The organism is Tenacibaculum sp. AWR4_210 (assembly GCF_056160945.1).
Window position 1 is genome coordinate 403,037 of record NZ_JBSWYF010000003.1, and the last position, 48,367, is coordinate 451,403.

The following is a 48,367-nucleotide window of genomic DNA, read 5'->3' on the forward strand; positions in this document are numbered from 1 at the left end:
AGCTCCTCATCCAAGGCAATAGGCACTGGCGAGTTTTCACACAACGCCGCCATTTCTTGCCATTGACCTTGTTTGATAGGCTGTTCAATAGAATGGATATCCAATTCGGATAAGCGCTGTAATTTACTCATGGCATCATTAGGACTAAAGGCCCCATTAGCATCAACTCTCAACGTAATTGCATCTGCTGAAAACTCTTCTCGAATCGCTTTTAGTAAGGCAATCTCAGTATCGAAATCTATCGCTCCAATTTTCATTTTGATGGTGGTAAACCCACTGGCTAGCTTCTCTCGAATTTGCTCCTGCATAAAGGCTTTATCCCCCATCCAAATCAATCCATTAATAGGAATTTCTTTCGTTCCTTGGATAAATTCAGGCGAAAGTAACTCAAAAGGTGTAGGCGATGCTAGATCAAGAAAAGCTTGTTCAATACCAAATTGAATGGAAGGATAGTGTTTTAGAGCAGCAAGTAAGACCTCTTTTCCTTTGTGAATATTGGCCACAACCCATTTAAGTTTTAACTCATAATCAGGGGTATCATCTATACTCAATCCTCTAAACAAACCACATTCTCCGTATCCGACCTTTCCTTCATCCTCTAATTTTAAAAACCAAGTTTCCTTGGTTCTCAATACTCCTCTCGATGTACCACTCGGGCGTTTAAACACCAAATCATACTTTTGATAACTAGCTTTCATCCTGCTCTATTACTTTTCTGAATACTCCTTAAAGGCATTTAAATATTGCGCGTCTTGCACTTGCAGTTTCGACTGTACAAAAGGCAGCATGCAACCCAATATAAAACTCGTTGCGCGCACCTTGCTCTCCTGAGTAACTGTCGTTTCATTAGAGTTTGAAGAGAAGCGATACGACACTTTTTTAAACAGGCCTCCCCCCTCGTAAATCAGCACTAGTGATTCATTTGGCACATAGGTTTTAATTCGCATCTGAGATACTATTTCTTGCCCTTGACTTTCTACAACGATATCATAACTGCTCCCTTCGTTATTATCGGTCTTTTTCACCGTGCGCACCTCTTTGATTTCAGGCGCCCACTGTTTGATATTTTCAGGAGTACTCAACAGATCAAAAACCTCAGTCACTGGCTTCTCAACAGAAACTTCTGCAGTATACACCAATTCATTGATGATAAAACCCGTTGCCAAAAACGCCACCGATAGTGCAATAACAATTCCTAAAACTATTTTTACTGTCTTCATTTATCCAATACTTAGCGTTTCACCTATAGCAGGTAACATTAATTCTTTTCCAGCTGCACTAAATGCGGTTACTGCTTTAGCACTATCAATTTCTATCGGAGGAAAGCTATCGTAATGACATCCAATTACACGAGTACACTCAACGAAGTTACTTGCAATAATAGCATCGTCCACCCCCATGGTAAAATTATCTCCAATGGGTAAAATTGCCGCTGTCAATGTAGTCGTCATCGGGATGAGTTTCATATCCATGGTTAATGCAGTATCTCCAGCGATATAAACACTTGTTTCTCCGGCAGTGACTACAAATCCTCCAGGCTCGCCTCCATAGGTACCGTCTGCAAACGACGAGGTATGAACGGCATTGACATATTTTGCTGTAAAACTATCGGTACTAAAGCTACCTCCGTGATTCACAGGATGTCCTTTCAATCCTTTAGCTGTATAATACATCACGATTTCATAGTTAGAAACTATCGTCGCTCCTGTTCTTTCTGCCAAGGCCTCTACGTCCAATACGTGGTCTTGATGCGCATGTGTCAACAAAATATAATCGGCTTGAACGTCCTCGAGTGCTAAATGAGCTGCTTTAGGATTCCCTGTAATAAATGGGTCAACTACGATGTGTTTACCCGCTATTTCAATTCCAAAACAGGCATGTCCGTAAAATGTAATATTCATTTTTTTCATTATTTTAAATAGTAACTAATTGTCCTATAGCAAATAGGACTGCAAACAAAAAGGTACTCAAAGCAACCTTCTTCAACTCGCCATCAAATTGCGATGCAGTTTCATTTTTATACACAAAATGTAAGTGCAATCCCAACGGAATAAATGCGATCATAAAAAGAAATTGTAACGGTGAGCTATAGCGTATTCCGGTAAACAAAAAAGAAAATAAAAAGGAAGCCACCAATAAGTAGTAATGGTAATACTTGGCAAACTCAGCCCCTATTTTTACCACTAAGGTTTTTTTTCCTGCCTTTTTATCGTTCTCACGATCTCTCATGTTATTTAAGTTGAGTACTGCTGTACTCAATAATCCTATCGTTACGGCGGGTAAGACCACAAAAAAGTCAAAACTCTTGGTAAATAAGAAATAACTTCCCAATACTGCTAACAAACCGAAAAATGCAAAGACAAACACATCCCCAAAACCACTGTACCCATAGGCTGACTTACCTACGGTGTATTTGATGGCTGCTGCTATGGATGCTAGTCCCAGCCCGGTGAACAGTAAGGTATATAAAAAATTATCGCTTCCGAAAGCCACGTAGATTAAGCCCAGAGCTAAAAGTAGACTCAACACAGCCGTGATCACCACCGCATTTTTCATTTGTTTCGAAGAGATTACTCCTGAGGCTACCATCCGCTGTTCTCCAGTTCTATTAGCGTCGGTACCTTTCACACCATCACCGTAATCATTGGCAAAATTTGACAATACCTGAAAGGCAATTGTAGTAGCTATGGCCAACCAAAAAATAGCCGATCCAAAAATTCCAAATTCACTGGTATTCGCACCGGTTGCCAATTGTTCTTTAAACCCTAAACTACTTCCTACTATAATTCCAGAAATCGATAGTGGTAAGGTGCGCAAACGCGCTGCTTGAATGTAATATTTCATCATTTTCATACTGGGATCAAAGATACAGTATTTGGACCTAAAAAAGGAAGCCTATAAACTTCCTTATTAACAAAACTCGATCCCTCTTAAAAGAAGTCGACACAACTTTGACAGATTTTAGAAATACGAATGCACTCCGAAAAAAGTGTCCCCTTGTGATTGTTAGTTCGCCTTGGGCTCAACAAAGAATCTCAAGTTAAAAAAGGCGTGATAATCCCCAAACAAGTTCAGGAAAATACAGTTTCCAAGGAAAACAGATTGTTCGATTTGATTAAGAAGATAGTGATCACAAATATTGATAACAGTGAAATTATTAAAATTACTTTACTCTTTTTCTGTTTTTTTTCTCAAAAATTTCTAATACTAATGTTTCCGATTTAATGGGAAGAGTTCAGATAGCACAGCAACTTATTAAAACTGTTAAACTTAAATCTATTACATAAATAAACACTGATGTATTTAGAGCAGCCCCACACCTAACCTACTGACTTACAAACCAAATAAAACCTTAGATATCATAAGTACAAATCTGACACATTATCCTAATCCCGTAGGCTACTTACTAGTATTAATTAAAATATGATTTTCAATATATTCTGGTATACTGCTTACTAGTATAGAGGATAGCCTTTGATTTTTATCAATTTCTGTAAAAATTAGAAATTCTGAAGGTAATAGGCCATTTCCTTCATCTAATTCAAGCATAAGCTCGGGTATATTTAGAGCATCTTGCTTGACAACTTTTGAAAAACTATACTCACCACATGCAATGTTTACTGAGGATCTACTAAATTTTTTCTTGTTGTATTTAACGATACTTAGGGTGTATGCTATGATTTCACCTTCAGCATAGGTTAGCACTAAAAACCTGCCATCTTCATTATCAATCTTACATAAACAAGCTTTTTAATTATTGTTTATGATTTATAAATCATTCAATTTTGCTTAAACACTGATTTTACAATCATTTTCAATACTTATCATTATGGATTTTGGAGATAATATGATGTTGCTACGCAAGAAGAAAAAGCTTTCCCAAGCTTCTTTGGGTAATTTAATTGGTACGTCTGGTGATGTCGTTGGTCGCTATGAGCGTGGTGACATTAAACCGTCTATTGACGTGGTTGTAAAAATTGCTGACGCTTTGGAAGTATCTGTAGATTACCTAATCGGTAAAAGCAAACTGCAACTGGATAAGGAAGCTCTTAAACGTTTGGAGCTTATCTCTGAACTCTCTGACGAGAATAGAACCTTTATTTTTAATATGATTGATATGGCTTTAAGGGATTTTAAAACCCAAAAAGCTTACGCATAAAAAAACCACCTTCGGGTGGTTTTCTTTACTTTGAAAATCTAATTTTCTTTAAATTCTAGTACATTAAGATTTGTTAGCTGTTCGTTGTCTTTCAATAATTTCATAATGTCTTCGACAGCTTCTAAAGCTTTTAATTTATCTATAGTACTATTCTCTTTTAAAAAACTTAACACTTTACTTAAAGTTTCATATTTACTGCTACTTGATAAAATTTTATATCCATTCACATTATGAGCTAATAGTATTGTTGTAGTATGGCTAATATTAGGCGTTAAAGTGTAAATACCATTTTTAATTACAGATGTGGAATTTTCACTCCCTAACTCTCTAATTGTAAATGATTCATCAAAACCATTTATTAAACTCTCTTTTTCGGTTTTCTCTATCTCATTGGAAGAGATGTAAAAATCTATTATTTCTGACTTAAAAGAATTAGGTATGCTTTGTGCTTTACAATTAACACAAACACCTAAAACAATAATTAACGCTAAGTGCTTCATTTTTAATTTTTTATATTTCGTGTCCAGCTACGGCTGCAACTCTTTCATCATTTGTTTCTGTGTTTTCGTGATATAGTTGAGTTTGCTCACTTAGTTTGCTTTCTTGTCCAGCTTTGTAAAATTTATCAATAGTAGCCATAAAATCGTTTATTCTCCCTTCAAATATTACAATATGAGCCTTTTTTACTTTTCCAGTATTTCCATCTTTGGTTTGTCTGGTTTGCCCAGTTACATATGAAGTCCCTGTAGATGGCCCTTTACCAGAAGATATTTCTGTTGTAATAGGAATACTCGAATTTACCAACTTGTTAAATTGCTTTCTTCCAGCAGAAGTTTTTAATAACGAGTTTCCAAACCTTTTGTGGTCGTCTGTTGCGTGTTTGGTATACTCTCTTTTTTTAGCATCATATACTAGATTACCATTCTTGTCTCTCCAATCAAAAGGTTTCATCCCATCAGGGTCGATATACCATAAAGGATTATCAAACGCATAATTGTATGGACTATGCCTACGCATTTTCTCAGCAAGAGGGTCAAGATTCATCCAACGTCCTAATGCAGCATCATAATTCCTTGCACCAAAATCATGCCACTCTATTCCTAATTCATCATTTAACTCTTTTCCATTATACCCAAACTTCTGCGCTACAGAATTCCCCAAAGAAGAAACATTCCCATTATACCCTTTATGCTTTAAACCAAAAGGATAATAATTAGATCCTTCTACGATTTCGTTTTGAGTGATATTACCATCCTTATTATCATCTATATAAGATAAACGAACATTTCCTAGGTGGTCTTTGTATTGGTATACATAGTTTAAACTTCCACTATCATTACTTACATATCCCTCTGGGTGGTTAAAGAATGCTAAGTTCACCGATGCTCCACGACCCGAAACCTTGTTGTAAATATAGTTCCCGGCGTATTCCGTAGTTACCGGACTCGATAAACTTCCGGTTACTGTCTTGGCTAACTTCACCCCAGTAGCATCGTAAACATAATCAATGGTACCTAAAGCCGATTTTCCACTTCCAAAGTGTACTCGGATCGGTAGATTTAGGTGATTGTACTCGATGTTGGTAATTCCTTTGTTTTTATCCAAAATCATATTTCCATTGGCATCGTATCCAAAATCATCATTTGAATGAGAACCATCCTTAAACCCATAATGAGTATTTCCGCTATCCGACACTTTTTTGAGCTTATTTCCACTATCGTAGGTATAAACTAGGTTGTCCATCACACCAAAGCTCGTAGCATTGGTATTTAAATGTCCTCGTCTGATAAGATTTAAAATATTACCATTTTTATCATACTGGATTCCTGATAGGTTGTAATTCGAGGTGTTGCCCCCTGTAACGCTTAACAGTCTGTTCAAAGCGTCATAGCTGTATGTATAAGAACGTGTTTGACCATCATTAGCCGTTTGCCAGCTCGTTTGTGCTATGTTTCCGTTGTACAAACGCTTGCTCGCATCACTGTGCTCGTTATAGGCTATTCCAAAGTTAAATAAATCATTGTCAACAGCTGCATCTTGATTGATATTTTTTAACCATCCGCGAATGTTGTAGTTATAGTCTACCTTTTGTAATCCTTGGTTGTTGTTTACGATGATAACATCCCGGATTGCAGCACCTACCGTATACATCGCTACATCTCCAAAGAGCTTCCCTATGGATGGACGAACCGAGGTGTAAAAAACTTCGTTGTTTTTTTGGTAGTACACCACTGAACCTACTCGCTCTACACGAATCACATCACCCTTCTTATAGGTTCCATATTCTCCTACGTAATGCCCTCCTTCATAAATTATTAATCTATTGTTCCAATACAAGTAAGCCGCATACTGAATAGACGAATAGTCAAGGTTCGAATTGAAATTACTGAGCCCCACCATCAACGGATGATTCGTAGTTTCCGCCTCAAATTCTACATAACCGTCACCTTGAATACTACCTTTGGTTAACAAAGCACTGTTCCAACCCGTGGTTGTATTGGTTTTGGTGAGCAATTCTGTACCCGATATGCCCGAACTAAATTGATAACCTTCCGCAGTACCGTTTCCTGTAAGTTTACTGCGTAATTGTCCCAATGCATCGTAGTGATTACGAACAATTCGTTCTGGGTATTGGTTGTTTATTTTTTGAGTCTGACTCACCAATCGGTCTGCGTGGTCGTATTCAAATCGATCGATTGTAACAATAGCATTTTGCCCCGTTTTTTGATGCGTAGTTTTAGTTTCCAATACCTTTCCCGTAAAGTCATCCAGCTTGCTCTCCACCACATCGGTAGTTCCTAAATAGTCATTCTTGCTGTAAACGTATATAGGACGTGCCTTGTAATCGTAGTACGTTACCGTTGTAGTCCAATGATTAGTACCCAGCACGCGTACCTTACTTACGGTTGCTAAACCACGTGTTGTGCTAGTGGATACTACCCCATAGCTCGTAGTAATGCTCGTGCTCAAACCTACTGGTAAATCTACATAGGTATCGTAATAATTTATCGTTAACAAACCACTTAAATCATTGGTAGGAAGCCCATTTTTTGTATAATAAATTTTTGTTCCTCCAAAAGTAAAATACGAAGTGGTTCTTTGCTCTGTATCAGCATATGCTGCACTACTTGCATAACCTTGCATGGCTTCTCGACTTTGAAAATTTTCACCAAGTCCGGTATATACTACTCTTCCTAAATCATCGTATTTAGTATATAGCCACGTATCATTCTTTCCTCCTGCATGTTCCTTACGACTGTTGGCATCCAGGGTCATTACAGGTAAATCTCTTTTGTTGTATACGATGTACTCCCATCCTTTTCCCGGTATTTTCTTTTCTACCAGTCGGTTTCTTTGATCGTACTTGTATTGATAGCCCAAAGCATCTAGTTTACTAATAACCGTTGCTATCGTAGCTGTGCTAGCCTCCATTTTTGGAGCCAAAACATAGGTCAAATTTCCAAAATCATCGTATACGTAATAAGTGTCGTGAGCTAGTTGGTTGTTATAGGTTCTTTTTAATAGTACTTGCCCCTGCTTGTTTTTAAACTCCTCAGTAGTATGATTTACCCCATCTGACGGTTTCCAGTTTTCATCTTTGGTTAGCGTTTTGTACAACTGCTTTGCCAAATAGTTTCCGTTGTTCGCCGTGGCTCGGTGCAGAGTCGGTGTATAAGTATTGTTTGCCATACTCAAACTCACGTAATACTGAGCCACTTCACTGCCATGATTGGTGTCGTATTCAAACTTGATAGTATGACTGTTGTTTGTATAGCCCTTTGCTGAGTAACTAGTCCCTTTTTTCCAGTCTTTTCCCGGTGCTGCCTGTTCGTATACACGTCCTAAAGGTGAGGCTTCTATCACTTTTTCACTGTAGGCATTGACCTCTGGTAATGCTACTCCTGAAAAATCAGTAGGGTACTTTGCTTGGTAATAGCTATTGATCTCCGTAGCCATAGCTCCCGTTTGAAGCTGCCCAGCAGTTTCCTTGGCCAAGGGTAAGTATTCTTTTAATTGTCGTCCATAAACATCGTATTCACTGTGGGTTACAATATCTTTAGGAGTTACTTTTCCTTTTATCAAGGTTTTCTGACGTACCAACTCGTCCAAACGTAATTCGCTACCGTCAACTACCTGAAACATCGGGTTCCAAAAGTATTGGCGCGTATTGATATCCGTGCAGTAGTACAGGTAACTGCGAACCCTTGTTTGACTCGCTGTTCCCCATTTGTATTCCACTCCATTGGCCACCTTTTTACCTTCCATATCGTAGAGTCCACTTATTCCGGTGTCGCTTCCAGTATAGCCTTCAGGATGCACCAAACCTACTATTAAATACCAGGTATCTATTTTAGGAAGTTTAGAAGCCCAGAAATACGGATTTACATTGGCCGTACCGTCCAAATTGTTCACATTTTGGATGCCGTGATACGAAGATCCATTGTTTAATTGCCCCGTTTTTTTTATCCAAATCGTATAACGGTAACTTTTGCTTCGGTCAATTTCAAAATATCGACTGTTCCACCCTCCATCGGCTCCCGAAGTAGCGTCGGGCTTGCACTGCCAGAGTAAATCTGATCCTCCAAAAGGGGTGGTTCCGTATACGATGCTATTTTCTGAAGACTCTCCATTTTGATAGTAAAATTCAGTAGAACCAACATTGTTCACTTTCCAATCCATAGGCAAGGCGTTGTACACACGTTCTTCTCCCCCAGCAAACATGGCTATTTGCTGCGTTGGTCGTCCTAATCCATCAATGTATTGTACCGTTGTACTTACGCGTTCTCGGTCAGTTCCTGAAACAGCACTGGTTGTCGGTTTTTTATAGGTTTTACTCAGAATGTAATTCTCTGAGGTGGTCTGTGCCTGTGTAGTACTGCTACACAAGGCCAATAGCGCAGCACCAGCACTCGCTAATTTTGTTAAAATACGTTTCATAGCGGCTTAGTTATTTTTATGATAACGTCCATCCTTAGCAACCTTTTCAGTAAAATAACCACTTAGCCCCTAAGAAGTGTTTCCTGTGCCAAATACTTATTGAAAAAGGCTTATGTGTGCCTGTTTTGTACTTTATAAAGTTAGTTAGTGTTCAAACCACGGACAATAATAATGTAATCGAAGTACTGATTTATGTAGCAATAGTCAATAGAAAGAGGAATTGAAATACACGTTCTTCTCTTTTTAATAATCCAGGTATACACCGCGAAAGAAACACCCCTTACAAAAAAACCAAAGACCTTAACGTCTTTGGTTTAAATTATTCTTTTATAAACGATCCACCTGTCTGAGGCCGATTCAGGTATGAGAGTCCCTATTTATTCATACTGAGGTCAAAAGATACCTCAGCACCACGATGGCCGACCAAAACAAGCTTTTCCCCTTCTAAAATATTGGATCTAAAAATCTGAAGTTTCACCGTATAGGGTGCAAAAGTCCCCACTGTTTCATCTGTATACGAAGCAAAAGCTGTAGCGGTTACATTAATGGCCGCTGTATAGGTTTTACTATAAGGCAATCGAATACCTGCTACCGTATCATCAAACTTAAAATTTCCCGATTCCGCGAAGGCAGTACGTACCTTTCCTTTGGCATTGCCATCATCAGACGATACCGTCATTTTATAGCTTCCGAAATCATCTCCTTCGAAACTGGTTACAGCAATGTCATTACATCCGATGGTAAACAATAATACAAGTAGTCCTAAATATCTCTTCATTCTTATATAAATTAGTTTACTTAATCAGCACAAAATACATACCAAAAAAAAGAGCATTTCAAATGAAATGCTCTTTTATGAAAACTTTATAATTCCCTATAGCTCATTCGCCTCGGCAATCAATTCAGCGATGTCTTTTACCTCTATTTGGTCCTCTTTTTCCTTGAATTTCACACCGTCAGTCATCATCGTATTACAATAAGGACAACCGGTTGCAATGATCTGTGGTTTGGTTTCTAGAGCGTCTTCAGTACGGAGAATATTGATGTCCATATTTCCTTTTTCTGGCTCTTTAAACATTTGCGCTCCTCCAGCACCACAACACAACGCCGTAGACTTATGACGCTTCATTTCCGTCATTTTAACTCCCAATCTTCTAATCAATTCTCTCGGAGTCTCATACACATCATTCGCTCTTCCTAAGTAACACGGATCGTGAAAAGTTAATCTTTTATTTCTCAATACGTCATTCCCTACTTCGAGTCTTCCTTCTTTTATTAATTTACTGATGTATTGCGTATGGTGATATACCTCGTAGTTTCCACCTAAACCAGGGTACTCATTTTTTAGTGTATTAAAAGAATGAGGATCACAGGTCACGATGGTTTTTACTTCGTATGCATTTAATATTTCAATGTTCGTCATGGCTTGCATCTGGAATAAAAACTCATTTCCAGCGCGCTTTGCTGCATCTCCTGTCGAACTTTCTTCAGTACCTAATACCGCAAAATCAACTCCAGCTTGATGTAAAATTTTCACAAATGCCTTGGTAATCTTTTTTGCTCTATCGTCGTAACTTCCTGCGGCCCCAACCCAAAATAAAACTTCAGGTTGCTTTCCTTGAGCCATCATATCTGCCATTGTTGGTACGTTCATAATTCTTTATCGTTTAATTGTTGATGTGATTCTTACTTGTTGTTTGCTTTTTTTCAGATGACGTTCTATTCATCTTTCCAATTCAATCTGTCCATTTGACTGTATTGCCAAGGTGCTCCATTATTCTCGATATTGGTCATCATCATGTTGAGCTCTTGAGGAGCTGCTGATTCTTCCATTACCAAATAACGTCTCATTTCCATAATAATTGACAATGGGTCAATTCCGATTGGACATTCTTGAACACAAGCATTACAACTAGTACACGCCCATAATTCTTCTCTTGTAATATAATCGTCTAACAACTGCTTACCATCAGGTTTGAAGGTTCCGTTATTAGCATCCATATTGTTTCCTACTTCTTCTAAACGATCACGAGTTTTCATCATAATCGCACGTGGTGATAATTCTTTCCCTGTAAGGTTTGCAGGACAAGAAGAGGTACATCGACCACATTCTGTACAGGTATACGCATTCATCAGCTGTACCCAATTTAAATCGGTCACCTCTGAGGCTCCAAATTTTTCAGGCTCTCCTTCTTCCTCTCCTTCTTCTGGCATAGCATACGGATCTGCATCAGGATCCATCATCATTTGCACTTCTTTCGTTACCGCCTCCACATTGGTAAATTGTCCTTTAGGCTTTAAGTTCGCGTAAAAAGTATTCGGGAAGGCTAATAAAATATGTAGGTGCTTCGAATAGTACAGGTAATTTAAGAAAATTAAAATCCCTACAATGTGTAACCACCAAGCGGCTTGCTCGATAAGGTGTAATTGATCGTGACTGTAATCAGAAAACCACGGAGCTACAAACTGAGAAATGATATTTCCTGCTCCTGCCTCTTGAAAGCTTACATCAGTGGCATTCATTACTAAAAACAACGACATTAATACCATTTCAAAGTACAAAATGATATTCCCGTCATTCTTAGGCCACCCTTGCATTTCCTTATTCCAAAAACGCTTCACCTTTTCCACATTTCTTCGGAACCAAAAAACAATTACCGCTACGAGTACCGCAAAAGCCAACACTTCAAACGTTCCGATAAGGAAACCGTAAAACCCTTTTCCTAAAATTGGATAGAAAACACGATGGGTTCCAAACAATCCGTCAATTACGATTTCGAGCATTTCTATATTGATCAAGATAAACCCTACATACACGATGATATGTAAAATTCCAGACACTGGACGGCGTACCATTTTGTACTGACCTAAGGCTATCTTAGCCATATTTTTCCAGCGTTCGGGTTTTCGATCGGTTCTATCAATGTCTTTTCCTAATTTGATATTTCTAATAAGCTTTCGAACATTCATTACAAAATATCCTATACCTGCTATTAAAATAATTGCAAAAAAGATGTTTGGTACGTAATTTTCCATGTATTATTTGTTAGTTATTGATGATTCCAATCTGAATTTTCAGCACTGTTCGGCGACAATCCGAGGATGTCTCCTTCGGTAACCACTCCCAATCCAAGTACCGTTCTGTTAGCGTAATTAAAATAGCTAACCACTTGGTTAATTTCGAGAATTTCACCGTCTGAAAGTTGGTTATTTCTGAGCACTTCTATGTGCGTATTTGTTAACTGTGTAGGTGTTAAGGTAAGTAGTTTTGCATACTCAAATCCCGCCGAGCGCTTTTTGTCGAACTGCGTTGCTACCGTATCATTTTGTAACGCCTTAAATATTTCACCTCCTTTTTCTTCTCCTATCAATCTCTTTAAGCCCGCCAAATGATGTGAAACACAGTATTCACATGAATTAAGCATACTTACATACACGCCCAAAGCTTCTAAATACCACTTTGGGAATGTGTTTGCACTGTGGTGCAAAACATTTTTATACAGTGCCATATGTCCCTCCATGGTATGAGGTCGCAAACTGTGAACTTTCATAATGTTGTCCACATTGTTCTTTGGCCCTGTTACTTTTTGGTATAACTTTTTTAATTTTCCAGTAGCCTCGTCAAATGGTATACTCTTAATCCAACTCATCTATTGGTTCGTAACATTTTTCGCGCTCTTTTCAGCATTGTAAGGTTTTGGCTTTTTTCCAAAAAGTGAGAAATGTACAAAACGCTTCGGATTTAACTTCATTTCGCGAAGTAACTCTTCCATTTCTTTACTTGCATTGGTCAAGTTCGTGTACATTGCGTCGTCTTTCATCAACTTTCCAAGCGTCCCTTTCCCTGACTTCATATCTGCCAATAAGCCATTGACATTTGTCAAAGTAGCTTCCAACTTTTTCACAGTTGCTCCCAAGTTTGCTTTCGCTAAATCATCCGAGACTTTTGCAAAATTTTCCGTCATTTTTTTGGCATTGGCCATGGTAGCTTCAATGTTCCCTTTGCTATTTGAAAGCGTTCCGTTAACCGTATGTAAGGTTTTACGAACGTCACCGATAGTGTATTCTAAACCTTTTATACTCTTTTTTAAACTCTCTCTTGTATCTTGATTGAGAACTTGATTTAAGGCGTGTACCAAACTGTCAACTCCCACTAGGGTATGCTCCAATTTCGGGCTGATGTTATCACTGATTTTAGCCATAAAATCAGATTCAACAACACCTCTTAAATAATCCCCTGAAACCGCTTCTTCGCCGTCATAAACAGGGATTATCGCCAAATTCTGACCTCCCATAAAACCGGCAGAAGCCACTTTAGCGACACTGTTTTTTGAAAATTTAATTTTGTTCTGAACGATAAATTTCACGAGTAGCTTTCCCTTTTTATCCGGGTTAGGATTAAAGTTTATTTGAGCTATCTTCCCTACTTTTAACCCGTTGATGGTTACCACACTCGCCTCGTTGAGGCCACTGATATTATCGTATTCTACAAAAAAATATCGATCACTTGGATTGAAGATATCTTGACCTTTTAAAAAGTTATATCCCCATACAAATATTGCTATTGCGACTACCGCAAAAATTCCTGTTTTTAACTCCTTAGACATGCAAAAAAATTATAGTAGCGAAAATACTAATAATTTTTGGTAGAAACTGTCTAGAATATGTCTAAATTATAAGGTTTTTAATGCTTCTTTCACTGAAATCTTCACATTTCCTTTAAAAGCTACCACAAAGGCACCCGTGTGCCCAGCCTCACGGGCCTTAGCTTGTAATCGCTTTACCTCTTGGAAATCAGAAGTTTTACCGTAAAAATACTTATAGTAGCCTTCAATATATTTTGAATCGACTCCTCGTAATCCTTTAAAGTTAAAATTGGACGTACTTAATTTCGCTTTTGAAGCAGCAATTTGAACGCGGAAGACAACCTTGTTATCTTTCTTCTTCTCGACCGAAGTTTTCACTTTAGCCACTGGCGCTTTCTTAGTACTTGAAGTCTTTTTAGTTGTAGCCGCCACCACTTTCTTTTTGACTGGTGGGCTTACTTTTGTAGGAGTTTTTTTAATTTTCGTTTCAGCGACTTTGGTTTTCGCAGGAATCGTCTTCTTTTTAATCGGCGTTTTTTTCTTTATGACCTCCGTCTTCTTTTTAGTCTTAACCACAGTAAAACCAGAATTCACACTATTTAGTTTAAGTTGGCGAATGTATTTTTTAATTGCTTCTGCAATGGCCTTTGCCATTTTAATCTGCCCTCTTCTGGAATTCAAGAACCTCCCTTCAGGTCTGTTGGTCAAAAACCCTAATTCAACCAAAACACTAGGCATAATCGTTTCTCGCAACACCAAAAAATTATCTTGTTTTACTTTTCTATCAAATCGCCTCAAGTTCGAAAAATTGGTTTGTATTAATCCAGCGATTAGTAAACTATTGTCCAAATTTGTTTCTTGCATCAATGACAATCCTATCAGCGATTCTGGAGAATTTGGATCGTAATCGTAGTTTTGCTTGTAATTGTCCTCTAGTAAAATTACGGCATTCTCTCTTTTTGCAATTTCCAAATTCTTACTATTCCCCCTAAGCCCAAGAACAAAAGTACCCGCTCCATGAGCACGTTCTTTGCTGTAGGAATCACAGTGAATAGAAACGAACAAATCTGCTTTTTTATCATTGGCAATCTTAGCCCTGTTGTGCAGCTCGACAAAAACATCTCTTTTTCGGGTGTACACTACCTCGACATCCTTCGCCGTCAATAATTCCTTTCCTACATCTAAGGCAACGCGAAGGGCTATCTTTTTTTCCTTGTATCCATTTCCTAAATTCCCAGGATCCTTTCCCCCGTGCCCAGCATCAAGAACAACGACATATTTCTTTTGTGCAAACGCCTGGTTGCTAAGGCCAAACACAAGCCCTGCCATAAAAAAAAGAATTGTTAGGCTTTTGATGGTATATTTGCTGAATTTTAAGATTTTCATCAATAAATTTTAAGTAATTTTGGTCTTTAAAATTTGTGAACACAAATAGTAAGCCATAAATTTAATTTAACACAAAAATAGTATTTATAATATTGCGAACAAATCTCACTTACATACTTTTAGCATTCTGCCTCTTTAGCTTTCATGTAATAAATGCGCAAGAAATAGGTAAAAAAGGCATTGATCCGGTCAAACCCGTTGCTACAAAAAAAACTGCTACACCTAAAGATACCATTTTTAATGCAAAAAAAGATGCGCTTTTAGAACAACCTTTTGATTCCATAAAGAAGGACAGTATTGCGAAACCAAAAGAGGTCATTGATGGTAAAATTACTCATGATGCCCAAGATTATACCATTCAAAATGCAAAAGACCAAACGGTGACGTTGTACAATAAGGCACATGTTACATATACAGATATCGATTTAAAAGCCGGTATCATTATTATCGACTACAAAAACAACACGCTTTATGCGAAAGGAATTAAAGACAGTTTGGGCTACCACCAACGTCCCCAATTTAAACAAGGAGGGCAAGAGAGCGAGCAAGATTCCATTCTTTTTAATTTCAAAACCAAAAAGGCTCTCATCTACAATGTAAAAACCGATCAAAACGGAATTATTACCTACGGAGAAAAGACCAAACGCGTCAATGATTCGACTATATACATGCGTAAGCTGCGTTTTACCACTTCGCAAAAGAAAATTCCAGATTACTATATTGCCACCAATAAGGCAAAATTAGTTCCTGGTAAAAAAATTATTGTAGGAGCCAGTCATTTGGTATTAGCCGATGTACCCACTCCTTTATTCTTGCCTTTTGCCTATTTTCCGCTCACCGATAAAAGAACCTCTGGTTTTATCATTCCAACTTGGGGAGATAGTAATAGCCAAGGGTTTTTCTTACAAAACGGAGGGTACTACTTCGCATTGAGTGATTATTTTGATCTGACTATGCTCGGAGACATTTACACGAACGGAAGTTGGGGACTGCGCGGTGATTCAAATTATTACGTTCGTTATAAGTTTAGTGGTAGCTTTAGCATTCGCTTTGAAAATATTATTCAAGGTATTCGAGGGCTTAGCGACTACAGCAAGTCATCGAATTTCAATATCCGATGGAACCACAGTCAAGATTCTAAATCGAGTCCAAATTCACGATTTTCTGCCTCGGTTAATTTAGGAAGTAGCCAGTACTACAATCAATCGTTAAACGAGTTTAATAACTCACAGCGATTGACCAACACCTTGAGTTCCTCAATTTCTTATTACAAGAAATTTGTCGGGACTCCGTTCAATATGAACGTTACTGCTACACACTCGCAAAACACCAATAACAATGCGATTACCATGACGCTTCCATCCTTACAGCTGAACATGGATCGCATCTATCCCTTTGCTGGAAAGAACGGTGTAAAGAAAAATCCTTTACAAAAAATGGGACTTAACTACAGTATGAGTGGTGAGTACCGTATCAATACAACGGATGCCGACTTTTTTAAACCTAAAATGTTTAGAGAGGCCAATGCAGGTATTCAACACAATCTAAATGCAAACACCAATATTAAGGTGCTAAAACACTTTACCCTTGCCCCTACGGCTACGTATAAGGATGTTTGGTATTTTAGAAAAATCAACAAGCGCTTTGACCCTACAGCTACGAACCCTGTTAACGGAAATACCGGTGCTGTGGTCAATGATACCATCAGCGGTTTTACTCGCTTTAACGAATACAGCGTAGGTATGTCTTTATCGACAAACATATACGGTACTTTTAACTTCAAAAAAGGACGACTAAAAGCAATACGCCATACCATTCGACCTTCTATTTCATATAATTATCGTCCTAATTTTGCAGATGCTCATAACTTGACGGTTCCGACTACCAACGATCCCAATACGGATCTACTTACCTATTCCCCTTTTGACGGAGGAATCTACGGAACGCCAGGACCAGGAGTATCGAATATTGTGGGTATTGCCTTAAACAACGTATTGGAAGCCAAAGTAGCCCCCAAGGATCCCGATAGTGAAGAAGAGGATAAAAAAATAACCATCCTAAATAACTTAAACTTTAGCACCTCGTACAATTTTGCTGCCGACAGTTTGCGCTGGAGCCCAGTAAGTGCCAGTGCAGGAACCCGCTTGTTTAGCGACAAACTTGCTCTTAACGTCAATGCAACACTCGATCCGTACCGAATTAATAGCAAAGGACAGCGCATTAATCAATTTAACTCTGGAATCTTCCGTGTTACCAATGTAGGAGTATCCGCTAACTACTCTATTTCGAGCAAGGATTTTGAAAAGGAGAAAGACGAAGATAAAAACAAGAAAAAAGATACTCAAAGTGGAAACGGTGCACAAAATACCCCAGACGTATTCGGACAAAACATGAATACGACAAACGGTTTTGCTACCGGACTCGGGAGTAACAGAAACAGTAATGAAACGAAAGTAGAGAAGCTCTACAATGCTAAAATTCCCTGGACCCTTAACTTAATTTACATTATGAATTACACCAACACCGGACTTACCAGTGGTATTGGTAATCACACCATGATGTTCAGCGGCGATGTGGAGTTATCTCCAAAATGGAAAGTAGGATTTTCTTCTGGATACGACATTAAAAACAACGCGTTTACATTTACGAGATTAAACTTCTCTAGAGACTTAGATAGTTGGCGTTTTAACTTTAACTGGACGCCGTTCGGAGTACAATCGGCCTACTATTTCTTTATCGGTGTAAAATCGTCTGTATTAAGCGATTTAAAGTGGGACAAAAACAGACCACCCGACAGAGTATTGTTCTAAGCACCACCCTATTTAAAAACGAATCAAACAAACACGACATGAAAAAAATAATCACAACAAACAAAGCACCTCAACCCATAGGCCCATACAACCAAGCTGTATTGAGCGGGAATACTTTGTACACTTCTGGTCAAATTGCACTCGATCCTGAAACCGGCGAGCTCGTAACAGGGACTATTGAGGACGAAACTAAGCAGGTAATGGAAAATATGAAGGAAGTATTGGCTGCCGCTGAAATGACCTTTGAAAACGTTGTAAAAACGAGTATTTTCATTTCAGACATGAACAACTTCTCGAATATCAACGCCGTTTACGGAACCTATTTCGACGAGGCAACAGCTCCAGCTAGAGAAACTGTAGAGGTAGCCAACTTACCGAAATTTGTCAATGTAGAAATCAGTATGATTGCCATTAAGTAATCCGATTTTTAATTAAAAAAGAAACGTCCTGCTGCAAATCGCATCAGGACGTTTTTTTTATATAGACCTAATCAACAACTCTGCCGTCGCAGGATTCGTTGCTAAAGGTACATTGTGTACATCACACAATCGCAGTAACATTGAGATATCAGGCTCGTGCGGATGCTTTTCATGAGGATCTCGAAAGAACAACACCATTGCACAGCTACCTTCCGCTACGCGGCTCGCTATTTGAGCATCCCCTCCATAAGGACCAGAAAGTAATGCCTCCACCTCAAATCCAGCTTCACGAGCTCTGGTACTCGTAGTTCCGGTTCCGATCAATTTAATTCGCTTTTGCTTTAACACCTCTTGATGCTCCTCCAAAAAGGCGATCATCTTTGTTTTTTTCCCATCGTGGGCAATAATTGCTATCTCCATAATTCGCTAAAAAAACCCGCGTAAAGCGGGTTCGTTTTTATTTATTTAACTCATACTATGATAAGCTTGCGGCATGCAGCATTAAATCAATAATTTTTGTCGCATAACCAAATTCATTATCATACCAGGATATCACTTTAAAAAAGTTTTCATTTAACTCTAAACACGCATCCGCATCAATAACAGAAGTTCGGGGTTCCGATACAAAGTCTTGTGATACCACTTCGTCTTCAGTATACCCGAGTATTCCTTTTAATTCACCTTCAGACGCCGACTTTAAGACACTCAATATTTCTTTTAAAGAGGTCGCTTTTTCGGTTCTAAACGTCAAATCCACTAACGATACATCGGGGACAGGTACTCTTACAGCCATTCCCGTTAGGCGTCCTTCCAGTTCCGGCATTACTTTAATTACCGCTTTGGCAGCTCCTGTACTCGTAGGAATAATATTGTTTACCACAGTTCTTCCTCGTCTCCATTTTTTGTTTGGGCCATCAACCACATTTTGAGTCGACGTGGCTGCGTGCACGGTAGTCATCAATCCTTCCTTTAAACCAAAAGCATCGTGAATCACTTTTGTCAATGGGGCCAAACAGTTGGTTGTACAAGAGGCATTTGAAAAAACAGTTTCATCTGCTTTTAAATCCTGATGATTTACCCCCATTACGTACATATTAGCATCTTTTGAAGGCGCTGAAATAATCACCTTTTTAGCTCCTGCTTTCAAGTGCAAAGCCGCCTTGTCCTTATCCGTAAAAAAACCTGTAGACTCAATAACGTAGTCCACAGCTTCACTCGCCCAATTTATGGCCTCTGGATTTCTCTCTGCTGTGACTCTGATAGTATTTCCGTTAACAATCAAATTTCCGTCCTGTACCTCTACAGTTCCATTAAATCGACCGTGTACAGAATCATACTTTAGCAAATACGCTAAATAATCTACATCAAGGAGGTCATTTATAGCTACCACCTGCACTCCTTCTCTCTGTATCGCAGAACGAAAGGCAATCCTACCTATTCGTCCAAATCCATTAATCCCAATTTTAATCATTATCCTAATTTTAATTTCATGTACTAGACTCCTGTCACATACGAAGTAGCCTACTACACTATTTGGACATACAAATATAAACCATATAGAAACAAAAAAAACCGGTAGAATGTAATTTCCTACCAGTTTTTCAAATATTTTATATTCTCAGTTATAAAGAAGCAGCGTGCTCCACTAAATCAACTATTTTAGTTGAATATCCCATTTCATTATCATACCAAGAAACTAACTTTACAAAGTTATCTGACAAGGCGATTCCGGCATTCGCATCGAAAATAGAAGTTCTTGTATCTCCCACAAAATCTTGTGAAACCACTAATTCTTCAGTGTACCCTAAAATTCCTTTCATCGCTCCTTCAGAAGCCGATTTTACCGCTGCTTTGATAGCCTCATAGCTCGCTGGTTTTTCTAACTGTACGGTTAAGTCTACCACAGAAACATCCATGGTCGGTACGCGAAATGCCATTCCCGTTAACTTTCCGTTCAACTCAGGTATTACCTTTCCTACCGCCTTTGCTGCTCCTGTAGAAGAAGGAATGATATTGTGTAAAGCAGCTCTACCGCCTCTCCAATCTTTCATTGACGGACCGTCAACGGTACGCTGTGTTGCTGTACTCGCGTGTACTGTCGTCATTAACCCTTCTTTGATACCGAAATTATCATTCAACACCTTCGCTAACGGAGCCAAACAGTTGGTTGTACAAGAAGCATTTGAAAAAATAGTATCCTCAGCTTTCAACTCTTGGTGGTTCACGCCCATCACAAACATCGGCGCATCTTTCGATGGTGCAGAGATCACCACTTTTTTAGCTCCTCCGGCAAGGTGTAAACTCGCTTTGTCTTTGGCTGTAAAGAATCCAGTACATTCCAATACGTAATCAGCACCTACTTCATTCCATTTGATTTCCTCAGGATTACGTTCAGCAGTTACACGAATTTCATTTCCATTGACTACCAATTTATCTCCCTTTACTTCTACTGTACCCTCAAAAGCTCCGTGTACAGAATCGAACTTTAGCATGTATGCTAAATAGTCTACATCCAATAAATCATTGATAGCAACCACTTGCACATTAGCTCTTTTCACTGCAGATCTAAATGCCAATCGTCCAATTCTACCAAATCCGTTAATCCCAATTTTAATCATATCTATTCTATTTTTTAAGTCGTCATGATATCAGAAACTCGTAAGAGTTCTAAATCAATATTGTTAATTCCTTTAATTGCTTTTTCTAAATCTGTAGCCACTACTTCATTGTTTTGTAAGCCCACCATTAAATTGGTTTTCCCGTCAATGAGCAATTCTACAGCTTTTACACCTAATCTACTCGCAAGTACTCTATCGAAACACGTAGGCGAACCTCCGCGTTGCATGTGTCCTAACACAGAAACACGCACTTCGTATTCCTCAAGATTTTCTTCCACGTAATTGGCTAATTCATATACATTTTTCCCCGAACGATCCCCTTCAGCCACCACCACTATACTCGATGACTTTCCAGAGCGCTTACTCTTCTTTAAAGATTCGAGCATTCTATCTACTCCTAAATCTTCTTCTGGAATCAAAATTTCTTCAGCTCCTGCACCTACTCCGGCGTTTAAGGCTATAAACCCGGCGTCGCGTCCCATAACCTCCACAAAAAACAGACGATTATGAGATGAGGCTGTATCTCTAATCTTATCGATTGCCTCCATGGCTGTATTCAGTGCTGTATCATACCCTAACGTATGTGAAGTTCCATAAATATCATTATCGATGGTCCCTGGAATTCCGACTACTGGAAACTTGAATTCTTGATTAAAAACAACGCCTCCTGTAAACGAACCATCTCCACCGATAACCACTAAGGCATCGATATTGTGTTCAATTAAATTCTGATAGGCTTTTTCACGTCCTTCTGGCGTCATAAATTCTTTGGATCTCGCCGATTTCAGTACCGTCCCTCCTTTGTGAATAATGTTATTCACACTTCTGGCAGTCATATTCGTAAAATCACCTTCTATCAACCCTTGATACCCACGGTATATTCCCACACATTCTGTTCTGTAATACGCACAGGTACGCACCACTGATCTGATTGCTGCATTCATTCCAGGAGCGTCTCCTCCTGAGGTCATTACTGCTATTTTCTTTATTTTATTTGCCATAATTTCTGTGTCAAATCTAGTTATTTTTTACGTTGATTTTCTCAAAAAAAACGAAATCGTTTTCGATAAAACACCCCGAAAACACTGCGTTTTCACTCTTTTAAGAGCTGGAAAAGCTACGTTTTTTTTTCAATAAAACGGGGTGTTTTTTGTTAATTTTAACATAACATTTGAAAAGTCTAGGCATAAAAAAAATCCTAACTCCACTAGGTGAAGTATAGGATTTCGAAACCTTATTTTTTTGGGGTTACTACTGGGAGTGCTCCCGCTAGTTGACCATATCTTTTGCTGCGCTTATCAATTCTTGTACGCGCTGGTTGTCATATACTGATGGGTACAGTTCTTTTACTATAAAATGATAGTCAAAATCAATAGCAAGACCGTTTTTCAAGTGTGTCAAACTGTATTCTTCCTTGTCCAAAATCATAAACAATCCGCACAAACGGTATTCAATTTCGGCAAATTCACGATATATCTTCTTGGCTCTAATCAACACTGTCAACGCTTCACTAAAATCCCCTAAGAAAAGTAAAATATCAGCCAGCGCTACGTAAATTTCAATTTCCTTATCACCTAAGCTAATGCAGCGATTAAATGCCTTTACCGCCTCTTCATAAAAATTCAACTTCAAGTTGATATCTCCGTACCTCCTCCAATACAAAGCATTGGTTTCATCTATTTGAATGGCTTTGTTTATATAGTACAACGCTTTCGGATAATTATTACTTAGATAACAGGCATTGGTAAGCATCATCCACCCTCTGTCTAATAAAGGATCTTCATGTACTGCCTTTTTATAAAAGTGCATAGCCGTAGCTATATTGTCCAATTTCTGATAGCATTCTCCGATTCGGATGTATGCAAAGGCCGTCGGGTCATCGAGTTCAAGAGTAATCAAGTAATTATCGATGGCTTCCTGATAATTTTTTAATTCTTCCAAGGTTTTGGCTTTTTCCAAATACCCTCCAATAAAACTATCGTCTATAATTACGGCAAAATCAAACGCTCGCAAGGCTTCTTCAAACATACCCAACTCAAAATACTGACGCCCTAACTGATGCCAAGCTACCTCACAGTAGGGATTTTTATCCAAATAGGCATTCAAAAACTTAATGGCCTCTTCATTTTTTTCCTCCATATCAAAACAATACACAATATTGTAAAGAGATGAATAGTCTTCGAAGTCCACTTCAATACATTTTGCAAAATTCAGACGCGCATTTTCATAGTCGTCTAAATACAGATATTCCATCCCCAACATAGACCAAATATCTTCTGGGGACTCGATAAATTCTAACGAGGCTTTTAAAACTTCAATGGCCTCTTTATGTTGTTTCTTTTTTGATAAAATTGTTGCTTTTTGAATAAACACCTCATCGTTGTGAGGTTCCACTGCTTCGATATCTGTTAATAACTTGATGGCTTCTGGCAGGTCACCATCGAACACTAAAAGCTCCACTTGCATCAGCTTTAACTGTATGGAAGTGGGGTGTTGTTCTAGCCCTAATTTAACGGCTTTCTTCGCTAAGGAATGCTTTCCTATATTCAAATAGTGCTCTATAATATACTCAAACTCTGTAGCATCGAAAAAATAGACGCTATTCGTTTTCAACATGGATTCAAATTTTGACACTGGCATAGGCTACGGATTTGAAATACACATAAATTTACAACAACAATGATGCCTAAAAACATTTAGCCACTTTTATTGTTAACAAAGTAATTAACAATTTTCTCCTAAAAACTGAGAGATTTCAGGGGCTGATTTGAGAGATTCAATAATTTTTCTATATTTGAAAGTATTAAAAAATTGAATCAAACAAATTAATCTTTAAACAAAAAATCATGAGCAAATTTGACGAAAAAGTTGCGTTGTACTCTAAGTTTATGAACGACAGAAACCTCGCGTTTAAAAGTGACCTTTTAACAGCTGTCACCAAAGGATTAGGTCCATCAATTTACAAAAAAGATGCCGAAACAGTTTCTGGATCGGATGCCAAAGAGTTATTGACCGTTAAAAACAATTTTTTAATTAAGAAGTTAGGATTAGAAGACGGACCTAAATTGGACGAAGCAATTCAAGAAGTAATGGAACGCATCGGTAAATCAGAGCGAAACAAATACCGTGCGGTCGTGTATTATATGTTAACCGAGAAGTTTAGTAAAGAAGCTATCTACGGTATGTAAATCACCAATAAACTAAATGAAAAATCCCGTGGTGTATGCTACGGGATTTTTTTTATTTTAGCCCTCAACAAACAACCTAAATTTATGTCACAATTTATCAGTGTATTTGACATGCTGAAAATCGGTGTGGGACCTTCAAGCTCACATACTTTAGGCCCTTGGAGAGCCGCACAACAATGGATTTCCAAGCTTAAAACAAACGGTATTTTTGATCGAGTAAGCCTCGTAAAAGTGGACTTGTACGGGTCATTATCTCTTACTGGAAAAGGGCATGCCACGGATTTGGCGGTACTCTTAGGATTGAGCGGAACCGATCCGGAATACATTCCTATCTCGGATATCGAACGTATTATTCAAGCCATTAATACGAGTAATACCCTGAATTTTAATGGAGAAAAAACGCTGCACTGTAATGCCGATTTAGTTGTTTTTAACAGAGATTTCTTGCCTTTTCATTCCAATGGACTTCGTTTTTATGCTTTTGACAGCACTGGAGAAGAACTTTCATCAGAAACCTACTATTCTATAGGAGGTGGCTTTGTCATTCAAGAATCAGCAGCGAGTAATGACGATAAGGAAATCAATAAGAAAAATTTCCCGTTTCCTATTAACCGTGCTACAGAATTAGAAGCGTACTGTGCAAAAGAGAACAAGCTCATCTCTGAAATAGTATTATTAAATGAATTGGAGTTGGCCGATCAAGCCACTATTGACAGTGAGTTAAACCGCGTGTGGGAAACTATGCTCGAATGCATGTATATCGGATGTCACACCGAAGGAACGCTTCCTGGAGGTCTCAATGTAAAAAGAAGAGCTTTTGAGACCCACAAAAAATTAATTAAAGGGGCCACTTACAACAATCAACACGAATGGATAAAAGCCATTCGTAGTACAGAGGTAAAGTTTAGAGAAATCCTAAAATGGGTGAGCTGTTTTGCACTAGCTGTTAACGAGGTTAACGCTGCTTTAGGTCGTGTGGTAACCGCTCCAACCAACGGAAGTGCTGGTGTAATCCCTGCAGTATTGATGTACTACTTAGTTATTGAAAATCACGAAGCTGATTTTGAACAGATCAAAAAATTCTTATTAGTGGCTGGTGAAATTGGAAGTATCTTTAAGAAGAATGCCACCATTTCAGCCGCGATGGGTGGATGCCAAGCAGAAATCGGAGTTTCTTCAGCTATGGCTGCTGCCGGATTAACAGAACTGCTCGGAGGTAGCCCTTCACAATGCTTAGTCGCTGCTGAAATTGCCATGGAACACCACCTAGGACTCACCTGTGACCCTATTGGAGGACTCGTTCAGGTGCCTTGTATCGAACGAAACGCAATGGGCGCTATCAAGGCTATCAACGCAGCTGAACTCGCCCTAGAAACAGATCCAAAATCATCTTTAGTACCCCTCGACAAAGTAATTGATACCATGTGGGAAACTGCCAAAGACATGAACAGAAACTACAAAGAAACCTCTGAAGGTGGATTGGCAGTGACTGTAGGTCTGGCAGATTGCTAACAATAAAACACTAGGGTTAAATCGTCACTTTGGGTCCAAGGAATTTCGGTCCTACACCGAACAAGATATCTAAAAACAATTTAACCCTAGCGAAATACTCGCGTACGGTTACCTTTAACCCATAGCGTCCAGATACTCCTTTTGCATTAAAAGCCACTGCTGCTATCCCTTTATTTTCGGCCAAATACAACGCTCTTTCATTGTGAAATTTTTGTGATATCACAATCAATTCGTCTTGTCCAAAAACCTCTTTTGCTCGTACCACGGAATCCAAGGTTCGAAAGCCCGCATAATCCAAAACAATTCTAGATTCTGGAACGCCTCGCTTTACTAAATCCTCTTTAAAAGCCGTAGGCTCATCATACCTTTTGCTACCATTATCACCACTTACTAAAATATAAGAGATTTTACCTGCCTTAAACAAGGCAACGGCAGCTTCGAGGCGATAGCTGTAGTACAGATTTACCTGTCCGTTCTTTAAATACTTTACCGTCCCCAATAAAAGCCCCACCTTTCGTGCGGGTACTTCCGTAACGGAGTCGTACATTTTTTCCCGTAGCATTCTTTTTAACGAGCCAGTTACAACCGAAAATGAATAAGATTCCCAGCAGTAAAACAGCCAAAATCGATTTCCAAAGCAATTTTTTTCGCAACAGCATATTACCTGGTAAATACGAGTTCTAATTCTGATGACATTGTCGCGTCAAAAGCGTAGCCCTCCACGTTAAAGTTTTTCAATCCTTCCAAGCTTGTCACTTCGTTCTCGATGATGTAACGCACCATTAGGCCTCTCGCCTTCTTAGCATAGGTCATGATCGTTTTATACTGACCATTTTTAAAATCTTTAAACACCGGAGTGATCATCGGTACTTTTAGCGTTTTCTTCGGAAGTGCCTTAAAGTATTCTGAACTGGCCAAATTAATCAAAAGCTCTCCATCTTCCATTTCTTCGTTCAGTGATTCTGCCAATTTGGTTCCCCAAAATTTGTACAAATTTTCTGTCCTTCCAACTTTCAACTTGGTTCCCATTTCTAAACGATATGGCTGAATCAAATCTAAAGGCTTTAACAAACCGTATAATCCCGATAAAATTCGAAGTGTTCCTTGTACTGATTCGTGATGCTTTTCATCTAAACTCATCACATCAATTCCTCTGAACACCTCACCTGTAAATGAAAACAAGGCCTGTTTGGCATTAGACAAATCAAACGGTGGACTCCACACCTGATTTCTATCGTAATTTAACTGTGCCAACTCGTCCGAGATCTTCATCAATTCTCCCAATTTGTTTCTCGAAAGCGTTTTGAGTTTTTTATTCAATTTCGCTGAATCTTCAAGAAATCTGGGCTGTGTATACTGCTCTGTTGTTGCTTTGGTTTCAAAATCCAAGGATTTTGCTGGAGATATAATTATTTTCATTGTTATTTTTTCTTAATTAACACGGTAAAAATACGAGGAAAGAAGCAGAATTTACCGTTCTCTATTTCAATTTTATTTATGTATTTATCGAGGTCTTCTATAGTTCTGTGGTCACCTCTAATCCATCGTACGCAAGGAACACATTTTCCGGTAATTCTTTCGACACTTCTTCATGAAAGCCGAGCAGCTCACTAATGTGGGTCAAATAGGTAAAACGCGGTTTCAATTCGTCGACCAGTGCCAAGGCTTCTTCGATGTTTAAGTGGGTGGCATGCGGTTCTTTTCGCAATCCTGTTATCACCAATACCTCAAGTCCTTTCAATTTTTCTTTTTCCGAGGGTTCGAGGTACTTGATATCCGTCAAATAAGCCATGTTGTGAAAGCGGTATCCTAATATAGGTAGTTTTCCATGCATCACCTCAATGGGTGTAACCATCACTCCACTCAAAACAAAGCTACTTTGATGACTGATAATTGTAGGTGCAACACTGGGAGCACTCGGATAGCGATTCTCCGTTGCGAAAATATAATCGTATCGCTTTTGCAAAACGTTTAGTACGCGCTCGCTTAGGTAAATCGGCACGGATCCCATTCGAAAACAATACGGGCGAATTTCGTCTAAGCCAGCAATGTGATCAGCATGCTCGTGGGTAAACAATATACCATCGATAGCATGGATCTTTTCACGAATCATTTGTTGCCTAAAATCGGGACCACAATCGATAATATAGGTATGGTCTCCCCATGAGAATTTAACAGAAGATCGCAGTCGCTTGTCTCTGGGATCTTCAGAAAACGCTACTGGATGGGTACTTGAAATCATCGGCACCCCTGTAGAAGTACCTGTTCCTAAAAAGGTTAATTTTAATTGTTGTTTTTTGTTCATCTGTTACACAAAAATACAATAAAAATTGACTGGTACTTTCAAATTTCAGTACATTTGCCCCACGTAACTAAAAAGAATAAAATGGCAATTACGTTAAAGGGAGATCAAAAGATCAACACGGTTCCAACAACCAAATCAAAAGCTTTAAAAATAAATTTGAACGCTCACATCTACGGTACTTTTGCCGAGATCGGTGCTGGGCAAGAAACTGTTCGTAATTTCTTTAGAGCTGGAGGAGCCTCAGGAACTATTGCAAAAGCAATGAGTGCGTATGATAAAGATTTTTCTGACGCCATTTACGGTGTAGAAAATGACGGACGTTATGTTACCGAAGCGCGATTAAAAAAGATGCTTCGCCATGAAATGGACCTTATTGAGGAACGTTTAGACCGTCAAAAACACCCAGATAAATTATTTTTTAGTTATGCCAATACCGTGGCTACCATTAACTTTACAAAGAAGTTCAAAGGTCACGGATGGGTAGGTATCCGCTTTCAGTTAGACCCTCTAGAAGACTACAACGAGATTGTACTCCACTTGCGTTTTAAAGAAACGGATGCTCGATTACAACAAGAAACCTTAGGGATTTTGGGAGTAAACTTAATTTACGGTGCTTTCTACCTAAACGACAACCCTAAAGAGTTGTTAAAGTCTTTCTACGACAATATTGACAAAGACCGCCTTGAAATTGACATGATCAACTTCTCAGGACCTCGATTTATGTACGTAGATAACCGTTTGATGAGTTTACAGTTGGTGAAGAATGAAATGACCAATGCTGTAATGTTCGGTCCAGACGGAAACAACCTTCTCCCTGCACAAGTCTTGTACAAACGTAATATCTTGGCACTTCGAGGAAGTTTCAGGCCTGTTACTAAGGTAAACATGGACATGTTTGAGAAGTCAAAAGAACTTTTCTTGGCAGAGAAAAAAGTAGACCCTGAAAAAACTCAAATCATATTCGAAATCACCTTGAGCAACCTAAAAGCAGAAGGTAAAATTAACGAACGTGATTTCTTAGACCGTGCAGAATTACTGTGTTCACTCGGACAGAATGTAATGATCACCAACTACCAAGAATACTTTAAACTCGTTGAATACTTCAGTGAATTTACAAGAGAGCGCATGGCCTTAGCTATGGGTGTCAACAACTTAATCCAGATTTTCGACGAAAAATACTACCGCGATTTAAGTGGAGGTATTTTGGAAGCCTTCGGTAAATTATTCTACCGCGATTTAAAGGTGTATATGTATCCTTACAAGGATCAAGAAACTGAAGAATTCATCACCAGTCAAAACTTAAAAGTTCACCCTAGAATTAAAGAACTGTACAAATTCTTTAAACTCAACGGTAAACTCGTAGATATCAAAGGTTTTAACGGAGACATCTTACACATTTTCTCTCGTAAAGTTCTTCAAATGATCAAAGACAACGAAGAAGGTTGGGAAGAAATGCTTCCGAAAGGAGTTTCTGAAACGATTAAAGCAAAACGCTTATTTGGTTTTTCTAGAAGGATGTCAAAATAATTTTTTGACATCTGATTAAACCTTTTTGTAACTTTAGTGTCTAACAACTAAAATCTATCTAGTTGGCAGACGAAACGCTATTAATACACCAATTACAAAACACTTCTACCAAGGAACTTGCCTTTAGAAGTCTCGTGAGCGAATACAAAGAACGCTTGTATTGGCACATACGAAAAATTGTATTATCTCATGACGACGCTGATGATGTGTTGCAAAACACGTTCATCAAGGTGTATAAAAATATTGACTCGTTTAAAGGAGACAGTAAAATATACTCGTGGATGTACCGTATTGCAACCAACGAGGCCTTGAGTTTTTTAAGTAAAAAAGCAAAAGAACAAAATCTAGACATCAGCGATTACCAGCAACAACTCACCTCTAACCTAGATAGTGATTATTGGTTTGAAGGATCTGAAATAGAAATCATCCTTCAGAAAGCCATAGCCCAACTACCCCAGCAACAACAACTGGTATTTAACATGAAGTATTTTGACAATCTCAAATACCAAGAAATATCAGCTATTTTGAACGTTAGTATCGGCGGCTTAAAGGCATCGTATCACCATGCGGTAAAAAAAATAGAAGCCTTTATTAAAAACCAACATTAAACCATTAGTGCAACCAACAGTCTAAGGATTATGAGTGAAGATTTAAAAAATAGTATCGCGTTCCTCAAAGAGAACACTGGCAAAGCTTCGAGCTTTAAGGCCCCTGAAGGCTATTTTGACGCTTTTGAAGAGCGTTTGTTTGCTCGTGAAGAAATTCCAAACACAGCTAAAAACAAAGGCTTTAAAATACCCGAAAACTATTTTAACGACGCTGAAGAACGCATTTTTGAGGCCACTATAAACCGAGAACCGCAGCATCGTAAAACGTCGTATTACCGTCGCGTGATACAGATGATTCCGACTGCCGTTGCCGCTTCTTTGCTTCTCTTTATGGCTTATACCTATTTTACCATCGTAGAGCCCAACAACCTTTCGAGTTTTAGCACCGAAGAAATTGAAGATTGGTATGATTATGGTTATTTAGATAATAATGACAGTGAATTCGCTTTGGTTATTGACGAGGCTTCACTTACATTTGACAGCGATATTTTAAATACTGTCAATTTGGAAGATGAAGATGTAGAAGCCTATTTAAATAATCTCAGTAGTGAAACCCTAGCAAATGAAATTGAATAATATGAAAACCCTAAGCTTTTACCTTGCCGTTTTGTGCCTTTGTACCTCTACCCTATCGTTTGGGCAAAAGGTGTATCGTACCAAACACCACGAAAAAATTCATTCGTACAAAATAGCCTATATCACAGACAAGCTTAGTCTCAGCACCCAAGAAGCCGAAAAGTTTTGGCCAATATACAACGCGTATAGCTTAGAAATGTTAGCACTACACAAAGAAGAACGCTATAAAATTAAAAAGCAAATACTCAAAAAAGGCGGAATTGAAAAACTCAGTGAAGAAGAAGCCAAAAAAGTCATTTTACGCATTCGCGACATCAGTAATAAAAAGGCTAAAATTAAAAATGATTTTTTTGAGAAAGTGGCTACCATCATTCCCTACAAGAAAATACTAGCTCTTGAAGTAGCTGAACACGAATTCAATAGAAGTCTCATACGAAAGTTGAGATCAACCAGAAAATTAGACCGCTAATTTTCTGGTAAATACACTTCCAAGAGCTCAGAAGTCTCCTCAAGTGAATGTAATGTGTACGACTGTACATAGGCTGGTATTAACAGGGTTTCTCCCATCTTAATAGTCGCCTCAACTCCGTTACTTTCAAACCTTACCTCCCCTTTCACACACATGTATATCAAAAAGCTATCCAACCCTCGTTTTCCGTAACTTACACTTCCTTCAATTGGCAAAATATTGGTAGTAAAATACGGACAACTCACCATTTCACTACTACTATTGGTTACCTTTTGGTATGCTGTTGTATAGCTGTCTTGTGCTTTGTAATCAATAGCATCAATAGCTTCTTCAGTATGCAGTTCACGATAATTTCCTTCGCTATCCTGACGATCCCAATCGTAAATTCGATAAGTGACATCAGAAGTTTGTTGAATTTCGGCTAACATTACGCCCGCTCCGATAGCGTGTACTCTTCCCGTAGGGATAAAATAAACATCTCCATTAGCAACGGTATCTATATTTAAAATTTCCGTTAGCGATTTATTATTCAAATGCTTGAGATACTCCTCTTTATCGGTATCCTTCTTAAATCCTACAATCAAATTTGCCTGTTCATCTGCCTGCATCACATACCACATCTCTGTTTTCCCAAATGAATTGTGACGTTGCATCGCCAAATCATCATGCGGATGTAATTGGATACTCAAGGCTTCTTTTGCATCGATGTATTTAATTAACAAGGGAAACTTATCACCAAAAGCGCTGTAAACACGCTCTCCTACAAAGCGACCTTTTTCATTGGAAATGAGTTCTTTTAATGACATACCCTGGCATGGACCATTGCTTACTACAGAAGTATCTCCTTCTACGTCAGAAATTTCCCAACTCTCTCCGATATTCGATTTATCAGAGGATTTATGTAATAGTTTTATTAATTTATCTCCGCCCCAAATCTTCTCTTTTAAAATGGGGGTAAATTTAAAAAAGGGTTGTTCTATAATCATGATAATAAAGTCTTTATACTTAAAGATAAGAAAAAAATTAGTTCCCTGAGTAGGTCACAAAATTTCTCGGTGTTTCGTAAACAGTAACAGACAAGTCTAACTCGTTTTCAATACGAACTCTTAATTTCTCGTAGATAACCACAGCAATATTCTCAACAGAAGGATTTAAATTCTTGAATTCTGGTACTTCAATATTTAAATTTTTATGATCAAAAGCTTCTTCCACCTCTGATTTTATCAAGTCTTTTAAGACACCTAAATCGTATACATACCCCGTAACAGGATCAATCTCTCCTGTTAAAGATACTATTAACTCGTAATTGTGTCCATGGTAATGTGGATTGCTGCACTTTCCAAATACTTCTTTGTTTTTGGCGTCATCCCAATTCGGATTAAACAATCGGTGAGCTGCATTAAAATGCGCTTTTCTATGTACAGTAACTCTTGGCATTTAGGCTAAAAATTTAGATAATTCTCGATACGATTCTTGAAAGATGATTTTAAACCAAGCTGTGTATTGATCAGGGTTCTTTTCGATGTCTGTTTTCACTGCTTCCAAGTCCATCCATTTAAAACTAGCAACTTCTTCTGGATTTACTACTGGATCTTCCTCATAAAAACCGACCATCACATGATCGAGCTCGTGTTCCGTAAGCCCATTGTCAAAAGGAGCTTTATAGATAAAACTGAACACTTCCTCCAACTCACAAGAAAATCCCATTTCTTCGTGTAATCGTCGCTTTCCTGCAGCAATATTACTCTCACCAGAACGCTGATGCGAACAACAAGTATTTGTCCATAATAACGGAGAGTGATACTTTTCTTTTGCGCGTTGCTGCAACATCAATTCTCCTTTACTATTGAATACAAAAACAGAAAAAGCACGGTGTAATAACGCCTTTTCATGGGCTTCTATTTTTTCCATCAATCCAATTGGATTGTCCTGTTCATCTACTAAAATTACTTGTTCTTTCATGTGTACTATTTACCAAAAAACAAACTTACAAAATAGAATCCACACTGTACTTACTCCTCGTTGAAATTGCTTTTGTTTTTTTGTAAATAAAAAGCGCATCTCTTAGACAATCCCCCCTGCTAATCGAGGCAACTCCATCTCTTTAAAGCAGTTAAAAAACCTGTTATATAATTGCGCCTCAACACATAAAAGTTTAACTTTGCCACCTTAAAATTTATAGATGAGTTTTTTAGAAGAAATCCAAAAGAGAAGAACCTTTGGAATTATTTCCCATCCCGATGCAGGTAAGACTACGCTTACTGAAAAATTGCTATTATTTGGTGGGGCAATTCAGGAGGCCGGTGCTGTTAAAAACAATAAAATTAAAAAAGGAGCAACCTCCGATTTCATGGAAATCGAAAGACAACGTGGAATTTCGGTTGCTACTTCGGTATTAGCCTTTATTTACAAAGACCGAAAAATCAACATACTCGATACCCCTGGGCATAAAGACTTTGCGGAAGATACTTTCCGAACACTCACGGCTGTTGACAGTGTAATTGTCGTTATTGACGTGGCAAAAGGAGTTGAGGAGCAAACCGAAAAATTAGTAGAGGTTTGTAGAATGCGAAAAATTCCTATGATCGTATTTATCAACAAACTTGACCGCGAAGGAAAAGACGCTTTTGACCTCCTCGATGAAGTAGAACAAAAACTCAAGCTAAAAGTAACTCCGATGAGTTTCCCAATAGGTATGGGATACGATTTTAAAGGTATTTATGATATCTGGGGTAAAAAACTCAATATTTTCTCAGGAGATAACAAACAAACAATATCAGAAGGCGTAGAGTTTACGGATATTACCAATCCTGAATTGGATGAAATAGTAGGACAAGACGCGGCTGATACCTTAAGAGAAGAACTCGATCTCGTATACGAAGTTTACCCTGCGTTTGATCAAGAAGCTTATAATTCAGGAGACCTACAACCCGTTTTCTTTGGTTCGGCTCTGAACAACTTCGGTGTCAAGGAACTCTTAGATTGCTTTATCGATATCGCTCCGAATCCACAACCTAAAATGTCAGACAACAGACTAGTAGATTCTAAAGAAAACAAAATGACAGGTTTTGTATTTAAGATTCATGCCAATATGGATCCAAAGCACAGAGATCGCCTCGCTTTTGTTAAAATTGTATCCGGAGTTTTTAAGAGAAACACTCCGTATTTACATGTTCGAAATGGTAAAAAAGTAAAATTCTCAAGTCCCAATGCCTTCTTTGCTGAAAAGAAAGAAATTGTAGAAGAATCTTTCCCAGGTGATATTGTAGGTTTACACGATACGGGAAATTTCAAAATTGGAGATACCTTAACAGAAGGAGAGCAATTGAATTTCAAGGGGATTCCAAGTTTCTCTCCAGAGCACTTTAGATATGTGAACAACGCCGACCCTTTAAAGTCAAAGCAATTATACAAAGGTTTAGACCAATTAATGGATGAAGGAGTTGCCCAATTATTTACCCTTGAAATGAATGGACGACGTATTATCGGTACTGTTGGAGCCCTTCAATACGAGGTTATTCAATACCGTCTTGAACACGAATACGGGGCCAAATGTACATACGAGAATATCGCTGTTCACAAGGCCTGTTGGGTACAAGCAGAAGATGAAAAAAATGAAGAATTCAAAGAGTTCAAACGCGTTAAACAACGTTATTTAGCAAAAGACAAAGCTGGTAGGCTCGTATTTTTAGCCGATTCTGCCTTTACTATGCAAATGACACAAAGTAAATACCCTACGGTAAAATTACATACCACTAGTGAATTTGAATAACACCCCAAAATAATGTTTCGCAGAATCCGAGCTACATACCGAAAATTCATCCTTAATGTGCAACTGCCGCTAACCTTAGTGACTGGATTACTATTGGGGACTGCTGCACACGCACAGTCAACCGATGTTCCACAGCGAAAACAGTTGAATAATAAAGTGCGATTGAATTTCATTCCGGTTTCGATGCCTCAAGCAACTTATCCTTCACTGGATAAAACCATGGGGCTTATGGGCTTGCATTACTTTATACCTTTTAACGATTGGCTGTATGGTGGTGCAGGTATGTATGCAGCCATTACCGGTGACCAAGGAGGCCTATTCACCTTGGGAGCTACGCTGGGAATTAACAAGAAACTTTACAAATCACTATACCTCGATGCCAACTTTCATTTTGGTGGTGGCGGTGGGTATCGTTATTTGGTAAATGACGGAGGATATATCAATTCGAATATAGGGTTGCAGTTACAACAAAAGCATTATGCAGTCGGTGTGCAATACAGTCACTTCGATTTTTATTCGGGTGCTATTAAAAGTAATGCCGTTTCTGTGTTTGTAGAAATACCTAGTCTTTTAAGATTTACCGATTACCGTCACAGCCTACAAAAATTCGAGCTCAAACAATTGGAAAAAGACCAACTGTGGCAGCAGCCCGATGTAAAAAACGCACAGCAATTGCGTTTTGATTTCTTTAAACCAATAGGATCATCACAAAAGGATAACGGAACTCCTTTGCGTGAAACCTTGTATGTTTTAGGATTTGAATACCAAAAATACCTCGATGAAAAGAGCTTTTTGTTTGTGCACACCGATGCCATATACAAAGGATTACGTGCCGGCTTTATGGACCTATTTTTTGGTATGGGCTACCACCTTATACAGTCGACCTATGTAGACGTGTTTACCAAATTTGCCGTCGGTGCCGCTGGTGGACGTGTCGCTCCTGAAGGAGGTTTGATGCTCTACCCTTCAGCCGGTATTGACTTAAAGCTCTCACAGCGATTCCGCCTGAGTACTCACGGTGGTTATTACAGGGCAATTGGTGGCACCCTGGAAGCCTATACCTTTGGTTTCGGTATAAAATACACCAACTTCAGCGGTGGTACCCAAAAGTCAAATCAAACCGACCGATCAAATTACAGAATACAAGGTATCAGCTTAAGCCTCGAAAACCAAACGTATTTAGGCGTTGCCAAAACAGACGATAGTAAAGGCCTCAAAGAAGTCGATTTACAACTTCTAGCCTTCCAAGTAAATTACGACTTAACCAAAAATCTATACCTCATTGGAGAGGCTGGATTTGCCTATGACGGAAGGTCAGGCGGTTATGCTCATGGTTTGGTTGGTATGGGAGTTAAAAGTCCCTCTTTTCTATCCAATCACCTAGAGTTCTTTATAGATGCCACGGGAGGTGCTGCAGGAGGGGCCGGTGTTGATACCGATGAAGGCATTGTTGCTCGATTGGTAGCCGGAATCAATGTCAACGTAAATAATACGATTAGTATCACGAGTTCTGTTGGACAATTTATTGCTCCATTCGGAAATGTTAATGCTACGAATATAAATATAGGATGTAACTTCAACTTTGGGAGTTTAACATCTACTAATTAATGATCAATAGAAAAATTTAAACAAATGAATAACGGAATCTATGCAAAATTCACCACTCCTAAAGGAGATATCTTAGTGAATTTAGAATACGAAAAAACTCCAGGTACTGTTGGTAACTTCGTTGCCTTAGCAGAAGGAAATTTAGAAAACTCTGCAAAACCACAAGGTACTCCTTATTATAACGGATTAAAATTTCACCGAGTTATCGCTGACTTTATGATCCAAGGTGGATGCCCACAAGGAACAGGAACTGGAAGTCCAGGATACCAATTCGACGATGAAATTCATCCAGAACTTAAGCACGATGCTCCTGGAAAACTTTCTATGGCCAATGCTGGTCCTGGAACGAACGGTTCTCAATTCTTTATTACCCATGTAGCTACTCCGTGGTTAGACGGTAAGCACACGGTATTCGGAAGTGTCGTTGAAGGACAAAGCGTTGTTGATGCTGTGGAGCAAGATGATGAAATGAACCTTGAAATTATTCGCGTAGGATCAGAAGCTGAAGCCTTTAATGCTGTTGAAGCATTTCGCAGCTTCGAAGGAGCTCGTGAAAAGCGCCTTGCTGAAGAAAAAGCAAAACAACAAGAACTACTTGATCAAGTAGCTGCTGGATACGATGAGACTCCAAGTGGTCTTCGCTATAAAGTATTACAGAAAGGTGAAGGTAAGCAAGCTACTAAGGGGGCTATGGTTTCTGTACACTACAAAGGACAACTTTTAGACGGAACTGTATTTGACTCGTCATACAAACGCAAGCAACCAATTGATTTCGCTGTTGGTGTTGGACAAGTTATTGCGGGATGGGACGAAGGAATCCAATTGTTACAAGTTGGAGATAAAGCTCGTTTCGTCATACCTTCTGACCTAGCCTATGGAGCAAGAGGTGCTGGTGGTGTAATTCCTCCTAATGCAACTCTTATTTTTGACGTTGAATTAATGAACGTAAAATAATCACAAAGGGCTTCCAAATGGAAGCCCTTTTTACTTACATTAAATTAACCTTCCTAACATTAACTCAAACTACAATTAATGCACTCATGACATTTCCTTAAGGGCTAAGCTGATAAAAAGAAAGAACTTTACAACGGTAAACCCTCGGAAATATGAAAGCACAAATTACAACCTTATTAGCACTCGTTTTTACAACAACTGCGCTGATGGCGCAGAAAGTTTGTAACAATCCTGATGAAACATCAGTGGATCCCAACAGCATATCACTCAACAAATGTGATATTACTGAGGATAAAGACACAAAGAACAGCGCGAAAAACACTCGAAAAATTGCTCGCAAACGCGCCACTCGTCAACGAATCACCAAACGATTTAAAACCAATCCGAAAGCCCTAAATTCGGATATGAATTTGGATTCGTCTGTAGACAAGACCATCGTGAACTACAACACCGTTTCCAATAAACTAAAAACGACCACCATCCTCTTTAATCTTGCGGATGAGCTACCGAAGTTTCCGGCAACCTGTGCACATGAATCGAAAAAGTTGAAATCAAAGTGTTTTAAAAATCAACTTCAAAAACACTTTGCAAAGTACTTCGATCCAGAAAGCATTGCCGAAGATGAAATTTCAGGAAAGGTCCTTATCAAATTCGATATTAGCATTACAGGAAAGGCGACGAACATCGAAATACTAAGCAGTAAAAAGAGCAGCTTACTCGATCGAGAAATTAAAAAGACCCTAGCAAAACTTCCTGAAATCCAACCTGGGAAAATAAATGGACTCCCGGTACAAGTTACCTACGTTTTCCCTATTAACTTAACATTAGAATAACATTCGCTTGACTATTTAATTATATTTTCGCAACTTTGAACCAAACCCTTTAAAATTTAATCTGTTATGAGACGTCCCCTTTCTTTAACGGTGGCCTTATTTTTCGCACTGACAAGCGTGTTTGCTCAAGAAACTTGTGAAGCCGATACAGTTGATGATCCAAACTCTATTACCAAATGTTCTGTAAAGGACGTAGAAGATGCTTTGAACCAAATAGAAGGTAAAAAGCTACGCACGCGAATCAAACGAAAAAAAGTAGTCAATGGAACATCTTTAAGTTCAAATGACGTTAACCAAGTATCGAAACTAGATACGCAACAAGCGGAAGTAGACAAAGTAAAAAACGCCACTAACAAATTGGCTGTTTTGAGAAAAATTCCGTTTTACTTAGTTGATCAAATTCCATTATTTTCTAAATGTGAGAATTCTCCATTGGTTAAACAAAACAAATGTTTTGAAAAGCAAATGGCAAAACACATCGCTAACAACTTTAGTTACCCCAAAGAGGCCTTGACTAAAAAGCAAGAAGGTAAAATTCTAGTTCAATTTACCATTGACAAAGACGGAAATGTAATAGATATAAAGAAAAAAGGTCCTGAAAACAGCGACATTTTAAAAGCAGAAGCTGAGCGATTAATTTCAAAGTTACCGAAATTCATACCAGGAACTCACGACGGAAAAAAGGTGCTCGTTAAATACGCACTTCCAATTATCTTTAAACTTCCAAAAAATATTTAAAAAAAAATATTTTTAATCAATATACCGACAGCCCCCATTATAACTGGGGGCTGTCTTGTTTTCCCTATCATAAACGAGGTTCCAAAACCGGATAAACAGCTTATTTTTAGACAAATACTTGTTTTAATTGTAACTTTTTATATATTTTTGCGTCTAAATAAATGAAGATTCGTATTAAAAACGACGAAAAACGGAAAAATTAAAAGCAGCTATTAATTTTTTGTAATTAATGTAAATTAACTGTTATTTTTTTTTGTTTATCAAAATTGTTTTTAGTACGTTTACAAAGTAAACTAAATTATTAACCCCTAAATTAAGCAAGATTATGATGAGATTCCCCTTGTTAATTTTAGCTATGCTGTTTTCATTTACAGCAATAGCACAGGAACACTGCGCTACTCCGGAAGAGGGTATTGCTGATCCAAACAGTATCACTAAATGTGCTGTTGAGGAAGTGAAAGATGCCAATGGTAATGCTAAAAAGCAGGTATCAATTGAAGTATCGACCAGAAGGAGAGTTGTTCGCAAAAACAAATCAGCGGTCGCGCTAGGAGGATCGACTAGTTCTCATCAAGTTGCTGATGTAAAGAAAACATCTTTACTCGTAGGTAAACTAGAATTAGAAGAGTCTGCAAATACGTTGCAAAAAATTCCATTCAACTTAGTAGAAGAAATTCCATTGTTCTCAAAATGTGAGAACCAACCTTTAATCAAACAAGCGAAGTGTTTTGAGGAAAGCATGTCAAAACACATCATGAAAAACTTTAGCTATCCACAAGAGGCTTTAAGTAAAGGGATCGAAGGTAGAGTTTTGGTACAATTCACCATCAACGAATTAGGAGATGTTGAAGATATCAGAATGAGAGGTCCTAAAGGAGGAGAATTATTAGAAAAGGAAGCTAGACGTTTAGTAACCAGCTTACCTAAATTCAATCCTGGAAAGCACCACGGAAAAGTTGTAAAAGTAAAGTACGGTATTCCAATTTACTTTAAAGTTCCAGGATCAACTGGAAATAAAGCAACTAAAAAGGCATCAGCGGCACCTAGAAGAATTGTAAGAAAAGCTGCTCCTGCAGTGAAAGAAGCAATCATAACAGATGTAGTGAAGTTTAACAAAGTACAGACTATTCCTCAATTTACAGCATGTGAAAATGCTTCAGATTTTGAAAAGTTAAACTGTTTCAATGAGCGTATGATTAGTCATATCCAACGTAACTTTAACTACCCTGCAGCAGCTGCAAGAGAAAATATAGAAGGAAAAGTTTGGGTTACTTTCGTTATCACCAAAGAAGGTGAAGTTAAAAACATCAAAATGAGAGGACCGCGTAACGGACAATTATTAGAACAAGAAGCGAAGAGAATGGTAGCGAAGTTACCTAAGTTCATCCCTGGAAAACACGGAGGACAAGCAGCAAACGTTCAGTATACGTTACCTATTAACTTCCGATTAAACGATTAAGACATTCATTTTTTAATGGATTGAAAAACCAGGAGTCATCACTCCTGGTTTTTTTTATGCCTTAAATGCAGAATTAAACTAGTATATTTGAATAACGAATAATTTCATACCCATGAACATAATCGCAATGATTCCGGCCCGCTATAATGCCAGTAGATTTCCAGGAAAATTAATGAAAGACCTTGGTGGGAAACCCGTTATTGTACGTACCTACGAGGCAGCACTACAAGCTAAGTTATTTGATAAGGTATACGTAGTTACAGATTCAGAAGTAATCAAAACAGCCATAGAAACTGTTAATGGCGACGTTATGATGAGTACCAAAGAACACGAATGCGGATCTGACAGAATTGCAGAAGCAGTTACTGATTTAAACGTAGATATCGTTGTTAACGTACAAGGTGATGAACCATTTATTGATACAGTATCACTTCGTAAATTAATTGATGTTTTTCATGAGGATCCAGAACGTCAAATCGATTTGGCATCCTTAAAAGTACAAATAACGGACATTGATGCTATTGAAAATCCAAACAATGTTAAGGTAATCACGGATTCCAATGGCTTTGCTATCTACTTCTCACGTAGCGTAATACCCTACCCTAGAGCAAAGGAGTTAAACACCAAGTACTACAAACACAAAGGAGTATACGCCTTTAGAAAAGAAGCACTACTCAATTTTTATCACACTCCAATGACGCCGTTAGAAGCAGCGGAAAAAATAGAATGCATACGCTATTTGGAAGCAGGAAAAAAAATTAAGATGATTGAAACCGAAGTAGAAAGTATTGGAATCGATACACCTGAAGATTTAGAAAAAGCGCAACATTACATTCAGCAACATGATTAATAAAGAAAAAATTAAAGTTATCGCCTTCGATGCAGATGATACTTTATGGGTGAATGAAACTTACTTTCGAGAAGCAGAAAATCAATTTGCTTCTTTACTTTCTGCTTATGAAACAGAAAACAAAATACACCAAGAGCTGTTCAAAGCAGAAATTCGTAATTTACCACTCTACGGTTACGGGATCAAAGGCTTTACCCTATCGATGATAGAATGTGCACTTGAACTATCAAACCAACAATTACCGCCTAAAATCCTAAATCAGATCTTAGAAATAGGTAAAGATATGCTAGAAAAACCAGTGGTATTACTAGAAGGTGTCATCACCGTGCTAGAAGCACTTAAAGACCAATACAAACTCATTGTAGCTACTAAAGGAGATTTGTTGGACCAAGAAAAGAAACTGGCAAAATCAGGATTACTCCACTACTTCCATCACATTGAAGTAATGAGCGAGAAAAAAGAAAACGACTATCAAAAGCTCCTAAATCACTTAGACATTGCTCCAGAAGCCTTTTTAATGATAGGGAATTCATTAAAATCAGATGTATTACCCATCTTAAGTATCGGTGGTTCCGCCATCCATGTTCCTTTCCACACGACTTGGCAATTTGAAGAAGTGAAAAAAACGCCAGCAGATGTTCAATATCCTACGCTTAATAACATTACTGAAATCACAGCATTACTGTAAATATGCGTTTATAAAAACAACAGGAATACTACGCAAAATATAGTAGTAATCAGAATAAAAACACTTAAATTTGCAAAAATTTTTATTATGGCAAGTATTAAAAACTTAAAGAAAGATATTAACTATACATTAGGAGATATTGTCGGAGAATGTGACGTTTGGGCAATAGAGAACCCAAATGAAGACGTTAGCAAATCTGAAGCTATTATTGAAGAGGCTTTCGCTACTTTTGATGCGTTATTGGATAAGGTAAATGCCAAAAACATCGAAAACAAAAAGCTTCACTTCAAAGGAATCAGTAAAGAACTTGAAGAAAAAGCAAAAAGCTTGGTTGATAAATTAAACAACCTATAAGAGAAAAGCCAGTTTAACGACTGGCTTTTTTTTTTAGACTAATTTTAACACGCCGGAGATAATATTTTTTCGTAAATTACGATTACTAATTATATAACCAATATCCCCAATATGGCAAGAGCTATGTATGATTACACTAAAACTATCTTGAAAAAAGTTAGTTTTAATTCAGACTTGTTTTGTAAGGAATTGAAGAAAGCATTAACAAGGCTTTTACCTCATGAAATAAGTGAATTGACCATTTGGCTGACAGAATTCACGGCCAATAAACCAGAGCTATATTCCTGTATGGCTCTCGTAAGGAACTGAGAGAAAGAAACTATGATTTAATTTAAAAAACTCCGATAATTAACAAATTATCGGAGTTTTCTCTTTTATAACTTAATGAATTGCCTAATGGTCTAAGGCATCCGTTCCACATTTCTCTTTATCTTTAGTAAAGCACTTTTCATTTTTGTACTTGCCTCCTTTAAAATTATTTTTCAAGAAAAGTAAATAGCTATTTTTCTTACTCAACCTTCTTCTAACTTTAATTTTCTCGGCCTGCTGTTTTACTTTAATGAACTCCTTACCACGCACAATATAAAAATAGGATCTACGATTTACCTGATGTTCCTTTTCGGTACATTTTGATTGGTTTTTGTTATTACAATTATTTAATAACTGCTCTTCACCATAGCCAATGGCACTTGCAATTCTCGATCTATCGATACCTCTAGAATACAAGTAGTCTCTCGTTGCTTTGGCTCGCTTATCAGAAAGTCGTTTGTTGTATGCATCGTTACCTCTACTGTCCGTATGAGCTTCAATTTTAATGACAATTTCAGGGTGATTTTTCATTACCGTTACAATATTCTCCAATTCGTACTCCGCATCGCTCCTGATGACAGCTTGATTAAAGTCAAAATAAATTGGATTAATAACAATCTGATTTCCTACGATCAGTGGTGTCAATTGCAACTTAGAGACCACCTCTTTCTTCGACTCTTTAGTTGTCTGGATAGCTACTTGATCGGGTCTATGATCAAATTTACTCGCCTTAATAACAAATTGCATCTCACAAGGCATACTTTCAAATGCATAGCTTCCTAGAGCGTCTGAAATAGTTTCTAATACCAAATTCCCAGAAGTATCGTATAGTTTAACTACAGCATCTGAAATGTGCGCTCCTGATGTATTATCAACAACAGTCCCTTTAATGGTTTGCGTACACACATCTTCATAAATGTAAAAACTATAAATATCATCATCTCCTTTTCCTCTGGGTCTGTTTGATGAGAAAAAGCCCTTTTTTCCTTTATCATCTATATAGAATGCAAAATCATCTTTCTTACTATTAAATGGCGCTCCTAGGTTCATCACTTTTGAATACAAAGTATCTTTGACAATTTTAGACTGAAAAACATCCATCAGTCCTAATCCAACGTGACCATTCGATGAAAAGTAAAGGGTATTATCAGCTCCGACAAAAGGAAACTTTTCACCATCAGGAGTATTGATAGTAGGCCCTAAATTAACAGGAGTACTAAAATTACCCTGTTCATCTATAGCGACTCTATACAAATCGGACCCTCCGTAGCCTCCTGGCATATTGGAAACAAAATACAGAAACTTCTCATCGGGGCTTAATGCGGGATGCCCAACGGAATACTCATCACTATTAAAAGGCAATTCCTTTACATTAATCCACATACCATTCATCATCTGAGCACTGTAAATTTTAAGGTTCACCGTATATTTTTTATCCTTACTTACACGTTTACCATCGAAGTTGTTTCTCGTAAAATAAATCGTTTTACCATCTTTAGTAAAAACGGGTTTCCCTTCGTGGTACTCCGTACTAATAGGATGTTCAAACTTGATTTTATTATACATTTCCAAAACTGTATCTCGATCATTTTCGAGGGCCTCAATACGCTCATCGGCACTGTATATATTTAAAAATGGCTGTTTATTCCACTTGTACAAACGCTGTTTTTTATCTGACTGCGGTGATGCCGAGGCAAAATACACCTTTCCATTAAGAATAAAACCTCCATAGTCAGAATACGGGGTATTCAGTGCTAAATTGCGTACACCAATTCTCTTGTCTTCGGTATTCGTCAAATCGAGTAAATAATCTTCATCCTTAACTACTAAATCTCTCTGTAAAGCTCCTTCTTTGGAAGCCAGTGCAAGGAAAAGGGAATCCGACTTTTTATACTTACCTACTCCTCGTAAACTTTGCGCATACCTAAAAAGATTCTGATCACTTAACTGCTCTGGATACTTTTCTGCCATTAACGCGTACCACTGCACCGCATTTTCTATGTTAGAGTTGTTGTAATAAGAATCTGCTAGCCTACTTAAAACATGATATGAACTATCTTTTTTTTCAGTAACTATAGCCTCGTATAACTCGGCTGCATTGACGTATGAAAACTCTTCGAAATACCTATCCGCCACTCTCCTACTTTGGGCACTAGCGACACCAGATACAATACCTAAAAACAATAAAAAGTGTTTTTTTAATTTCATTAAAATAACTTTAGAAAAATCTTGGTGATCTATATTTATACTCCTGAACGAGTTCGTAACGAACAAAAACTTCATGAGTACCTGAATTAATTACATTGTAATTGGATGTGGTTAAATCATAAGCATATCCAATCATAAGAGCATTCGACACCTGAATACCAAGCAAGGCACTAATAGAATCGCCCCATCTCCAACCCAATCCAGCTCTATATCTGTCGCTAAACAATACATTAGCTGACAAATCAATTGACACTGGAGCTCCAGATACTGCTTTTACAAGGGCTGCTGGCTTTAATTTAACATCTTCCCCTAACTGAAATACATAGCCCGCAATCATAAAAAAGTGCATGCGCTCCACCGCTGTTAAGGTTTTAGCTTCTAAATTTTGATCGTAGTGTTCTGATCTCAAAAAATTAGGAACTGATATTCCCAGATACCATTCTGGAGTGTAATAATAAATTCCCGCCCCTACTGTGGGTAAAAATCGGCCGTTGATATTATTGTCAAACAAGGTTTCATCATCGACTAAACGTCCTTTGGACCAATCAATATTGAGCACTCTTCCTCCCAATCGCAATCCAAATGCTAAGTTACCGTCATAGCCAGTTTCTATGGCATAGGACATATTTGCATCGAAATAAATTTCGTGTGATGGACCAATCTTATCATTCATTACATTGATCCCTAATCCTAATCCAGAAACTCCTAAGGGAGTATCATAACTAAGGGTTTGTGTTTCTGGTGCACCTTCAAAGCCCACCCACTGAGTTCGTGCCAATGCCGTAAATACTCCGTGTCCTCTCGAGCCCGCATAGGCCGGATTCACAATCATCGTATTATACATATATTGGGTAAATTGAGGATCTTGTTGTGCATAGGCCAACGTACTGACACTTATGCACAAAATCAATATCCAAGGAGATAACAATTTCATATTTGGTTTTTTATGCGGTTTATCTATTTAAATAAATCCATCCCTTCTTAACTGGGGTTCCATTTCCTAGGTCTAAGATATAAAAATATGTTCCAACTGGTAATTTACTATCCACATTAATACTCGCTCTACCTTCAGATAATCCAGCAAAAACAACATCTTTATTGTTGTACCCTCGACCTTTGTACACGGTGTTCCCCCATCTATTAAATATTTCAATAGAATTTTCAGGGAAATGCTCTATACAATCAATCTGCAAAGTATCGTTCACACCATCGCCATTCGGGCTAAATTCGTTGTATACGATAACACAAGTATCCAAATCGACAGCATCACCAAATCCATCTAATTCATCTTCACTGTCTGCAATTCCATCGCCATCCGCATCAGAACCAGAATCTCCAACGGTACCAGTTCCTCCACTAGTTGGATCTGTTGGATCGGAATCATTCGAATCAGAATTTCCTGAATCTCCAAAATTAGCAGCATCTTCATCTACTTCATCTAAAATTCCGTCCCCATCAGAATCTGGACCGTCAACATGTCCATTACCATCTACATCCGAATTACCACCTTCAACAACGTCATTAACACCGTCATCATCACTATCTAAATCTTGATAATCAGGAACGCCATCTCCATCACTATCCGTATTATCCGGCTCGCCATTAGCTCCCTCACCAAAATTAGAATCATCAGCATCAACACTGTCCACAATTCCATCTCCATCGCTATCAACACCATCGGCAACACCGTCGTTATTAGCGTCAGTATTTTCGTCTTCTATAACGTCATTAATACCATCGTTATCACTATCTAAATCTTTGTAATCAGGTACACCGTCACCGTCAGTATCTGGTTCTTCATTAGCGTCTACCGAACCATCTGCCTGACCATCACCATTTGTGTCTGTATACCCGGTATCATTAGCGTCAATCACACCATCACCATTCGTATCTAATGCTCCGTTACCTCCTTCATCAACATCGAGTATTCCATCATTATCACTATCTAAATCTAAGTAATCAGGAATTCCATCACCATCAGTATCTCCTGTTCCTTCATCAGTATCTGGTATACCATCATTGTCGTCATCTACATCTACACTATCAACAATGCCATCTCCATCTGTATCCGTTCCAGCATCACCAAATCCATTCAATCCATCTTCACTATCAGCAATACCATCACCATCAGCATCAGTTCCTGAATCTCCAACAGGCCCTGAACCTCCACTCGTAGCATCAGTAGGATCTGTATCATTTGAATCAGAGTTCCCTGTATCACCGAAATTGGAAGCATCTTCATCAACAACATCCAAAATACCATCTCCATCGGTATCCGGACCATCTACATGACCATTACCATCAGCATCCGAATTACCTCCTTCAACAACATCATTAATACCGTCATCATCACTATCTAAATCTTGATAATCAGGAACACCATCACCATCGCTATCTGTATTGTCTGGCTCACCATTTGCTCCTTCTCCAAAATTAGCATCGTCTGCATCAACACTATCAACAATTCCATCTCCATCACTATCAACACCATCTGCTATTCCGTCATTGTTAGCATCAATATTTTCATCTTCAATGACATCATTAATTCCGTCATTATCACTATCGAGATCTTTGTAATCAGGAACACCATCACCGTCAGTATCTGGCTCTTCATTAGTATCTACCGAACCATCGGCCTGACCATCACCATTTGTATCTGTATATCCAGTGTCATTAGCATCAATTACTCCATCGCCATTCGTGTCTAATGCTCCATTTCCACCTTCATCTACATCCAGTATACCGTCATTGTCACTATCTAAATCTAAATAATCAGGAACACCATCACCGTCAGTATCTCCAGTTCCTTCTGCTGTATCTGGAATCCCATCATTATCGTCATCTACATCTATACTGTCTACAATACCATCTCCATCCGTATCTACTTGCATATTTACGGTTACAGTTGCTACATTTGATACATTACCTTCATTATCTTCAATAGTGTAGTTAATAGCTGTTGGGCTTCCTGTAAATCCTGCTTCAGGAGTAAATGTCAAAATACCCGTTGTCGATACTGTCCATGTTCCTTCACCAGGAACAACCAAAGTATCATTAAAGCCATCTCCATTTGTATCTATTGCGCCGGCTGTTACAAGATTTACAGAATTAACAGCAATAGTACCATCTGGATCAAAATCGTTAGTTGTAACATTAATTGATACAGGGGTCCCTACAATACCCACCTCCGTATCATCAACTGCTACCGGTGCTATGCATGATTTATCAGTCACCACTACCTGAGCTGTTGCTGCTGTGGTACATGGTGCGGTTGCTGCTACTGTATATGTATAGGTATTAGCGCCGCCTAATGCTGGTGACCAAGTTCCGCCGGTAGCTGGACTTCCGCCTAAGGCTGCAAATAACTGTGCCGATGTTACTGTGCTTCCTGCACAGATGGTGAGTGTTCCGTTAGTTCCCGCATTTGGTAAAGCCTGCTCGCTTACCACTACCTGAGCCGTTGCTGCTGTGGTACATGGTGCGGTTGCTGCTA

Annotated in this window: 45 protein-coding genes (1 of these 45 only partly in view); 19 read left to right on the forward strand and 26 right to left on the reverse strand. The window is 38.3% G+C overall.

The features are described from left to right. The 4 genes in view from menC to menA are tightly spaced (at most 13 nt apart) and all read right to left on the reverse strand, a layout consistent with a single transcriptional unit that may run on beyond the window. Positions 1-698, reverse strand: the 5' portion of a protein-coding gene (gene menC, locus ACXAG7_RS07710) for an o-succinylbenzoate synthase (RefSeq protein ID WP_476666510.1). 337 nt of this gene lie to the left of the window's left edge; the window shows 698 of its 1,035 coding nt (coding positions 1-698); the start codon lies at positions 696-698; the stop codon falls past the left edge of the window. Between the two features lie 9 nt (positions 699-707). Continuing rightward, positions 708-1,220, reverse strand: a complete 513-nt coding sequence (locus tag ACXAG7_RS07715; protein ID WP_476666511.1) for an SRPBCC family protein — start codon at positions 1,218-1,220, stop codon at positions 708-710. Next, positions 1,221-1,901 (reverse strand): metal-dependent hydrolase, encoded by a 681-nt coding sequence (locus ACXAG7_RS07720; RefSeq protein WP_476666512.1) that lies wholly within the window; start codon positions 1,899-1,901, stop codon positions 1,221-1,223. It abuts the gene before it with no gap. A 13-nt stretch (positions 1,902-1,914) separates the two neighbouring features. Continuing rightward, positions 1,915-2,853: a 1,4-dihydroxy-2-naphthoate octaprenyltransferase gene (gene menA, locus ACXAG7_RS07725; protein ID WP_476666513.1), complete on the reverse strand. Its 939-nt coding sequence runs from the start codon at positions 2,851-2,853 to the stop codon at positions 1,915-1,917. Between the two features lie 976 nt (positions 2,854-3,829). On the opposite strand from menA, the gene ACXAG7_RS07730 reads away from it, so the two are divergent. Beyond that, positions 3,830-4,159 carry a helix-turn-helix domain-containing protein gene (locus ACXAG7_RS07730; RefSeq protein ID WP_476666514.1) on the forward strand — a complete coding sequence of 110 codons (330 nt, stop codon included), beginning with the start codon at positions 3,830-3,832 and terminating at the stop codon, positions 4,157-4,159. Between the two features lie 38 nt (positions 4,160-4,197). Here ACXAG7_RS07730 and ACXAG7_RS07735 read toward each other — a convergent pair whose 3' ends face one another. From ACXAG7_RS07735 to ACXAG7_RS07770, 8 genes are all read right to left on the reverse strand, one after another. Then, positions 4,198-4,659, reverse strand: coding sequence for a hypothetical protein (locus ACXAG7_RS07735; RefSeq protein WP_476666515.1), 462 nt, complete (start codon positions 4,657-4,659; stop codon positions 4,198-4,200). Positions 4,660-4,669: 10 nt separating this feature from the next. Beyond that, positions 4,670-9,097, reverse strand: a complete 4,428-nt coding sequence (locus tag ACXAG7_RS07740) for a DUF6443 domain-containing protein (protein ID WP_476666516.1) — start codon at positions 9,095-9,097, stop codon at positions 4,670-4,672. A 373-nt stretch (positions 9,098-9,470) separates the two neighbouring features. After that, positions 9,471-9,875 carry a hypothetical protein gene (locus tag ACXAG7_RS07745; protein WP_476666517.1) on the reverse strand — a complete coding sequence of 135 codons (405 nt, stop codon included), beginning with the start codon at positions 9,873-9,875 and terminating at the stop codon, positions 9,471-9,473. Between the two features lie 96 nt (positions 9,876-9,971). After that, the gene (locus ACXAG7_RS07750; RefSeq protein ID WP_476666518.1) at positions 9,972-10,751 is read right to left on the reverse strand and encodes a (Fe-S)-binding protein; all 780 of its coding nucleotides are present in this window, start codon (positions 10,749-10,751) and stop codon (positions 9,972-9,974) included. A 65-nt stretch (positions 10,752-10,816) separates the two neighbouring features. After that, positions 10,817-12,133: a membrane protein gene (locus ACXAG7_RS07755; RefSeq protein ID WP_476666519.1), complete on the reverse strand. Its 1,317-nt coding sequence runs from the start codon at positions 12,131-12,133 to the stop codon at positions 10,817-10,819. 14 nt (positions 12,134-12,147) lie between these two features. Further along, entirely contained in the window at positions 12,148-12,747 is a 600-nt protein-coding gene (locus ACXAG7_RS07760; RefSeq protein WP_476666520.1) for a carboxymuconolactone decarboxylase family protein, read from the reverse strand. Beyond that, positions 12,748-13,704, reverse strand: a complete 957-nt coding sequence (locus ACXAG7_RS07765) for an MlaD family protein (RefSeq protein ID WP_408043160.1) — start codon at positions 13,702-13,704, stop codon at positions 12,748-12,750. It lies immediately after the preceding gene. Positions 13,705-13,770: 66 nt separating this feature from the next. Next, a complete protein-coding gene (locus ACXAG7_RS07770) occupies positions 13,771-15,012 on the reverse strand; it encodes an N-acetylmuramoyl-L-alanine amidase family protein (RefSeq protein ID WP_476666521.1) in 1,242 nt (413 codons plus the stop codon). A 149-nt stretch (positions 15,013-15,161) separates the two neighbouring features. Between ACXAG7_RS07770 and ACXAG7_RS07775 the strand changes: the two genes are divergently transcribed. Both ACXAG7_RS07775 and ACXAG7_RS07780 read left to right on the forward strand, forming a co-directional pair. Further along, positions 15,162-17,879 (forward strand): putative LPS assembly protein LptD, encoded by a 2,718-nt coding sequence (locus ACXAG7_RS07775; RefSeq protein ID WP_408043158.1) that lies wholly within the window; start codon positions 15,162-15,164, stop codon positions 17,877-17,879. Positions 17,880-17,917: 38 nt separating this feature from the next. Then, on the forward strand, positions 17,918-18,298 hold the full coding sequence (locus tag ACXAG7_RS07780; protein WP_476666522.1) for a RidA family protein: 381 nt from the start codon (positions 17,918-17,920) through the stop codon (positions 18,296-18,298). A 57-nt stretch (positions 18,299-18,355) separates the two neighbouring features. On the opposite strand, the gene ACXAG7_RS07785 is transcribed toward ACXAG7_RS07780, so the two are convergent. From ACXAG7_RS07785 to ACXAG7_RS07805, 5 genes are all read right to left on the reverse strand, one after another. Next, positions 18,356-18,718, reverse strand: coding sequence for a methylglyoxal synthase (locus ACXAG7_RS07785; RefSeq protein WP_408043156.1), 363 nt, complete (start codon positions 18,716-18,718; stop codon positions 18,356-18,358). 55 nt (positions 18,719-18,773) lie between these two features. Then, positions 18,774-19,769, reverse strand: a complete 996-nt coding sequence (gene gap, locus ACXAG7_RS07790) for a type I glyceraldehyde-3-phosphate dehydrogenase (protein ID WP_408043155.1) — start codon at positions 19,767-19,769, stop codon at positions 18,774-18,776. A 151-nt stretch (positions 19,770-19,920) separates the two neighbouring features. Further along, the gene (gap, locus tag ACXAG7_RS07795) at positions 19,921-20,916 is read right to left on the reverse strand and encodes a type I glyceraldehyde-3-phosphate dehydrogenase (protein WP_476666523.1); all 996 of its coding nucleotides are present in this window, start codon (positions 20,914-20,916) and stop codon (positions 19,921-19,923) included. A 14-nt stretch (positions 20,917-20,930) separates the two neighbouring features. Beyond that, positions 20,931-21,917, reverse strand: coding sequence for a 6-phosphofructokinase (gene pfkA, locus ACXAG7_RS07800; RefSeq protein WP_408043153.1), 987 nt, complete (start codon positions 21,915-21,917; stop codon positions 20,931-20,933). A gap of 268 nt (positions 21,918-22,185) precedes the next feature. Then, complete coding sequence (locus ACXAG7_RS07805) at positions 22,186-23,532, reverse strand: tetratricopeptide repeat protein (protein WP_476666524.1); 1,347 nt, start codon at positions 23,530-23,532, stop codon at positions 22,186-22,188. A 230-nt stretch (positions 23,533-23,762) separates the two neighbouring features. Here ACXAG7_RS07805 and ACXAG7_RS07810 point away from each other — a divergent pair, with 230 nt between their 5' ends. Together ACXAG7_RS07810 and ACXAG7_RS07815 are read left to right on the forward strand one after the other, a co-directional pair. Then, positions 23,763-24,104 (forward strand): DUF2853 family protein, encoded by a 342-nt coding sequence (locus ACXAG7_RS07810; RefSeq protein ID WP_408043151.1) that lies wholly within the window; start codon positions 23,763-23,765, stop codon positions 24,102-24,104. An 84-nt stretch (positions 24,105-24,188) separates the two neighbouring features. Next, entirely contained in the window at positions 24,189-25,616 is a 1,428-nt protein-coding gene (locus ACXAG7_RS07815; RefSeq protein WP_476666525.1) for an L-serine ammonia-lyase, read from the forward strand. Positions 25,617-25,632: 16 nt separating this feature from the next. Here ACXAG7_RS07815 and ACXAG7_RS07820 read toward each other — a convergent pair whose 3' ends face one another. From ACXAG7_RS07820 to ACXAG7_RS07830, 3 genes are all read right to left on the reverse strand, one after another. Then, the gene (locus ACXAG7_RS07820; RefSeq protein ID WP_476666526.1) at positions 25,633-26,178 is read right to left on the reverse strand and encodes a SanA/YdcF family protein; all 546 of its coding nucleotides are present in this window, start codon (positions 26,176-26,178) and stop codon (positions 25,633-25,635) included. Positions 26,179-26,276: 98 nt separating this feature from the next. Then, positions 26,277-27,035: a peroxide stress protein YaaA gene (gene yaaA / locus ACXAG7_RS07825; protein WP_476666527.1), complete on the reverse strand. Its 759-nt coding sequence runs from the start codon at positions 27,033-27,035 to the stop codon at positions 26,277-26,279. Between the two features lie 97 nt (positions 27,036-27,132). Beyond that, positions 27,133-27,921 (reverse strand): MBL fold metallo-hydrolase, encoded by a 789-nt coding sequence (locus tag ACXAG7_RS07830; protein ID WP_408043147.1) that lies wholly within the window; start codon positions 27,919-27,921, stop codon positions 27,133-27,135. A gap of 81 nt (positions 27,922-28,002) precedes the next feature. On the opposite strand from ACXAG7_RS07830, the gene ACXAG7_RS07835 reads away from it, so the two are divergent. From ACXAG7_RS07835 to ACXAG7_RS07850, 4 genes are all read left to right on the forward strand, one after another. Continuing rightward, the gene (locus ACXAG7_RS07835) at positions 28,003-29,448 is read left to right on the forward strand and encodes a TonB-dependent receptor (protein ID WP_408043146.1); all 1,446 of its coding nucleotides are present in this window, start codon (positions 28,003-28,005) and stop codon (positions 29,446-29,448) included. 62 nt (positions 29,449-29,510) lie between these two features. Continuing rightward, entirely contained in the window at positions 29,511-30,056 is a 546-nt protein-coding gene (locus ACXAG7_RS07840) for an RNA polymerase sigma factor (RefSeq protein WP_408043145.1), read from the forward strand. Positions 30,057-30,086: 30 nt separating this feature from the next. Next, positions 30,087-30,632 carry a hypothetical protein gene (locus ACXAG7_RS07845; RefSeq protein ID WP_476666528.1) on the forward strand — a complete coding sequence of 182 codons (546 nt, stop codon included), beginning with the start codon at positions 30,087-30,089 and terminating at the stop codon, positions 30,630-30,632. Between the two features lies 1 nt (position 30,633). Next, a complete protein-coding gene (locus tag ACXAG7_RS07850) occupies positions 30,634-31,101 on the forward strand; it encodes a hypothetical protein (RefSeq protein WP_476666529.1) in 468 nt (155 codons plus the stop codon). Here the strand turns inward: ACXAG7_RS07850 and ACXAG7_RS07855 are convergent. The 3 genes from ACXAG7_RS07855 to idi are packed head-to-tail and all read right to left on the reverse strand — an operon-like array spanning position 31,098 to position 33,063. Then, entirely contained in the window at positions 31,098-32,087 is a 990-nt protein-coding gene (locus tag ACXAG7_RS07855) for a type I phosphomannose isomerase catalytic subunit (protein ID WP_476666530.1), read from the reverse strand. The two genes, ACXAG7_RS07850 and ACXAG7_RS07855, sit on opposite strands and share 4 nt — an antisense overlap. Positions 32,088-32,124: 37 nt before the next feature. Continuing rightward, positions 32,125-32,538 (reverse strand): 6-pyruvoyl trahydropterin synthase family protein, encoded by a 414-nt coding sequence (locus ACXAG7_RS07860; RefSeq protein ID WP_408043141.1) that lies wholly within the window; start codon positions 32,536-32,538, stop codon positions 32,125-32,127. Further along, a complete protein-coding gene (gene idi, locus ACXAG7_RS07865; RefSeq protein WP_408043140.1) occupies positions 32,539-33,063 on the reverse strand; it encodes an isopentenyl-diphosphate Delta-isomerase in 525 nt (174 codons plus the stop codon). A 220-nt stretch (positions 33,064-33,283) separates the two neighbouring features. Here idi and ACXAG7_RS07870 point away from each other — a divergent pair, with 220 nt between their 5' ends. The 10 genes from ACXAG7_RS07870 (at position 33,284) to ACXAG7_RS07915 (ending at position 42,666) form a co-directional block, all read left to right on the forward strand. Further along, positions 33,284-34,873 (forward strand): peptide chain release factor 3, encoded by a 1,590-nt coding sequence (locus ACXAG7_RS07870; protein ID WP_476666531.1) that lies wholly within the window; start codon positions 33,284-33,286, stop codon positions 34,871-34,873. A gap of 12 nt (positions 34,874-34,885) precedes the next feature. Next, on the forward strand, positions 34,886-36,481 hold the full coding sequence (locus ACXAG7_RS07875; protein WP_476666532.1) for a hypothetical protein: 1,596 nt from the start codon (positions 34,886-34,888) through the stop codon (positions 36,479-36,481). A gap of 24 nt (positions 36,482-36,505) precedes the next feature. Then, on the forward strand, positions 36,506-37,435 hold the full coding sequence (locus ACXAG7_RS07880) for a peptidylprolyl isomerase (RefSeq protein WP_408043137.1): 930 nt from the start codon (positions 36,506-36,508) through the stop codon (positions 37,433-37,435). 152 nt (positions 37,436-37,587) lie between these two features. Continuing rightward, a complete protein-coding gene (locus tag ACXAG7_RS07885) occupies positions 37,588-38,268 on the forward strand; it encodes an energy transducer TonB (protein ID WP_476666533.1) in 681 nt (226 codons plus the stop codon). 66 nt (positions 38,269-38,334) lie between these two features. Beyond that, positions 38,335-39,006 (forward strand): energy transducer TonB, encoded by a 672-nt coding sequence (locus ACXAG7_RS07890; RefSeq protein ID WP_476666534.1) that lies wholly within the window; start codon positions 38,335-38,337, stop codon positions 39,004-39,006. 325 nt (positions 39,007-39,331) lie between these two features. Then, positions 39,332-40,465: an energy transducer TonB gene (locus ACXAG7_RS07895; RefSeq protein WP_476666535.1), complete on the forward strand. Its 1,134-nt coding sequence runs from the start codon at positions 39,332-39,334 to the stop codon at positions 40,463-40,465. Positions 40,466-40,577: 112 nt separating this feature from the next. After that, positions 40,578-41,315, forward strand: a complete 738-nt coding sequence (gene kdsB, locus ACXAG7_RS07900; RefSeq protein ID WP_476666536.1) for a 3-deoxy-manno-octulosonate cytidylyltransferase — start codon at positions 40,578-40,580, stop codon at positions 41,313-41,315. Continuing rightward, on the forward strand, positions 41,308-42,003 hold the full coding sequence (locus tag ACXAG7_RS07905; protein ID WP_408043132.1) for an HAD family hydrolase: 696 nt from the start codon (positions 41,308-41,310) through the stop codon (positions 42,001-42,003). Before kdsB ends, ACXAG7_RS07905 begins: the two co-directional genes overlap by 8 nt. Before the next feature lie 87 nt (positions 42,004-42,090). Continuing rightward, positions 42,091-42,357 (forward strand): hypothetical protein, encoded by a 267-nt coding sequence (locus ACXAG7_RS07910; protein WP_408043131.1) that lies wholly within the window; start codon positions 42,091-42,093, stop codon positions 42,355-42,357. A 111-nt stretch (positions 42,358-42,468) separates the two neighbouring features. Next, complete coding sequence (locus ACXAG7_RS07915; RefSeq protein WP_408043130.1) at positions 42,469-42,666, forward strand: hypothetical protein; 198 nt, start codon at positions 42,469-42,471, stop codon at positions 42,664-42,666. An 84-nt stretch (positions 42,667-42,750) separates the two neighbouring features. Here ACXAG7_RS07915 and ACXAG7_RS07920 read toward each other — a convergent pair whose 3' ends face one another. The 3 genes from ACXAG7_RS07920 to ACXAG7_RS07930 all read right to left on the reverse strand — a co-directional run. Beyond that, positions 42,751-44,874, reverse strand: a complete 2,124-nt coding sequence (locus tag ACXAG7_RS07920; protein WP_476666537.1) for an OmpA family protein — start codon at positions 44,872-44,874, stop codon at positions 42,751-42,753. A 10-nt stretch (positions 44,875-44,884) separates the two neighbouring features. Beyond that, complete coding sequence (locus ACXAG7_RS07925; protein ID WP_476666538.1) at positions 44,885-45,808, reverse strand: PorP/SprF family type IX secretion system membrane protein; 924 nt, start codon at positions 45,806-45,808, stop codon at positions 44,885-44,887. A gap of 19 nt (positions 45,809-45,827) precedes the next feature. Continuing rightward, positions 45,828-48,367, reverse strand: a 2,540-nt coding sequence (locus tag ACXAG7_RS07930; RefSeq protein ID WP_476666539.1) for a T9SS type B sorting domain-containing protein, incomplete at its 5' end; no start/stop codon positions are given.

What these genes read in the sequence shown, in the direction of transcription:
- ACXAG7_RS07715 (WP_476666511.1), bottom strand. Translation starts at nt 1,220, where the DNA reads ATGAAGACAGTAAAAATAGTTTTAGGAATTGTTATTGCACTATCGGTG.
- ACXAG7_RS07720 (WP_476666512.1), bottom strand. Translation starts at nt 1,901, where the DNA reads ATGAATATTACATTTTACGGACATGCCTGTTTTGGAATTGAAATAGCG.
- menA (WP_476666513.1), bottom strand. Translation starts at nt 2,853, where the DNA reads ATGAAAATGATGAAATATTACATTCAAGCAGCGCGTTTGCGCACCTTA.
- ACXAG7_RS07730 (WP_476666514.1), top strand. Translation starts at nt 3,830, where the DNA reads ATGGATTTTGGAGATAATATGATGTTGCTACGCAAGAAGAAAAAGCTT.
- ACXAG7_RS07735 (WP_476666515.1), bottom strand. Translation starts at nt 4,659, where the DNA reads ATGAAGCACTTAGCGTTAATTATTGTTTTAGGTGTTTGTGTTAATTGT.
- ACXAG7_RS07740 (WP_476666516.1), bottom strand. Translation starts at nt 9,097, where the DNA reads ATGAAACGTATTTTAACAAAATTAGCGAGTGCTGGTGCTGCGCTATTG.
- ACXAG7_RS07745 (WP_476666517.1), bottom strand. Translation starts at nt 9,875, where the DNA reads ATGAAGAGATATTTAGGACTACTTGTATTATTGTTTACCATCGGATGT.
- ACXAG7_RS07750 (WP_476666518.1), bottom strand. Translation starts at nt 10,751, where the DNA reads ATGAACGTACCAACAATGGCAGATATGATGGCTCAAGGAAAGCAACCT.
- ACXAG7_RS07755 (WP_476666519.1), bottom strand. Translation starts at nt 12,133, where the DNA reads ATGGAAAATTACGTACCAAACATCTTTTTTGCAATTATTTTAATAGCA.
- ACXAG7_RS07760 (WP_476666520.1), bottom strand. Translation starts at nt 12,747, where the DNA reads ATGAGTTGGATTAAGAGTATACCATTTGACGAGGCTACTGGAAAATTA.
- ACXAG7_RS07765 (WP_408043160.1), bottom strand. Translation starts at nt 13,704, where the DNA reads ATGTCTAAGGAGTTAAAAACAGGAATTTTTGCGGTAGTCGCAATAGCA.
- ACXAG7_RS07770 (WP_476666521.1), bottom strand. Translation starts at nt 15,012, where the DNA reads ATGGCAGGGCTTGTGTTTGGCCTTAGCAACCAGGCGTTTGCACAAAAG.
- ACXAG7_RS07780 (WP_476666522.1), top strand. Translation starts at nt 17,918, where the DNA reads ATGAAAAAAATAATCACAACAAACAAAGCACCTCAACCCATAGGCCCA.
- ACXAG7_RS07785 (WP_408043156.1), bottom strand. Translation starts at nt 18,718, where the DNA reads ATGGAGATAGCAATTATTGCCCACGATGGGAAAAAAACAAAGATGATC.
- gap (WP_408043155.1), bottom strand. Translation starts at nt 19,769, where the DNA reads ATGATTAAAATTGGGATTAATGGATTTGGACGAATAGGTAGGATTGCC.
- gap (WP_476666523.1), bottom strand. Translation starts at nt 20,916, where the DNA reads ATGATTAAAATTGGGATTAACGGATTTGGTAGAATTGGACGATTGGCA.
- pfkA (WP_408043153.1), bottom strand. Translation starts at nt 21,917, where the DNA reads ATGGCAAATAAAATAAAGAAAATAGCAGTAATGACCTCAGGAGGAGAC.
- ACXAG7_RS07805 (WP_476666524.1), bottom strand. Translation starts at nt 23,532, where the DNA reads ATGTTGAAAACGAATAGCGTCTATTTTTTCGATGCTACAGAGTTTGAG.
- ACXAG7_RS07810 (WP_408043151.1), top strand. Translation starts at nt 23,763, where the DNA reads ATGAGCAAATTTGACGAAAAAGTTGCGTTGTACTCTAAGTTTATGAAC.
- ACXAG7_RS07815 (WP_476666525.1), top strand. Translation starts at nt 24,189, where the DNA reads ATGTCACAATTTATCAGTGTATTTGACATGCTGAAAATCGGTGTGGGA.
- ACXAG7_RS07820 (WP_476666526.1), bottom strand. Translation starts at nt 26,178, where the DNA reads ATGCTACGGGAAAAAATGTACGACTCCGTTACGGAAGTACCCGCACGA.
- yaaA (WP_476666527.1), bottom strand. Translation starts at nt 27,035, where the DNA reads ATGAAAATAATTATATCTCCAGCAAAATCCTTGGATTTTGAAACCAAA.
- ACXAG7_RS07830 (WP_408043147.1), bottom strand. Translation starts at nt 27,921, where the DNA reads ATGAACAAAAAACAACAATTAAAATTAACCTTTTTAGGAACAGGTACT.
- ACXAG7_RS07835 (WP_408043146.1), top strand. Translation starts at nt 28,003, where the DNA reads ATGGCAATTACGTTAAAGGGAGATCAAAAGATCAACACGGTTCCAACA.
- ACXAG7_RS07845 (WP_476666528.1), top strand. Translation starts at nt 30,087, where the DNA reads ATGAGTGAAGATTTAAAAAATAGTATCGCGTTCCTCAAAGAGAACACT.
- ACXAG7_RS07850 (WP_476666529.1), top strand. Translation starts at nt 30,634, where the DNA reads ATGAAAACCCTAAGCTTTTACCTTGCCGTTTTGTGCCTTTGTACCTCT.
- ACXAG7_RS07855 (WP_476666530.1), bottom strand. Translation starts at nt 32,087, where the DNA reads ATGATTATAGAACAACCCTTTTTTAAATTTACCCCCATTTTAAAAGAG.
- ACXAG7_RS07860 (WP_408043141.1), bottom strand. Translation starts at nt 32,538, where the DNA reads ATGCCAAGAGTTACTGTACATAGAAAAGCGCATTTTAATGCAGCTCAC.
- idi (WP_408043140.1), bottom strand. Translation starts at nt 33,063, where the DNA reads ATGAAAGAACAAGTAATTTTAGTAGATGAACAGGACAATCCAATTGGA.
- ACXAG7_RS07870 (WP_476666531.1), top strand. Translation starts at nt 33,284, where the DNA reads ATGAGTTTTTTAGAAGAAATCCAAAAGAGAAGAACCTTTGGAATTATT.
- ACXAG7_RS07875 (WP_476666532.1), top strand. Translation starts at nt 34,886, where the DNA reads ATGTTTCGCAGAATCCGAGCTACATACCGAAAATTCATCCTTAATGTG.
- ACXAG7_RS07880 (WP_408043137.1), top strand. Translation starts at nt 36,506, where the DNA reads ATGAATAACGGAATCTATGCAAAATTCACCACTCCTAAAGGAGATATC.
- ACXAG7_RS07885 (WP_476666533.1), top strand. Translation starts at nt 37,588, where the DNA reads ATGAAAGCACAAATTACAACCTTATTAGCACTCGTTTTTACAACAACT.
- ACXAG7_RS07890 (WP_476666534.1), top strand. Translation starts at nt 38,335, where the DNA reads ATGAGACGTCCCCTTTCTTTAACGGTGGCCTTATTTTTCGCACTGACA.
- ACXAG7_RS07895 (WP_476666535.1), top strand. Translation starts at nt 39,332, where the DNA reads ATGATGAGATTCCCCTTGTTAATTTTAGCTATGCTGTTTTCATTTACA.
- kdsB (WP_476666536.1), top strand. Translation starts at nt 40,578, where the DNA reads ATGAACATAATCGCAATGATTCCGGCCCGCTATAATGCCAGTAGATTT.
- ACXAG7_RS07905 (WP_408043132.1), top strand. Translation starts at nt 41,308, where the DNA reads ATGATTAATAAAGAAAAAATTAAAGTTATCGCCTTCGATGCAGATGAT.
- ACXAG7_RS07910 (WP_408043131.1), top strand. Translation starts at nt 42,091, where the DNA reads ATGGCAAGTATTAAAAACTTAAAGAAAGATATTAACTATACATTAGGA.
- ACXAG7_RS07915 (WP_408043130.1), top strand. Translation starts at nt 42,469, where the DNA reads ATGGCAAGAGCTATGTATGATTACACTAAAACTATCTTGAAAAAAGTT.
- ACXAG7_RS07920 (WP_476666537.1), bottom strand. Translation starts at nt 44,874, where the DNA reads ATGAAATTAAAAAAACACTTTTTATTGTTTTTAGGTATTGTATCTGGT.
- ACXAG7_RS07925 (WP_476666538.1), bottom strand. Translation starts at nt 45,808, where the DNA reads ATGAAATTGTTATCTCCTTGGATATTGATTTTGTGCATAAGTGTCAGT.